The 56,691-nt window shown below is 67.0% G+C and carries 52 protein-coding genes (1 of these 52 cut by a window edge); 19 read left to right on the top strand and 33 right to left on the bottom strand.

What is annotated here, in order from left to right:
* Positions 1–97 precede the first annotated feature (97 nt).
* The gene (locus AC58D2_RS01375; RefSeq protein WP_497386595.1) at positions 98–2,218 is read left to right on the top strand and encodes a M3 family metallopeptidase; all 2,121 of its coding nucleotides are present in this window, start codon (positions 98–100) and stop codon (positions 2,216–2,218) included.
* Between the two features lie 141 nt (positions 2,219–2,359).
* Here AC58D2_RS01375 and AC58D2_RS01370 read toward each other — a convergent pair whose 3' ends face one another.
* The 10 genes from AC58D2_RS01370 to AC58D2_RS01325 form a co-directional block, all read right to left on the bottom strand.
* Positions 2,360–2,614, bottom strand: a complete 255-nt coding sequence (locus AC58D2_RS01370) for a hypothetical protein (RefSeq protein WP_497386593.1) — start codon at positions 2,612–2,614, stop codon at positions 2,360–2,362.
* Between the two features lie 24 nt (positions 2,615–2,638).
* A complete protein-coding gene (locus AC58D2_RS01365) occupies positions 2,639–2,923 on the bottom strand; it encodes a hypothetical protein (protein WP_497386591.1) in 285 nt (94 codons plus the stop codon).
* Between the two features lie 28 nt (positions 2,924–2,951).
* Positions 2,952–3,200 carry a hypothetical protein gene (locus AC58D2_RS01360; protein ID WP_497386589.1) on the bottom strand — a complete coding sequence of 83 codons (249 nt, stop codon included), beginning with the start codon at positions 3,198–3,200 and terminating at the stop codon, positions 2,952–2,954.
* Positions 3,201–3,226: 26 nt separating this feature from the next.
* A complete protein-coding gene (locus AC58D2_RS01355) occupies positions 3,227–3,424 on the bottom strand; it encodes a hypothetical protein (protein ID WP_497387151.1) in 198 nt (65 codons plus the stop codon).
* 86 nt (positions 3,425–3,510) lie between these two features.
* Complete coding sequence (locus AC58D2_RS01350) at positions 3,511–3,831, bottom strand: hypothetical protein (protein ID WP_497386587.1); 321 nt, start codon at positions 3,829–3,831, stop codon at positions 3,511–3,513.
* 16 nt (positions 3,832–3,847) lie between these two features.
* Positions 3,848–4,147, bottom strand: coding sequence for a hypothetical protein (locus AC58D2_RS01345; protein ID WP_497386585.1), 300 nt, complete (start codon positions 4,145–4,147; stop codon positions 3,848–3,850).
* Positions 4,148–4,189: 42 nt separating this feature from the next.
* The gene (pspC, locus tag AC58D2_RS01340; protein WP_089216944.1) at positions 4,190–4,570 is read right to left on the bottom strand and encodes an envelope stress response membrane protein PspC; all 381 of its coding nucleotides are present in this window, start codon (positions 4,568–4,570) and stop codon (positions 4,190–4,192) included.
* A 1-nt stretch (position 4,571) separates the two neighbouring features.
* The gene (gene pspB, locus AC58D2_RS01335; protein WP_497386583.1) at positions 4,572–4,847 is read right to left on the bottom strand and encodes an envelope stress response membrane protein PspB; all 276 of its coding nucleotides are present in this window, start codon (positions 4,845–4,847) and stop codon (positions 4,572–4,574) included.
* Positions 4,848–4,859: 12 nt separating this feature from the next.
* Positions 4,860–5,522, bottom strand: coding sequence for a phage shock protein PspA (pspA, locus tag AC58D2_RS01330; RefSeq protein ID WP_497386581.1), 663 nt, complete (start codon positions 5,520–5,522; stop codon positions 4,860–4,862).
* Between the two features lie 97 nt (positions 5,523–5,619).
* A complete protein-coding gene (locus tag AC58D2_RS01325; protein ID WP_497386579.1) occupies positions 5,620–5,793 on the bottom strand; it encodes a hypothetical protein in 174 nt (57 codons plus the stop codon).
* Between the two features lie 177 nt (positions 5,794–5,970).
* On the opposite strand from AC58D2_RS01325, the gene pspF reads away from it, so the two are divergent.
* Complete coding sequence (gene pspF / locus AC58D2_RS01320) at positions 5,971–6,996, top strand: phage shock protein operon transcriptional activator (protein WP_497386577.1); 1,026 nt, start codon at positions 5,971–5,973, stop codon at positions 6,994–6,996.
* Between the two features lie 124 nt (positions 6,997–7,120).
* Here pspF and AC58D2_RS01315 read toward each other — a convergent pair whose 3' ends face one another.
* Complete coding sequence (locus AC58D2_RS01315) at positions 7,121–7,642, bottom strand: hypothetical protein (RefSeq protein WP_497386575.1); 522 nt, start codon at positions 7,640–7,642, stop codon at positions 7,121–7,123.
* A gap of 225 nt (positions 7,643–7,867) precedes the next feature.
* Here AC58D2_RS01315 and rplU point away from each other — a divergent pair, with 225 nt between their 5' ends.
* The 3 genes from rplU to AC58D2_RS01300 all read left to right on the top strand — a co-directional run bounded on the left by rplU (position 7,868) and on the right by AC58D2_RS01300 (position 9,527).
* Positions 7,868–8,359, top strand: coding sequence for a 50S ribosomal protein L21 (rplU, locus tag AC58D2_RS01310; protein WP_497386573.1), 492 nt, complete (start codon positions 7,868–7,870; stop codon positions 8,357–8,359).
* A 46-nt stretch (positions 8,360–8,405) separates the two neighbouring features.
* A complete protein-coding gene (gene rpmA / locus AC58D2_RS01305; protein ID WP_089216949.1) occupies positions 8,406–8,675 on the top strand; it encodes a 50S ribosomal protein L27 in 270 nt (89 codons plus the stop codon).
* A gap of 240 nt (positions 8,676–8,915) precedes the next feature.
* On the top strand, positions 8,916–9,527 hold the full coding sequence (locus AC58D2_RS01300; RefSeq protein WP_497386571.1) for a GNAT family N-acetyltransferase: 612 nt from the start codon (positions 8,916–8,918) through the stop codon (positions 9,525–9,527).
* On the opposite strand, the gene sseA is transcribed toward AC58D2_RS01300, so the two are convergent.
* Both sseA and AC58D2_RS01290 read right to left on the bottom strand, forming a co-directional pair.
* Positions 9,524–10,366, bottom strand: coding sequence for a 3-mercaptopyruvate sulfurtransferase (sseA, locus tag AC58D2_RS01295; RefSeq protein ID WP_497386569.1), 843 nt, complete (start codon positions 10,364–10,366; stop codon positions 9,524–9,526). The two genes, AC58D2_RS01300 and sseA, sit on opposite strands and share 4 nt — an antisense overlap.
* A gap of 181 nt (positions 10,367–10,547) precedes the next feature.
* Positions 10,548–11,909, bottom strand: coding sequence for a hypothetical protein (locus tag AC58D2_RS01290; protein WP_497386567.1), 1,362 nt, complete (start codon positions 11,907–11,909; stop codon positions 10,548–10,550).
* A gap of 110 nt (positions 11,910–12,019) precedes the next feature.
* On the opposite strand from AC58D2_RS01290, the gene queF reads away from it, so the two are divergent.
* Together queF and AC58D2_RS01280 are read left to right on the top strand one after the other, a co-directional pair.
* Positions 12,020–12,490, top strand: a complete 471-nt coding sequence (gene queF / locus AC58D2_RS01285) for a preQ(1) synthase (RefSeq protein WP_497386565.1) — start codon at positions 12,020–12,022, stop codon at positions 12,488–12,490.
* A gap of 88 nt (positions 12,491–12,578) precedes the next feature.
* Positions 12,579–12,992: an acyl-CoA thioesterase gene (locus AC58D2_RS01280; RefSeq protein ID WP_497386563.1), complete on the top strand. Its 414-nt coding sequence runs from the start codon at positions 12,579–12,581 to the stop codon at positions 12,990–12,992.
* A gap of 47 nt (positions 12,993–13,039) precedes the next feature.
* Here the strand turns inward: AC58D2_RS01280 and AC58D2_RS01275 are convergent, their stop codons facing one another.
* Entirely contained in the window at positions 13,040–13,276 is a 237-nt protein-coding gene (locus AC58D2_RS01275; protein ID WP_497386561.1) for a hypothetical protein, read from the bottom strand.
* Between the two features lie 86 nt (positions 13,277–13,362).
* Positions 13,363–14,649 (bottom strand): cytochrome P450, encoded by a 1,287-nt coding sequence (locus tag AC58D2_RS01270; RefSeq protein WP_497386559.1) that lies wholly within the window; start codon positions 14,647–14,649, stop codon positions 13,363–13,365.
* Positions 14,650–14,785: 136 nt separating this feature from the next.
* On the opposite strand from AC58D2_RS01270, the gene AC58D2_RS01265 reads away from it, so the two are divergent.
* Positions 14,786–17,476 (top strand): M1 family metallopeptidase, encoded by a 2,691-nt coding sequence (locus AC58D2_RS01265; RefSeq protein ID WP_497386557.1) that lies wholly within the window; start codon positions 14,786–14,788, stop codon positions 17,474–17,476.
* A gap of 149 nt (positions 17,477–17,625) precedes the next feature.
* Here AC58D2_RS01265 and AC58D2_RS01260 read toward each other — a convergent pair whose 3' ends face one another.
* The 5 genes from AC58D2_RS01260 to hflK all read right to left on the bottom strand — a co-directional run bounded on the left by AC58D2_RS01260 (position 17,626) and on the right by hflK (position 24,069).
* On the bottom strand, positions 17,626–18,075 hold the full coding sequence (locus AC58D2_RS01260; RefSeq protein WP_497386555.1) for a hypothetical protein: 450 nt from the start codon (positions 18,073–18,075) through the stop codon (positions 17,626–17,628).
* A 10-nt stretch (positions 18,076–18,085) separates the two neighbouring features.
* The gene (locus AC58D2_RS01255) at positions 18,086–19,681 is read right to left on the bottom strand and encodes a helicase HerA-like domain-containing protein (protein WP_497386553.1); all 1,596 of its coding nucleotides are present in this window, start codon (positions 19,679–19,681) and stop codon (positions 18,086–18,088) included.
* 767 nt (positions 19,682–20,448) lie between these two features.
* The gene (locus AC58D2_RS01250) at positions 20,449–21,945 is read right to left on the bottom strand and encodes a trypsin-like peptidase domain-containing protein (protein WP_497386551.1); all 1,497 of its coding nucleotides are present in this window, start codon (positions 21,943–21,945) and stop codon (positions 20,449–20,451) included.
* 127 nt (positions 21,946–22,072) lie between these two features.
* Complete coding sequence (hflC, locus tag AC58D2_RS01245) at positions 22,073–22,924, bottom strand: protease modulator HflC (RefSeq protein ID WP_497386549.1); 852 nt, start codon at positions 22,922–22,924, stop codon at positions 22,073–22,075.
* Positions 22,924–24,069 carry an FtsH protease activity modulator HflK gene (gene hflK / locus AC58D2_RS01240; protein WP_497386547.1) on the bottom strand — a complete coding sequence of 382 codons (1,146 nt, stop codon included), beginning with the start codon at positions 24,067–24,069 and terminating at the stop codon, positions 22,924–22,926. The genes hflC and hflK overlap by 1 nt, the downstream gene beginning before the upstream one ends.
* 90 nt (positions 24,070–24,159) lie before the next feature.
* Here hflK and AC58D2_RS01235 point away from each other — a divergent pair, with 90 nt between their 5' ends.
* The 8 genes from AC58D2_RS01235 to AC58D2_RS01200 all read left to right on the top strand — a co-directional run bounded on the left by AC58D2_RS01235 (position 24,160) and on the right by AC58D2_RS01200 (position 32,315).
* Positions 24,160–25,137 (top strand): Mrp/NBP35 family ATP-binding protein, encoded by a 978-nt coding sequence (locus AC58D2_RS01235; RefSeq protein WP_497386545.1) that lies wholly within the window; start codon positions 24,160–24,162, stop codon positions 25,135–25,137.
* Positions 25,138–25,560, top strand: a complete 423-nt coding sequence (locus AC58D2_RS01230; RefSeq protein ID WP_497386543.1) for a CoA-binding protein — start codon at positions 25,138–25,140, stop codon at positions 25,558–25,560.
* Between the two features lie 148 nt (positions 25,561–25,708).
* On the top strand, positions 25,709–27,997 hold the full coding sequence (locus AC58D2_RS01225; protein ID WP_497386541.1) for a xanthine dehydrogenase family protein molybdopterin-binding subunit: 2,289 nt from the start codon (positions 25,709–25,711) through the stop codon (positions 27,995–27,997).
* A complete protein-coding gene (gene hemH, locus AC58D2_RS01220; protein WP_497386539.1) occupies positions 27,994–28,989 on the top strand; it encodes a ferrochelatase in 996 nt (331 codons plus the stop codon). Before AC58D2_RS01225 ends, hemH begins: the two co-directional genes overlap by 4 nt.
* A 95-nt stretch (positions 28,990–29,084) precedes the next feature.
* Positions 29,085–30,668 carry a DUF1963 domain-containing protein gene (locus AC58D2_RS01215; protein WP_497386537.1) on the top strand — a complete coding sequence of 528 codons (1,584 nt, stop codon included), beginning with the start codon at positions 29,085–29,087 and terminating at the stop codon, positions 30,666–30,668.
* Positions 30,669–30,764: 96 nt separating this feature from the next.
* Entirely contained in the window at positions 30,765–31,487 is a 723-nt protein-coding gene (gene phbB, locus AC58D2_RS01210; RefSeq protein WP_497386535.1) for an acetoacetyl-CoA reductase, read from the top strand.
* Between the two features lie 25 nt (positions 31,488–31,512).
* Complete coding sequence (locus AC58D2_RS01205) at positions 31,513–32,085, top strand: DUF7010 family protein (RefSeq protein WP_497386533.1); 573 nt, start codon at positions 31,513–31,515, stop codon at positions 32,083–32,085.
* On the top strand, positions 32,082–32,315 hold the full coding sequence (locus AC58D2_RS01200) for a ribbon-helix-helix domain-containing protein (protein WP_497387149.1): 234 nt from the start codon (positions 32,082–32,084) through the stop codon (positions 32,313–32,315). The genes AC58D2_RS01205 and AC58D2_RS01200 overlap by 4 nt, the downstream gene beginning before the upstream one ends.
* Here AC58D2_RS01200 and AC58D2_RS01195 read toward each other — a convergent pair.
* The 8 genes from AC58D2_RS01195 to AC58D2_RS01160 form a co-directional block, all read right to left on the bottom strand.
* Positions 32,312–33,163: an ATP-grasp domain-containing protein gene (locus tag AC58D2_RS01195; RefSeq protein WP_497386531.1), complete on the bottom strand. Its 852-nt coding sequence runs from the start codon at positions 33,161–33,163 to the stop codon at positions 32,312–32,314. The genes AC58D2_RS01200 and AC58D2_RS01195 overlap by 4 nt on opposite strands.
* Positions 33,163–37,863, bottom strand: coding sequence for an NAD-glutamate dehydrogenase (locus tag AC58D2_RS01190; protein WP_497386529.1), 4,701 nt, complete (start codon positions 37,861–37,863; stop codon positions 33,163–33,165). The genes AC58D2_RS01195 and AC58D2_RS01190 overlap by 1 nt, the downstream gene beginning before the upstream one ends.
* 168 nt (positions 37,864–38,031) lie before the next feature.
* On the bottom strand, positions 38,032–39,387 hold the full coding sequence (locus AC58D2_RS01185) for a PAS domain-containing protein (RefSeq protein ID WP_497387147.1): 1,356 nt from the start codon (positions 39,385–39,387) through the stop codon (positions 38,032–38,034).
* A gap of 106 nt (positions 39,388–39,493) precedes the next feature.
* Complete coding sequence (locus AC58D2_RS01180) at positions 39,494–41,542, bottom strand: glycoside hydrolase family 97 protein (protein WP_497386527.1); 2,049 nt, start codon at positions 41,540–41,542, stop codon at positions 39,494–39,496.
* Complete coding sequence (locus AC58D2_RS01175) at positions 41,539–43,176, bottom strand: alpha-amylase family glycosyl hydrolase (RefSeq protein WP_497386525.1); 1,638 nt, start codon at positions 43,174–43,176, stop codon at positions 41,539–41,541. Before AC58D2_RS01175 ends, AC58D2_RS01180 begins: the two co-directional genes overlap by 4 nt.
* A 1-nt stretch (position 43,177) precedes the next feature.
* Entirely contained in the window at positions 43,178–44,992 is a 1,815-nt protein-coding gene (locus tag AC58D2_RS01170) for an alpha-amylase family glycosyl hydrolase (protein ID WP_497386523.1), read from the bottom strand.
* Entirely contained in the window at positions 44,989–46,518 is a 1,530-nt protein-coding gene (locus AC58D2_RS01165; RefSeq protein ID WP_497386521.1) for a tryptophan halogenase family protein, read from the bottom strand. The genes AC58D2_RS01170 and AC58D2_RS01165 overlap by 4 nt, the downstream gene beginning before the upstream one ends.
* 51 nt (positions 46,519–46,569) lie before the next feature.
* On the bottom strand, positions 46,570–49,320 hold the full coding sequence (locus AC58D2_RS01160; RefSeq protein ID WP_497386519.1) for a TonB-dependent receptor: 2,751 nt from the start codon (positions 49,318–49,320) through the stop codon (positions 46,570–46,572).
* 309 nt (positions 49,321–49,629) lie between these two features.
* Between AC58D2_RS01160 and AC58D2_RS01155 the strand changes: the two genes are divergently transcribed.
* From AC58D2_RS01155 to AC58D2_RS01145, 3 genes are all read left to right on the top strand, one after another.
* Entirely contained in the window at positions 49,630–50,664 is a 1,035-nt protein-coding gene (locus tag AC58D2_RS01155; protein WP_497386517.1) for a LacI family DNA-binding transcriptional regulator, read from the top strand.
* A gap of 117 nt (positions 50,665–50,781) precedes the next feature.
* Positions 50,782–52,287: an MFS transporter gene (locus AC58D2_RS01150; RefSeq protein WP_497386515.1), complete on the top strand. Its 1,506-nt coding sequence runs from the start codon at positions 50,782–50,784 to the stop codon at positions 52,285–52,287.
* Positions 52,288–52,345: 58 nt separating this feature from the next.
* Positions 52,346–52,534 (top strand): hypothetical protein, encoded by a 189-nt coding sequence (locus AC58D2_RS01145; RefSeq protein WP_497386513.1) that lies wholly within the window; start codon positions 52,346–52,348, stop codon positions 52,532–52,534.
* 48 nt (positions 52,535–52,582) lie between these two features.
* On the opposite strand, the gene AC58D2_RS01140 is transcribed toward AC58D2_RS01145, so the two are convergent.
* The 5 genes from AC58D2_RS01140 to AC58D2_RS01120 all read right to left on the bottom strand — a co-directional run.
* Positions 52,583–53,887 (bottom strand): radical SAM protein, encoded by a 1,305-nt coding sequence (locus tag AC58D2_RS01140; RefSeq protein ID WP_497386511.1) that lies wholly within the window; start codon positions 53,885–53,887, stop codon positions 52,583–52,585.
* A gap of 65 nt (positions 53,888–53,952) precedes the next feature.
* Positions 53,953–54,189, bottom strand: coding sequence for a hypothetical protein (locus tag AC58D2_RS01135; protein ID WP_497386509.1), 237 nt, complete (start codon positions 54,187–54,189; stop codon positions 53,953–53,955).
* On the bottom strand, positions 54,186–54,344 hold the full coding sequence (gene ccoS / locus AC58D2_RS01130; protein ID WP_497386507.1) for a cbb3-type cytochrome oxidase assembly protein CcoS: 159 nt from the start codon (positions 54,342–54,344) through the stop codon (positions 54,186–54,188). Before ccoS ends, AC58D2_RS01135 begins: the two co-directional genes overlap by 4 nt.
* Positions 54,341–56,473 (bottom strand): heavy metal translocating P-type ATPase, encoded by a 2,133-nt coding sequence (locus tag AC58D2_RS01125; RefSeq protein WP_497386505.1) that lies wholly within the window; start codon positions 56,471–56,473, stop codon positions 54,341–54,343. Before AC58D2_RS01125 ends, ccoS begins: the two co-directional genes overlap by 4 nt.
* Positions 56,470–56,691, bottom strand: partial view of a FixH family protein gene (locus AC58D2_RS01120; RefSeq protein ID WP_497386503.1) — the final stretch only. The gene runs 246 nt beyond the window's last position; the window shows 222 of its 468 coding nt (coding positions 247–468); its start codon lies beyond the right edge, outside the window; the stop codon is at positions 56,470–56,472. Before AC58D2_RS01120 ends, AC58D2_RS01125 begins: the two co-directional genes overlap by 4 nt.

Here is a 56,691-nt window from a genome sequence, read left to right as displayed (position 1 = left end):
AGCCCCCGGGAGATAACAGATGTCGCGTTCCGCGTCCCCCCACCGGTCCCTGTCGATGTTGCTTGCATCCACCGCGCTTTTCGCGGGTTATGCGGGCATGGACAGCCAGACCCCCGCCACCGCCACCGAACCCTCCGCCGCGCCGGCCGCGAGCGCGCCCGCCAGCGGCAACCCGCTGCTCGCCCCCTGGACCGGCCCCTATGAGGGCGTGCCGCCGTGGGACAAGCTCGACCCCGAACTCTTCCCCGACGCGTTCGAAAAGGCGATGGCCGAGACGAAGGCCGAAGTGCAGGCGGTGATCGACAATCCCGACGCGCCGACCTTCGACAATACGTTTGTGCCGATGATGCTCGCCGGCGAGACGATGGAACGGCTCTTCGCACTGTGGGGCGTGCAGACGTCGAACAAGTCGACGCCGCGCGTCGAGGAAATCGACGCCGAATGGAGCCCGAAGCTGTCGAGCTTCTTCACCGAACTCAATCTCGATCCCAAACTCTTCGCGCGCTACAAGGCGATATACGACACGCGCCACGACCGCGGGCTCGACGCGCAGCAGATCCGCATCGTCGAACGCAGCTATGACGAGATGGTCCGCGACGGCGCCAATCTGTCTCCCGCCGACAAGGCGAAGCTGGTCGGGATGAATTCGAAGCTCGAAGGGCTGTTCTCTACCTTTTCGTCGAAGCTGCTCGCCGACGAAAAGCTCTATACGTTCGTCACCGACAAGGCCGAATTGGGCGGGCTCGAGCCCGCCTTCGTCGCCTCGCTCGCCGCCGCTGCCGAGGCGCAGGGCAAGCCCGGCCAATGGGCGATCAAGAATACCCGCTCGTCGGCGCAGCCGGTGCTGCAGAATGCGACGAATCGCGCGCTTCGCGAAACGGTGTGGCGCGCGTTCGTCAATCGCGGCGACAATGGCGACGCGAACGATACGAACGCGACGATCGCCGAAATCCTGAAGCTGCGCCAGGCGCGCGCCGAACTGCTCGGCTTCGACACCCACGCCGACTACCGCATGGCGGACACGATGGCGAAGACCCCCGAACATGCGATGGACCTGATGATGAAGGTCTGGCCCGCGGCGGTCGCGCGCGTCCACGAAGAGGTCGCCGATATGCAGGCGATCGCCGACGCCGAGGCAAAGGCCGGCAAGGGGCCGAAGATCAGCATCGAGCCGTGGGACTATCGCTATTACCAGGAAAAGGTGCGCAAGGCGAAATACGACCTCGATGAAAGCGAGGTGAAGCCCTATCTCCAGCTCGACAAGCTGCGCGACGCGATGTTCTGGTCGGCGGGGCGGCTCTATGATCTGGGCTTCCGCGAAAATACGGGAACCATCCCGGTGTTCGATCCCAAGGTAAAGACTTTCGAGGTCTATAACCTGAAGACGAACGAGAATGTCGGGGTGCTCTATCTCGACAATTTCGCGCGCGACGGCAAACGCTCGGGTGCGTGGATGACGACCTATCGCAGCCAGCAGACGCTGGGCGGCGACCGCAATGTCCTGGCCTCCAACAACAATAATTTCACCGAGGGGGCGAAGGGCGAACCGACGCTGGTCAGCCTGGACGATGCCTCGACGCTGTTCCACGAATTCGGCCACGGCATCCATTACCTGCTCCAGCACGTCAAATATCCGTGGCTGGCGGGCGTGCCGCGCGACTTCGTCGAATATCCCAGCCAGGTGAACGAGAATTGGCTGCTGACGCCCGAAGTGCTGTCGAAATACGCGACGCACTACAAGACTGGCGAGCCGATGCCGCAGGCGCTGGTCGACAAGATCCTGGCGAGCCAGAAGTTCAACCAGGGCTTCGATACGGTCGAATATCTGGCGAGCGCGATCGTCGACATGAAGCTGCACGACCGCACCGAACCGGTGACCGACATCGACGCGTTCGAGCGCGACACGCTCGCCGACATCGGGATGCCGAAGGAAATCGTGATGCGGCACCGGCTGCCGCAGTTCGGCCATCTGTTCAGCTCCGACGCCTATTCGGCGGGCTATTACAGCTATCTGTGGTCCGAAACGATGGACGCCGACACCTGGGCGGCCTTCATGGAAGCCGGCGGACCGTGGGACCGCAAGGTCGCCGACCGGTTCCGCACGATCCTGCTGATGACCGGCAACGAAACCGACCGAGCCGAAGCCTATCGCGCCTTCCGCGGCCGCGACCCCGATGTGAAGGCGCTGCTCAAACGGCGGGGCTTTCCTACCGAATAGACCGGGCTATCGGGCAGAGGGGGCTTCGGCCCCCTTTGTTGTCGTTGTCGGAGAGGGCCGCCGGGCCGTGCAGGCGATGCGCGCGGCCCGCGCGTCGCGGCGGTCAGGCGCGTCCGGTCGCAGGCCCGGACGCGGGACGTGTCAGAGGTCGACCCCCGCCGCGATCGCTTCGAGCTTGCGCAGCCGTTCCTTGAGGTCGGCGATCTCGATGCGCGAGCCGGCGTGCGGGACCGTGGGATCCTGCGCCGGGACGTGTCCCGCGGCCAGTTCCTCGCGCTTGAGCTGGATCCAGTCCCGCCAGCCGCGCAGCGCGACGAGGCTGACGATCGCGAGCGCGGAGAGCGCGACCGATGCGGTCAGCAGGTTGGTGGTGAGGTCGGACGTCATGGTGCCCATGGATCGGCTCCTTCTTCGTCGCTGTTACGGATGGGACCGGTCGCGCAGCTTCTCGATTTCCTCGTCGAGGCTGACGGCGCGGTTGTTGTCGGTGGCAATGCGTTCGAGCACCTGGATGCGGTCCTTGAGCGCGCGGATCTCGGCCTGCAACGCCTTGGTCTCGGCATCGTCGCGCGGCGGCACGGCATCGGGGCCGTAAAGGCCGCGGCGCCCACGGGACCCGCCCGGATGCACACCATATTTGGCGCGAACGACGCTGCCGATCGTCACGATGAGGACGATGCCGATGACCATTTCAAACGGGTTCATGGGGGAGGATCCTTTCGTGTCTGTCGTATTAGTTGAGCGGCGCGTCGCGCAGCTTTTCGATTTCGTCGGCCACATCGATGCCGCGGTCGGTCACGATGCGTTCGAGGACGCGCACGCGCGCCTCCAGCTTTTCGGTCTGCGTCGCATATTGCGCCGCCTTTTCCGCCGTCATCTCGGACTGCTTCTCGATCATCTTCTGCTGATGCTTCGACCAGACGATGAAGCCCGTAAGGACGAAGGGAGCGAGCGGGATCAAGATCCAGATTTCGTCACCCATGGCGCATCTCCTCTCAATCTTTCCTGTCAGTTGAGCGGCGCGTCGCGCAGCTTCTCGATCTCGTCCGCGACCTCGATACCGCGGTCGGTGACGATGCGTTCGAGGACGCGCATGCGCTGTTCCAGCCGTTCGGTGTGCGCGGCATATTGCGCGGCCTTTTCGGCGGTCTCGTTGCTGATCGCCTGAAGCTGCTTTTCCTTGAACTTCAGGTGGCGCCTGTACATGTCGCCGCCGACGCCCAGGATCACCGGGATGCCGACCACGATGAAGAAAAAGCCGAGAATGAAATAGCCGTTCATCGTTTCGTTCCTCAGTTCGCCGGGCGCCGCAGCGCCTCGATCTCGGCGCTGATGCGGTGCCCTTCGTCGGTGACGATGCGCTCGACCACCGCGAGGCGATCCTTGACCGAGCCGAGTTCGGCGCGCAGCTGGGCATTTTCCTGGCTGATCAGCTTGACGCGCTCCATCGCCTCGTCGCTGGTTTTGGGATAGACCGCCTGCCCCCACGCGCCGTCGAGCGGATAGCCGTTCTTGACGCGGAGCCAGGTGGTAAAGACCCAGCCGGCGATCGCCGCGAGAGCGATGATCACTGCGACGGGAGCGATCGTTTCCTTCAGCAAAATAAAATCCATTGTCCAATCCTCCCTGTCAGCGCAGCCGGTCGATCTGCTCGGCGAGCTGCGCCGCCTGTCCGCCGGTTTCGGTCGCGATGCGTTCGAGCACCGAAATGCGTTCCTCGAGCCGGACGATCTTGTCGGCGAGCTTGGCATTGTCGTTTTCGAGCAAGGCGATTTTTCGATCAGCGTCGGGGGCGGTTCGATGAACCGTTTCACCCCATTCATTCTCGACCGGATAGCCATGCTTGGCGCGCATGCAGGTCGTCACCATCCATCCAACCATCGACATCCCGATGATTATGAGGACGAAGGACGGGCTGCCCCAACTCATTTCCATTCTCCCTGTTGACCCCGTTGCCCGATCGGTTCCTGCTCAGCGCAGCGCGTCGATCTCGTCGGCAAGGCGGCGGTTGTGACTGGTGTAATATTGTTCGATGTCGGCAAGCCGGCGATCGATGTCGCGGAAGCGCGAGCGGATGTCGCGGGTCGAGGCGCTGGGGTTCGAGCGCACGCCCTGCCAGAACTTCGCCTCTTCCTGCGTGGCATAGAGGGCGAAGGGCTTGGGCGTCGCCATCCAGGCGACGAGCCAATAGGCGATCAGCGTCCAGGGGAAACCGCCCATCAGCGTGAGCAGCACCGCGCCGACCCGGACCCACAGCGCGTCGATGCCGCTGTAGTCCGCGATCCCCGCGCACACGCCGCTCCACTTGGCGTTCTGCTTGTCGAGATAGAATTTCGTGCGGCTGGCAGACATCTCAATTCCTCCGGGTCATGTTTTCAAGTTGCGCCAGGTCTTCATCGCTGCGTACCGCGGGGCGGAAATCGGGATGGTCGGCGCTGATGATGCGTTCGACGGTATGAAGACGATTCTCGAGCCGGCGAGCCGTATCGTAAAGTTCGTCGAGGAGCTGTTCGTCTTCTCCGGTCAGCGTCTTGGCCTGCTTCCACTTGGTGATATAGTGGAGGATCAGCCAGGGCAGACCGAGGAAGAGCGTTCCGATGACGATCGGGACAATGATGACTTCTTCCATCGGTCCGGCTCCTTATTTCTTGCCCTGCGCGGCCTTCAGCGCGGCGAGTTCGTCGGCGACCTTGTCGGCGGCCTGCAACTCGGCGATCTCTTCGTCGAGCGACTTCTTGTAGCCGAGGCCCAGCGCTTCGGCGCGGCCTTCGGCCTCGTCGACGCGGCGTTCGAGCACTTCGAAGCGCGAGAACGCGTCTTCGACCCGGTCGCCGCTCGTCATCTCGCGCAGCTTGTAACGGTTTTCGGCGCTTTCGAGGCGGTTGACGATGCCCGACTGGCGCGCCCGCGCTTCGCTGAGCTTCTTCTGCAGCTTGGCGATGTCGGCCTCATAGCCCTTGAGCGCGTCGTCGAGGACCGCGATCTCGGCCTTCAGCTTTTCGGCCATGTCGCCGGCCTTCTGCTTTTCGACGAGCGCGGCGGTGGCCAGGTCTTCGCGGTCCTTCGACAGCGCGAGTTCGGCCTTTTCCTTCCAGCTGTCCTGCAGGCTTTCGAGCTTGCTGATGTGGCGACGCATTTCCTTTTGATCCGCGATCGTGCGGGCGGCGGAGGCGCGCACCTCGACCAGCGTCTCGTTCATCTCGAAGATGATCTGGCGGATCATCTTTTCGGGATCTTCCGCGCGGTCGAGCAAATCGGTGACGTTGGCGGCGATGATGTCGCGGGTTCGTGAGAAAATACCCATTATGCTAACTCCTGATCGAAACTGTTTTTCGAGACCTTGAATGAATGCTGGTGCCGGGGCGGGGCAAGGGGGGAGAGTGCCCCGGCACCAGAGCCGGTCAGGCCATGTGGCCGACCGCCGGGGAAGCCGCAGCGATCACCGCGAGCGTGCCGACGGGGTGTCCGGTAGCGCTCACGGCGATCTGGGGATGGTCGATCACGCCGACGAGGATGGCAAGCGCTCCCGCCGCGCTGAGCGCGAAAGTGACGGCCTGGGCAAACATCGTCTTCATGGTTCAACCTTCCCTGTTCTGACTGCGCCGGCACGATCTTGCGCCGGTTCGTCCCAATCCGTGCAGGGACCGTGCCAATTGGCCAAAATCGCTGAAAACCGCCCAACTCCCTCCCGGATTCGGGCTGGAAGTCGATTTACCTTGCCAATCAGCGGGAAATATTGCCAATGATTGGGAATGGAGCGCGAAACGCAATTCATCGGCCAGTCGGCGGCCTTTCAGGATGCGGTCGATCGCGCGAGCCAAGCGGCGGCGCTCGATCGCCCCGTGCTGGTCATCGGCGAGCGCGGCACCGGCAAGGAACTGATCGCCGAGCGCCTCCACCGCCTGTCGGCGCGCTGGGACAAGCCCTATGTCATCCTGAATTGCGCCGCGATGCCGGAAACGCTGATCGAGGCCGAACTGTTCGGGCACGAAGCGGGCGCCTTCACCGGCGCGACGCGCAGTCGCGCCGGGCGCTTCGAGGAAGCCGACGGCGGGACGCTGTTCCTCGACGAACTGGCGACGATGTCGATGGCGGCGCAGGAGCGCCTGTTGCGCGCGGTCGAATATGGCGAAGTGACGCGCGTCGGCGCGTCGCGCCCGACGCGCGTCGACGTCCGTATCGTCGCAGCGACGAACGAACATCTGCCCGCGCTGGTGGAGAAGAACGGGTTTCGCGCCGACCTGCTCGACCGGTTGTCGTTCGAGGTCATTACTCTGCCCCCCCTGCGCGCGCGCGAGGGCGATATCGAGGTGCTCGCGACCTATTTCGGACAACGCATGGCGGCGGTGATCGGCTGGGAGGAATGGCCCGGTTTCGGGCCGCGTGCGCTCGCCGCGATGGAGGGGCACGACTGGCCGGGCAATGTCCGCGAACTGCGGAATGTGATCGAGCGCGCCATCTATCGCTGGGGTGATCCCGAACGGCCGGTCGATGCCCTGACGTTCGACCCGTTCGCCAGCCCCTGGCAGCCCGCGGTCCGCACCGCACCGGCGTCCGTCGCAGCCGGCGCCGCGCCTCCGACCGCCGAACCGAACGTCCCCGCCGCTGCGCCCACCGGCCCGGTCAGCGACCTGCGCGCCGCCGTCGACGGCTATGAACGGCAGATCCTGGCCGACACGATGGCGCGCTGTCGCTACAACCAGAAGGTCGCGGCCGAGGCGCTCGGCCTCAGCTATGACCAGATCCGCCATGCGCTGAAGAAGCACGGGTTAAACTAGAAAACGTCGCCCCCGCGCAGGCGGGGGCCGCTAGCAACCTTTTTCCGGCGACGCCGCGTAAACCGACTGCGGCCCCCGCCTGCGCGGGGGCGACGGCTATAGTGAACGCGCTATAGTGAACGCGTTATTTTTCCGGCAATTGCGCCTGCAGGGCGTCGACCACCGCGCGCTGCGTCGCGTCCATCGAGGCGAGGCGGTCGCGCAGCGCATAGATGTCGGGCAGGCCGTCGACCTGCTCTTCGACGCTGCGATCGATATAGAGGCGATCGATATCGGCCAGCGCGACGGTGAGCGGGGCGCGTGTCGATTGCAGGCGCGAAATCGCCTGCTGCGCGACCACCCAGCGTTCGCTGCCGACGTCGGCCCCGGCGCCCGCCGAAACGAGCGCGGCCGTCCCGTCGCGTTCGGCGGCAAACGCCTGCTGCGCCTGTGCCGCGTCCGATTCCCACCGCGCGAGGCGGCCACCGAGATCGGCGGGCAGCGGCCCCGGCGCCTCGACCACCACGGCGGGCGGCGCGACGTCGAACCGCCCCTCGACCGGACGCGGCGCGAGCGACGGCGCCTTGCCCGCCGACGTAGAGGCACAAGCCGCGAGCGGCAGCGCCGGAAGGGCAAGCAGCGGCAACAGGAAACGGATGCGTGTCATCGCCGACCCTGATATGGAGGCTCGCGGCCCGCAGCAAGACCGAATCGGTCGGCACCGGACATCGCCGCGAGCAACCGCAAAACCGCAAAAATCCCGGAATAATGCGGTTGACAGCTTCGGCGTTCACCGCTAGTGGCGCTGACTTTCCCGCATGCCGGAAAAATCGCTTGCTTCGGCGGGCGACTGGTAGCGCGGGTGTTTTAGTTTCTGATTGGATGGAAGACCATGTTCGCAATCGTGCGCACGGGCGGCAAACAATATCGCGTCGCCGCTGGAGACAAGATCGCCGTTGAAAAGATCGACGGCGAAGCTGGCGACACGGTGTCGCTGGGCGATGTGCTGCTGGCCGGCGACGGCGGCGAGGTGAAGGACGCGAAGGGCCTGGCCGTGTCGGCCGAGATCATCGCGCAGACCCGCGGCGAAAAGGTCATCGTGTTCAAGAAGCGCCGCCGGCACAATTATCGTCGTCGCAACGGCCACCGCCAGTCGCTGACGCTGCTGCGCATCACCGCGATCGGCGATGCCAAGAAGGCGGCGCCGAAGAAGGAAGCCGCTCCGAAGGCCGAAGCTGCTCCGGCTGCCGAAGCGAAGGCGGCACCCGCCAAGAAGGAAGCCGCGCCCAAGAAGGCCGCTGCTCCGAAGAAGGAAACGGCCGAGAAGGCCGCGCCCGCGAAGAAGCCCGCCGCCAAGAAAGCGGCCCCCAAGAAGGACGCCTGAGCGCGCTCGTCCGCGGCTCGGCAACAGAGATTAAGGAGTATCGGTCATGGCACATAAGAAAGCAGGCGGTTCCTCGCGCAACGGTCGCGATTCAGCCGGCCGCCGCCTTGGCGTGAAGAAGTTCGGCGGTCAGGACGTGATCGGCGGCAACATTATCGTGCGCCAGCGCGGGACCAAGGTGTATCCGGGCGTCAACGTCGGCATGGGCAAGGATCACACGCTGTTCGCCACCGCGGACGGCCGCGTCCGATTCCACGACGGCAAGCTCGGCCGCAAATATGTGTCGGTCGACGCGATGGCGGACGCCGCCGAATAAGGGACGACTCGGTCGAGGTCGTCCACCAGGGACGACCCGGAGCCGCCCTTTCCGCCACCAGCGGAAACCAGGTTCGAAAAGAGGGAGACGGGTCGCCCCGGTCTCCCTTTTTTCATGCCCGCTTTCCGTCGCCCGGCGGACGGGCGCGAAAACGGGGCCATCCATCTCCCTCGCATATCGCCTGTCGTCAAAGCGTCACCATCTGGCGTCACGGCGACAGGCAAATGGGAGTAAAAAGAAATGTTTGCGCGTACCGAAAGACTGTTGCTGCGGCCCGGCTGGCAGGAGGACGCCCCCGCGCTCGCGGGTGCGATCGGCGACGAGATGATCGTGCGCAACCTGTCGCGCGCGCCTTGGCCCTATGACGAAGCGCATGCGCGCGCCTTTCTGGCGGGCTGGACGGACGGCAGTCCCAGCCGCTTCCTGATGATCCAGCGCACCGCGAGCGCGCCGCGCCTGATCGGCTGCATCGGGATGGATCGCCGCGAAAGCGACGAAGTCGAACTCGGCTATTGGGTCGCGCGCCCCTATTGGGGGCTCGGCTATGCCACCGAAGCGGGCCGTCACATGATCGACCTCGCCCGCACGCTGGGAATCCACCGCCTGGTGGCGTCGCATTTCGTCGATAATCCGGCGTCGGGTGCGGTGCTGCGCAAGCTGGGGTTCAAGCCAACGGGCCGCCGCCCCGAACGCGGCAGCCTGGGCCGCAGCGCGGCGGCGCCGACGATCGAATATGCGCGCGAGATCGCGGCGCCGGGCAACGACGGCGACGGGGAAGACGGTCCCGTCGCCATGCCCGGGCTTCGCTGGCCCGATGCGATGCGCGAAGACTGGCGCCTGGCCGCGGCCTAAGCCGCGCCGGTCGCCTTGGGCGTCGCGGGATCGGCGCCCCACTCGCTCCAGCTGCCGTCATATACGGCGACATCTTCCTTGCCGAGGAGGTGCGCGCCAAAGGCGAGGACCGTCGCGGTCATGCCGCTGCCACAGGTTGCGACGAGCGGCTTGTCGAGGTCGACCCCCGCGGCGTCGAACGCGGCTTTCAGCTCGTCGCCCTGCTTCCAGGTGCCGTCGGCGTTGAACAGCGCGCCGTGCGGCAGGCTGCGCGAGCCCGGGATGTGGCCGGGGGCGACGCCGGGACGCGCGTCGCGCTCTTCGCCGGTAAAGCGCGCCGCCGGGCGCGCGTCGACGACCTGTTCGCCCTCGAGGCCCAGATTTTCGAGCATCTGCTCCTTGGTCCGCACCGCCTTCGCGTCGCGCCACACGGTAAAGTGGCGATGGCGCAGCGTCTGCTTGCCCATTTCGAGCGGGCGCCCCTCCGCCTTCCACTTGGCGAGGCCGCCGTCGAGCAGCGCGACGTCGTGCGCGCCGAACAGCTTGAGCAGCCACCATGCCCGCGCCGCGCTCTTCAGCGGGCTGTCGTCATAGATCACGATCCGGCTGCCGTCGCCGAGCCCCAGCGACTGCATGCGGCTGGCGAATTTTTCGGGCGGCGGGGCCATATTCTCGACCTCGTTCGACGAATCGGTCAGGTCGGCGAGGTCCATGAACACCGCACCGGGAATATGCCCCGCCTCATATTCGGCGCGCGCGTCGCGCCCCGCGTCGGCCATGAATTTCGTCGCATCGACGACCCGCAGGTCCGATGCCCCCAGTTCGCGTTCCAGCCAGTCGGTTGAGACCAAGGCGTCCATGTCATGCTCCTGTTACGACCCGCGGGGGAGCTTTGTCCCATCCCTCCGCCGGCCATCCTGCTGTGGCTCTATTCTTTCCCGGGGATAGTCAGCCTATGCCCCCACCTGCGCTTTTACAAGCGCATGCGAAGCTGTGCCCCAGTCGATGTTGCACCGCAACAGAAAAGGGACGGCGCGCCGGTCAGAGCGTGCGCCGCGCCGCTGTCGCGCGCGCCGCGGGACGATCGATCGCATAGGCCGGCCGGTCGAGCGGCAGCGGCGCAAGCCGGTCGCCCGTTCCCGCCGCCGGCGCGCGGCCGAGTACGAAGGTCGCCGCGGTCTGGCCAAAGGCGTCGGCATCGCCGTCCCAGTGATAGGTGACGTCGAACACCAGCACGGGGACCAACATCGGCTTGCCGCCGATGCTCAGCGGTTCGACCGTCCGCCGCGGCAGCGTCACCTCGGTGCTCAGCACCTCCGTCGCCCCGGGCGCCAGGTCGATTCCGTCCCGCAGCACGCTGCCACCGGCGCCGTCGAAGAAGCGCGCGACCACCGATTCGAGCATGGCCGATCCCTGCGCGAGCGCAATCCGGACCATGAGCCCCGTCGCGGCGAGCGGACCGTCGTTCCTGAGTTGCAGCGAAAAGCCGACCGCAAGATGCTCGGCGGTCATCCGCATCGCGCGGATTTCGAGCGCCATCGCGACCTGCGCGCGGCGTTCGGCCGACGGCCGCGTGACGAGCGGCGAAGCGGCGCGCGGGGCGCCGGGAACAGGCGCCGGCCCCTGCCCCTGCCCCGCCTCCGCAGCGGGCGTCGCGGCCGGCGGCGGGGGCGTCGCGGCACGCTCGGCGGGACCCGCCGGAGGCGGCGGCGTCTCGACCGCATCCTCGGCCACGTCGCCGGCAAGCGCGGGACGGCGGCGCCAGTACCAAAGACCCGCCCCCGCCGCGGCGAGCAGCGCGAGCGCCCAGGCCCAAAGCGGGGGTTCGCCGGGCGCAGGCGACGCCGCCGGCGGCGCGTCGGGCCCGGCGGGCGGCGATGCGGCGTCGACGGAAGCCTGGGGGACTTCTGCCGCGGTCGAATCGGGTTCGGCCGCGATGGGCGTGCTCGCACTGCGGTCGCTTTCGGCACCGTCGGTTGGCGCGGCACGCGGCGCGGGGGCCGGGGGCGACATCGGCGTTTCGCGGCGCGTCGGCGAAGGCGACGGCGAAGGTGCGGGAGCCGGCGCCGGCTGGGTCGGGACGATGCGCGGGGCCGTCGGCTGGGGAGCGGGGGTCGGCGCCGGGGTCGGGATGCCGCGCTGCTCGCCCGGCGCGAGCGGCGGAAGGCCGTTGTCGGAGGGCCCCTGCACCCCGGGCGTGCGGCCGTCGTTCTGCGACGGCAGACGAAAATCGATCGTCGGTCCGGGCGACGGCGCTGGCGACGGGCTCGGCGTGGGGGCCGGGCTTGGCGCGGGCGCCCCGTCCTGTTGCGCGGTCGCCGCGCCCGGCAGCCCCGCGAACGCGAGCGCCAGCAGCGGCAGCGCCGCGACCTTGCCCTTCCGACCGTGATTGCTCTTTGTCATGCCTTGCCCACGCGTCCGACCGTCGATGTCCCGGCGCCGCGTCGACCGCGCGCCGTCGTCGGCCGCCATCGACGGATGACAGCGGCCGCGCGTCGCACTAGACGGTTTCCATGAGTGATTCCAGCCATCCGGGGTTCGCGCCCAAACATCTCGGCCAGTCGAGCGAACTTCCTGCCTCGCCCGAGGCGGCGATGCTCGATTATGTCCCCAATCCGCGGCAGGGCGACCTGTATCTGGTGCGCTTCGCCGCGCCCGAGTTCACCTCGCTCTGCCCCGTCACCGGCCAGCCCGACTTCGCGCATCTCGTCATCGACTATGCGCCCGGCGAAACGATCGTCGAATCGAAGAGCCTGAAGCTGTTTCTCGGCAGTTTCCGCAATCACGCCGGGTTTCACGAGGATTGCACCGTCGGCATCGGCCGTCGCCTTTTCGACGAGATGCGCCCCAAATGGCTGCGCATCGGCGGCTATTGGTATCCGCGCGGCGGGATTCCGATCGACGTGTTCTGGCAATCGGCCGCGCCGCCCGAGGGGCTGTGGCTGCCCGACCAGGGCGTCGCCCCGTATCGCGGTCGCGGCTAGGGGCATCGGCGCCCCACGGCATCTGGGCACCGGAAACCTGGAAAATTTCATCTTTTCGTCATGCAAGACTGACACTAGTGTCAGCGATATGACCGCTGCCGCCCGCCCGCACGACCATGACATCACCGTCGGCCCCGACGCCATCGATTTCATGGGCCACGTCAACAACGCCCATTATCTGAGCTGGGTACAGGACGCCGTGCTGTCGCACTGGCGCCATATCGCCCCGCCCGACGCGGTGGCGCAGCATCTGTGGGTCGCGCTGAAGCACGAGATCACCTATCGCCGCCCCGCCTTCCTGGACGACCGCGTGATCGCGACCGTCATCCTCGAAAAGGTACAAGGCGCGCGGGCCTTTTACGAAACGATCATCAAGCGCGGCGAGGACGTGCTGGCCGAGGTCAAATCGAGCTGGTGCTGCATCGACGCCGAAACCTTGCGCCCCGCGCGGCTCGCGAGCGAAGTCGTCGCGCGCTTCTTTCCCGACGCCGGGCGATCCTGACAGACCGCCCGGGCCGTCCCCGGCCACACGCGAATCCGGTGCGGCGGTTACGGGCTGACCGGCTGATCCTCGTCATCGTCGACGACCAGCCAGATGCCGCCGGCGACGATCGCAAGACCCAGCACCACCGCGATCCAGCTCGCGCCTTCCAGCTTGCTCTGGCCTTCGGCGGTGCTGACCGCGCGAGCGCCATCGACCCTCGGGGTAGCGGCCGAGGCCATCACCGCCGAAAAGGGTATCGACAGGGCCGCCAGCGCGACCGCGGATTTTTTCAGCAATTCCATCATAATCTCCTGTTTCCAATCCTTTGGAAACGCGTCGTCCGGGTCGTTTGTTCCCCGGTCCGGCGGACGATGGAACGGTGCTGACCCTAGGCGGCCTCGAACCGGATCGGCAGGCGCTTCAGCCCGCCGACGAACACCGATTCGACGCGGGCCGGTTCGCCCGCCAGCTCGACCGATTTGAGCCGCGGGAGCAGCTCTTCCATCAGGATCCGCATCTCCATCCGCGCGAGATGCTGCCCCAGACAGACATGGGCGCCAAAGCCAAAGGCGATCTGCTGGTTCTTCGGCCGGTCGGGGTCGAAGCGGGTCGGCGCGGCGAAAATATCCTCGTCGCGGTTCGCCGACACATAGTTGAGCATCAGCCAGTCGCCTTCGCGAATCACCTGCCCGCCGACATCGACATCGGTCTTTGCGCTGCGCATGAAATGCTGCACCGGCGTGGTCCAGCGGATCGCTTCCTCGATCAGGCCCGCCTTGTCGGCCTCGGCGGCGCGGAACCGTTCGAACAACGCGGGATCGCGGGCAAGTTCCATCATCGCCCCGGCGGTCGACGCGCTCGTCGTGTCGTGCCCCGCGGTCGCGACGATCATGTAATAGCCCGCCAGTTCGCGGTCGGGGATCCGGCCCCCGTCGATCGTCGCATTGGCGATCACCGTCGCAATATCCTCGCGTGGGTGGGCGCGGCGATCGGCGGTAAGCTCGCGGAAATAGGTTTCGAAATCGGCGATGACATAGTTGAGCATCGCGATCGCCTGGTCGGCGCTCTTGATCGCCTCCCGGCTGCGGTTCAGTTCGGGGTCGGTCGATCCGAACAATTGCTGCGTCAGCATCAGCATTCGCGGCTCGTCCTCCGCCGGGACGCCCAATATGTCCATGATGACGCGCAGCGGGTAATGCGCCGCGACGTCGCGCGCGAAATCGCATTCCCCGTCAAAGCTCAGCATGTGGTCGACCGCGGCGCGCGCATGATGGCGGATGCGGTCTTCGACGATCTTCAGATTCTTGGGCATGAACCAGCTCTGGGTGAGCAGGCGATATTTCATATGGTCGGGGGCATCCATCTGGACCAGCGAGCGGATCAGGTGCCCGTCGCGGTTCGGCGTCGCCGCGCGCGCCAGGGCCTCGCCGTCTCGATTGGTCAGCACCGTCGGGCGGATTCCGTTCGCGAAGCGTTGCGGATCGCGGCTGATCGTCATCACGTCGGCGTGACGCGTCACCAGCCAGAATGGGTCGTGATCGTCATTCTCGACCACGGCAAGCGGCGCGTTCGCGCGCGCCCAAGCGAGCTTTTGATGAAGACCCGTCCATTCGCCATAGGCGGCGGGATCCACGACGGCGGCGGCTACCTCTCCAGGCAATAAAGGTTTTGTCATGCAACCAAATTGCCGCAAGACGTTCCGTCTGTCGAGCGGGATCATGCGTCCGTCGAATAGAGGCGTTGCCCCGCGCCCACCGTGCGCCTAGCGTTGTAACATTATTACTCGAGTCTGAAATTCCGGGGACAAGATCATGAAATTTTCCACGCGCCACCTTCTGCTCGCCACCCTTTCGTCGTTGAGCCTCGCGGCGACGCCGGCGTTGGCGCGGGAGGCCGCTGCCGCCGCCGCCCCGGCCGCCGCGCCGCTGCCCGACAGCGTGCCGAGCCAGCTTCCGCGCCTTGCGCGTCCGACGCATTATGACATCGCCGTCACACCCGATGCGAAGGCGCTGACCTTCACCGGCCGTGCTGCGATCGACCTCGACCTGTTCGCGGATTCGACCGCCATCACGATGAACGCGCTCGACCTCGCGTTCACGAGCGCAAGCATCGCGAGGGCCGACGGGTCGGGGCGTACCGCGCTGACTGCGACGGTCGATCCCGATGCGCAGACCGTGACCTTCACCGCGCCCAGCTCGCTCGCCCCCGGCCGCTACACGCTGACCGCCGACTATGACGGCAAGATCGGGACCCAGGCGAACGGCCTGTTCGCGCTCGACTATCCCGACAAGGTGACGGGCGCAGAACGCCGGGGCCTGTTCACGCAATTCGAGGCACCCGACGCGCGGCGCTTCGTGCCGAGCTTCGACGAGCCGAGCTACAAGGCGACCTTTCGCCTGACCGCGACGGTCCCCGCCGACCAGCTCGCGGTGAGCAACATGCCGGTAGAGACCGAAACCCCCGCGGCGAACGGTATGAAGACCGTGACTTTCGGTACCTCGCCGAAAATGTCGTCCTACCTGCTCTTCTTCGGGCTCGGCGATTTCGAGCGGCTCGCGAAGAAGAGCGAGAGCGGCGCAGAGGTCGGCATCGTCTCTCCCAGGGGATCGGGCGAACAGGCGCGCTTCGCACTCGACAGCCTCGGTCCGCTGCTCACCTATTACGGCCAATATTTCGGCCAGCCCTATCCGCTCCCCAAGCTCGACAACATCGCCGGCCCCGGCCAGTCGCAATTCTTCGGCGCGATGGAGAATTGGGGTGCGATCTTCACCTTCGAACGCATCCTGCTCGACGACCCCGCGATCACCAGCGAAGCGACCCGGCAGGCAATCTACGAGGTGCAGGCGCACGAAACGGCGCACCAATGGTTCGGCGACCTCGTCACGATGGCGTGGTGGGACGACCTGTGGCTCAACGAAGGTTTCGCAAGCTGGATGGCGACCAAGGTCACCGATCATTTCCATCCCGAATGGCAACCGTTGCTGTCGCGCGTCGGCGGCCGCGAGCGCGCGATGGGGCTCGACGCGTACAAAACGACCCACCCGATCCTCCAGACGATCCGCACTGTGGAGGACGCCAATCAGGCCTTCGACGCGATCACCTATCAAAAGGGTGAGGCGGTGATTTCGATGCTCGAAGCCTATGCCGGCGAGAAGGTCTGGCGCGACGGGCTGCGCCGCTACATGGCCGCGCATAAATATGGCAACAGCCGCACCGACGATCTGTGGAACGCGGTCGAGGCCGCGGGCGCCAAGGGGCTGACGGGAATCGCACATGATTTCACGGGCCAGCCGGGCATCCCCCTCATCCGCATGACCAGCTATACGTGCGAGGGCGGCAACAGGGTGATCGGCGTCAGCCAGGGCGAATTTTCGCGCGACCGGCGCGCCACGATCGATGGCGAAGGCCGCCGCTGGCAGGTGCCGATGCTCGTCAAGGGCGTCGGCGGCAAGGAACAGCGCGTCGTCGTCGCGGACGGCAAGGCGACGATCCGCGTACCCGGCAGCTGCGGCGCGACGATCCTGAACGGCGGCCAGCTCGGCTATTTCCGCACGCTCTATACCCCCGAAGCACTCGACGCGCTGCGCGCCGATTACGGCGACATCGCACCGATCGACCAACTCGGCCTGCTCAGCGACAATTTCTCGCTCTCGGTCGCTGGCTACCAGCCGATGGGCGCGGCGCTCGGCCTGCTCGCAGCGGTCCCGGCCGATGCCAATCCCTATGTCCTGACCGAAGCCGCCGACCGCTATGCCCAGCTTCATGCCGTTTTCGACGGCGACGCGGCGGGTCAGCAAGCTGTGGCGGCGCGCGGCGCGGCGGCGTTACGACCGGCCCTGACGCGGCTCGGGTTCGATGCGAAGGACGGCGAGCCTGCCCTCGACGCGGTGCTCCGCGCCGATCTGATCCGCACCCTCGGCACGATGGGCGACGCGGCGGTCCTCGCCGCGGCGCGGCGCCGCTTTGCGCTGCTCGACGACAATCCCAAGGCGCTCGACGGATCGTCGAAGGGGCTGTGGCTCGACATCGTCGCGACCAATGCGAGCGCGGCCGACTGGGACAAGCTGCACCGCCTCGCCGCGGCGAGCAAGTCGACCGTCGAACGCAGCACGCTCTACACGCTGCTCGGCGCGGCAAAGGACGATGCGCTCGCCCGGCGCGCGCTCGAGCTGTCGTTGACCGACGAACCGGGCGAGACGACCAGTGCGGCGATCATCGGCCGCGTCGCGCGCCATCATGCCGACGCGGCGGTCGATTTCGTCGAGGCGAACCAGGCCCGGGTCGACACGCTGATCGACGCGTCGGCCCGCGTCCGCTTCCTTGCCGGGCTCGCGATGGCCTCGGACGACCCGGCAATGATCGCGCGGCTCGAGACGAAGGCCGCAAGCCTGCCCGCCGACGTACGCAAACCCTATGAGCGCACGATCGCGGTGCTCAAGGAACATGCAGAGAGCATGCCGCGCATCAAGGCCGAGACCAAGGCCTGGCTCGCGGGTCGGTAGAGCAGGAAAGCTTCGTGTGTCCCCGCGGAGGCGGGGACCCATCTCCGATCGGTGCAAGATTGAGCCGTCGGGAGATGGGCTCCCGCCTTCGCGGGAGCACATATGTTTCGCAAACAGCTGACCGCGCTCCAGCCGGGAACGAAAGACGCTCAGGCGCGCGCGGCGCCCTCGGGCATCGCGCTCTGCCATTCGGCGGCGGCGCGGCGCACCAGTGCCTTCAACGCTTCGCCTTGCCGCGCCCAGGCCGCGGCTGCGGCGGCAGTCCAGCTTGCACCCGCCGCACGGCCGAGTTCGTCGATCGCCAGGTCGATAAAGGCGTCATATTCGGCCATCGGCAGCGCGCCATAGTTGCGATGCGTCGCGACGAGTTCGGCAACCAGCGGCCAGACCCATGCCTCACCCTGCGCGAGCCCATAGAGCATCTGCAACGTCTCGTCGGTCATCCGGCGCGACGCGGCATCGAGGTTGAGGAAGGCGGCGCGGCGCGCGGGATAAGCGGCGAGGAAGCGGTCGAACAGCGTGTGGCGGATGTCGACACCGGCCTCGGCGACGGCGGCAAGGCTCGCCTCCATCGGCGCGGCGTCGCCGCTTCCGGTCACTCGAACCGGCTCATTTGAACAGGCCGCCCAATATCCCGCGCATCAGCTGGCCGCCGAACTTGCCCGCGACCTGACGCCCGATGCTCGTTGCCGCCGAGCGCGCGGCCGACTGGAACATCTTCTCGGCCATGCTCGGCTTCGCAGCCTCGCGCGCCGCCGCCTTTTCCTGGCGGATACGCTCGCGCTCTTCGGCGGCCTTGCGCTTCGCCTCTTCCTTCGCGGCGAGAGCAGCCTGCTTGTCGGCCTCTTCCTGCGCCTCGGCCGCGACCGCCGCGGCCTGCGCCTGCTCGGCCTTGGCGGCGAGCAGTTCCTCGGCGCTTTCGCGGTCGACCGCGGTGTCATATTTGCCCGCAACGGGCGAGATCGACTGGATGATCGCGCGTTCCTTGGCGTCGAGCGGCCCGGCGCGCGAGCAGGGCGGCTTGATCAGGGTGCGCTCGACCGGCGACGGCGCGCCGTCGGCCATCAGCAGCGACACCAGCGCCTCGCCGACCTTGAGCTCGGTGATCTCGCGCGCGACATCGACCTTCGGGTTGGGACGGAAGGTGTCGGCAGCGGCCTTCACCGCCTTCTGGTCGCGCGGGGTGAAGGCGCGCAGCGCGTGCTGGACGCGGTTGCCGAGCTGGCCCGCAACCTCCTCGGGCACGTCGATCGGGTTTTGCGTCACGAAATAGACCCCGACGCCCTTCGAGCGGATCAGCCGCACCACCTGTTCGATCTTGTCGGTCAGTGCCTTGGGCGCATCGTCGAACAGCAGGTGCGCCTCGTCGAAGAAGAAGACGAGCTTGGGCTTGTCGGGGTCGCCGACCTCGGGAAGCGTCTCGAACATCTCGCTGAGCAGCCAGAGGAGGAAGGTGGCGTAAAGCTTGGGACTCGCCATCAGCTTGTCGGCGGCAAGGATGTTCACATAGCCGCGGCCCTGGTCGTCGAGCTGGATCATGTCGGCGATGTCGAGCGCGGGCTCGCCAAAGAAATGATCGCCGCCCTGGCTTTCGAGCGTCAACAGCTGGCGCTGGATCGCACCGACGCTCGCCTTGGTCACATTGCCATATTTCGCCGACAGCTCGTCGGCATTCTCGGCGCACCACGCCAGCATCGCCTGCAAATCGCCAAGGTCGAGGAGCAGCATTTTCTGTTCGTCGGCGACCCGGAAAGCGATCGCGAGCACCCCTTCCTGCGTCTCGTTCAATCCCATCAGCCGCGCGAGCAGTAGCGGCCCCATTTCGGAAATGGTCGTGCGAACCGGGTGACCCTGTTCGCCGAACAGGTCCCAGAAGATCACCGGATTGTCGCGATAGGCCCAATCGCTATCGCCGATCTCGATCGCGCGTTTCGAAAAGGGCTCGTGCGTTTTCGCGGTCGGGCTGCCCGCCATCGCCAGGCCCGACAAATCGCCCTTCACATCGGCAACGAACACCGGGACGCCGACCGCCGAAAAACTTTCGGCGAGCCCCTGCAAGGTCACGGTCTTGCCGGTACCCGTCGCGCCCGCGATCAGCCCGTGGCGGTTCGCACGCTTGAGCACGAGCGACTGGCGCGGCCCATCGGGCGCCCCGCCCCCGCCAAGCCCGAGATAGATTTCGGTCGCTGCGCTGCCGTCGCTCACCCTGTGTCCTCCGCCGTTATCACCGCCTACCGGTCTAGAACGGAGGGTCAGGAAATCAAGCGATCGAGGACGTGGCGGCTTGCGACCGGAGGTGGACCTTTACCTCATCGTCATCCCGGCGAAGGCCGGGATCTCGCCGGTGCCGAAATCCGCTAGCTTGAGATCCCGGCCTGCGCCGGGATGACGGATAAGGGACGTCCGCTCCCCACCCCAAATCGGACATCCGACAAAAAAAACGCTGTCCTACACTGTCCGGCTGCGTCAGCCTTCGTCCCGGCTCTTTCATTCGGTGGATAAAGGCGGTCACACCCCGGTTTAAGGATGCGGGCGGGCGCCGGCGCGGCATGGTCGCCGCACGCGACCCATCGGTGGCCGCACAAGGCTGACCTTTACTGAACTTTGAAACGACGCCGTGGACCCGGCCCGCGAGGACTGAAGACAGGTTGCCGTCATTGGCGCGCCCCAGCCATCGGAATGGCAGAGATCGACGGATTGCGGACGAACCGCCTCATCAGGCTCTAACATTGTCATCCCCGCGAAAGCGGGGATCCAGAGCCTGCATAGCCTGCCCCCTCCCTGGGTTCCCGCTTTCGCGGGAATGACAAAGGCTGGGAAATGCCCGCTTCCCTCCCCAAAGCCGCCACCGGCCCTCGCGCCTTCACCCCATCACAAAGGCGTTCAACTAATCGCCCTCCGGATCGCGCGGGCAAAGAAAAGGGCGCCGGGCCAATGGCCGCGGCGCCCTTTGGCAAGGCCCTGAAAGCCCGTTATTTCCCGTCGACGCGGATCGGGATGAACGCCGGCGGCTGACCGCGGCGCAGGATTTCGAGCAGCACGGCGGTGCGTCCCGACTTCTTGGCGTCGGCAACGCCCTTGGCGAGAGCCTCGGCGCTGGTCACCGGGGTCCGGTTGATGCTCAGGATCACGTCGCCGCGGCGCAGCCCCTTCGATCCGGCGTCGCTGCTGCTGCCCACCGCGGCGATGACGAGGCCCTTGGTGGTGCGCTCGACGCCGATGCTGGCGGCGATATCGGGGGTCAGCGTCTGCACCGCCATGCCGAGCTGTTCCTGGATCGCCTGGTCGGCGCTGCCCTTCGGATCGTCGGGCATCGTCTGCTCTTCTTCGGGGTCGAAGCTCGATCCGGCGAGCTCTTCCTCGGGCGGGCGCGTTCCGACGACGGCGTTCAGCGTCATCGGCTTGCCGTCGCGGATGATCTCGATCGGGATGCGCGTGCCCGGCTTCACATTGGCGACCAGATACGACAGCGTCTGCTGGGGCGTGACGTCCTTGCCGTTGACCTTGGTCACGACGTCGCCGCGCTTCAGCCCGGCCTTCGCCGCGGCCTCGCCGTCCTCGACGCGCTGGACGATTTCGCCGCGATCCTTGGGCAGGCCCAGCGCCGCGGCATAATCCTCGGTCATCGGCGCGATACCGATCCCCAGATAGCCGCGCTGCGGACGTTCGCCCGCCTTCAGCGCATTGATCACCGGGATCGCCGCATCGGCGGGGATTGCGAAGTTGACGCCGATGTTCGCTCCGACGGGCGAGATCAGCATGTTGGTGATGCCGACGACATTGCCTTCGAGGTCGAACAGCGGACCGCCCGAATTGCCGCGGTTGATCGCGGTATCGGTCTGGATATAGCGGTCATAGGGGCCGCTGCCGATGTTGCGCTGAACCGCCGAGATAATCCCCGCGGTCACCGTCGATCCGAGCCCGAGTGGGTTGCCGATTGCCACCACCCAGTCGCCGACGCGCGCCTTGTTGCTGTCGCCGAACTTCACGAACGGCAGGCCGGTCGCGTCGATCTTGAGCAGCGCGAGGTCGGACGTGGCATCGCGGCCGACGATCTTCGCGCGATATTCCTTCTGATTGGTCAGCGTCACCGTGACCTCGTTCACCTGTTCGCCGCGCGGGCCGCCGGTGATGACGTGGTTGTTTGTGACGATATAGCCGTCGTCGGAGATCAGGAAGCCCGACCCGCCGCCCTGCTGTTCCTGCGTGATCGGTTCCCGCGTTCCTGCAAAGGGGTTGAGCCGGACGCCCAGCGTCACTTCCTGCTTGGTCGAGATGTTGACCACCGCGGGCTGGAGCTGGTCGACGAGGTCGGCGAAGCTTTCGGGGGCTCCCGATCGCGGGACGACCTTGGCGATCTCGCTGCGCTCGTTCTGCGCCACCTGTGCGCCGACGGGCGACTGGGTGACCAGCGCCAGCGCGGTGCCGCCCACCAGCAGGGCCGAAGTGATGCCATATACATAACGCACGATTGCAATTCCTCTTCGTCTATTTGGTCCCGGCGTCCCCGGCGGGGGCTGTCTGCCCCCCGGCGGCTTAACGGCGTTTGAACATGAACGGACCGGCCAGCCCCTGTTCATTCGCCGCGCTTCGCCGTCAATCGCCGCTGAACCGTTTCAGATATTCATTGTCCGGCGACAATATGACCGATGTGTCGCCGCGGTTCCCTTCACCCAGGAATGTCTGGCGATAACTCTGCATGGCACGATAGAAATCATAGAAATTCGGATCCTTGCCATAGCTTGCCGCATAGATGCGTGCGGCCTCGCCGTCGGCGTTGCCGCGGATGATCTGTGCATCCTTGTCGCCTTCGGCGCGGATCGCGGTCGCTTCCTGCTCGCGCGCGGAACGCATGCGGTTATAGGCCGCGAGCAGGGTCGCACCCTCGGGCAGGTCGGCGCGCTTGATCCGCACGTCGATGACCTCGGCGCCATATTTCTGCGCCTCGCGGTTGAGCGACACCTGGATATTGTCCATCACCGCGCCGCGCTCGGGCGAGAGCAGCGTCGCGAAGGTCCGCTTGCCAAGCTCGTTGCGCAGCGACGAACCCAGGATCGTTGCGAGCTGCTGTTCGAGACGGGTCTCGGTCCGGATCGCGGTGTACATCCGCACCGGATTGGTGATGCGGAAACGCGCAAAGGCGTCCACCTGCAACCGTTGCTGGTCGGTCGAGAGCACCTGCTGGCGCTCCATGTTCACGCCCAGGACGCGCTTGTCGATGAACTGGACGCCGTCGACGAACGGCACGCGCACGAGCAGCCCGGCGCCCGAGCGGCCGAATTGCTCGCCCTTGCGATAGACATTCTTGGTGCGCTCGATCTCGCCGAAGCGCAGGACGAGCGCCTGCTTGTCCTCGGGGACGATCGCCAGCGTCTGCGACAGGATGACGAGCAGCGCGATGACCGCGACGAGCAGGCGCATCGGGTGGCGGGTCAGTGCTTCGAACATCACTGGCCTCCCTTCGCGACATCGTCCGGGGCCGCGACGGCGCGCTTGCGCACCTCCGGCAACGGCAGATAGGGGGTCACCCCGCGCGCTTCGACGATCGTCTTGTCGACGTTCGACAACACACTCTCCATCGTTTCGTAATAGAGCCGCCGCCGCGTGACTTCGGGCGCAAGCTTATATTGTTCATAGATCTGGTCGAACTGCGCGGTGTCGCCGCGCGCCCGTTCGAGAAGCTGGCGCTCATAGGCGCGCGCGCGGTTGATCGCCGCGTCGGCGTCCTGCCGCGCGGCGGTCACTTCCTTGAACGCCTCGTCGACCTGCTTCGGCGGGTCGGCCTGGCGGATCGCGATCCCCTGGATCGTCACGCCCGATCGATACTGGTCGAGCAGAACCTGCATGCGACGCTGGACGTCGGCCTCGATATCGACGCGGCCGGGACCGATCGCCTGGACCAGGTCGAAATTGGCGACCGTCGCGCGCATCGCGCTTTCGGCGACCTCGCGGATCGTCCCTTCGGGGTCGGCCAGCTGAAAGATGAACAGTTCGGGGTCGCGCACCGACCAGCGCACTTCATACGCCAGGTCGACGATGCTCTGGTCGCGCGTCAGCACGAAATTCTCGTCGGTCGCGGTCGGCGACCCGACCTGCATCGTGCGGATCGCGCGGACGTCTTCGGTCCGCATCTGTTCGATCGGCGCGGGCCATGTCCATTTGACGCCGGGGCCGACGGTGCGGACATAGCTGCCGAGCCGGGTAACGACGCCTTCCTTTTCGGGCGGGATGACGTGGACCATCGAAAACAGCGCCCAGATCAGGACGAGGAGGATCACCCCCCATTTCCACAGCTTGGCCGATTCGGGCAGGTTCATGCCGCCTCCGCCGCCGCCCGAACCACCGCCGCCGAAGCTGCCGCGCCCCTTGCGCAGCAATTCGTCGAGCGCCGAGGGGCCGCGCGGACGGCCGCGCCCGCCGTCGGCGGGATCGGGCGTGACCCACGGATTGCGCGGGCCACGCTTGCCATCGTCGCCGCCGTCCTTGGGACCATTCCCCCAGGGGCTGTTCGCCATCACGGCGATCGAACCGAAAAATTGCCGCAGCCCGTTCGGAATGCGGCGCCCCACCGTGCCATTATCATTGCTCTTCATGGGTGCATTTATAGGGGCGGCGGGCGCGATTAACAGGGGGGTCGCGCGAAAATCGCTGGCAATCGTCCGCGGCGCGCCTATCTGCCCCGCATGACCGATACCGCTCCCCTCGCCGCTATCGCCGCCGATCTGAGCGGCGGCCGCACCTCAGGCCTGCGTTTTCTGGACGATGCCGGCACGCTCGCGATCGTGCTCGACGTCACCGGCCTCGCCGAGGCCAACCGCGCGCCGCTGGAAACCCGGCTGCGCGAGGCGTTGCTTGGCCAGGACGGCGTGACCTCGGTCCGCGTCGCGATGACCGCCGAGAAAAAGGCGCTGACGATCATCGCGGTGGGCAGCGGCAAGGGCGGCGTCGGCAAATCGACGCTCGCCGCGAACCTCGCGGTCGCGCTCCGGCGGCGCGGGGTGAAGGTCGGGCTGGTCGATGCCGACATCTATGGCCCCTCGCTCCCCAAGCTGATGGACAGCGAAGGCGTCAAGCCGGAGGCGCAGGGATCCAAGCTGGTCCCCGTGCCCAACGCCTATGGCGTGCCGATGCTCTCGACCGGCCAGATCGCCGCGCCCGGCCAGGCGATCGCGTGGCGCGGCCCGATGGCAGGCAAGGCGCTCGAACAGCTCGTCGATGCGCGCTGGGGCGATGTCGATACGCTCGTCGTCGACCTGCCCCCCGGCACCGGCGACGTCCAGCTGACGATGATCCAGCGCCACAAGCCCGCGGGCGCGGTCATCGTGTCGACGCCGCAGGACCTGGCGTTGATCGACGCCGCACGCGCGATCAGCCTGTTCGAACAGGCCGAGGTGCCGGTGATCGGCCTTGTCGAGAATATGGCGGGCTATGCCTGTCCGCATTGCGGCGAGATCAGCGACCCGTTCGGGCGCGGCGGCGCCGAAGCGGCGGCGGGCGAAATGGGGATAGACTTCCTGGGCCGGGTGCCGCTCGCGATGGGGATTCGCCTCGCGAGCGACGGCGGGGTCCCGCCGGCCGCCGGAACCGATCCCGCGGGCGAGCCGTTCCACGCCGTGGCGGCGAAGGTCGCCGACTGGATCGAGGCACGGAAGGCAGAATGAATGGCGATCAACGACGAGGATGAAATCCGCAGGCTGCTCGGCGAGCCGCGCCGCATCGCGGTGGTCGGCGCGTCGCCGAACCCGGCGCGCCCGTCGAACGGCGTCCTCGCCTTTCTGGTGTCGCAGGGCCATGACGTGATCGCGGTGAACCCCGGCCACGCCGGCAAGACCATCCACGGCGCCCCGGTCGTCGCGACGCTCGCCGATGTCGAACCCGCGGCGGAGATCGTCGACATTTTCCGCAACAGCGACGATGCGGGGGCCGCCGTCGACGACGCGATCGTCCACGGTGCCAAGGCGGTGTGGATGCAGATCGGCGTCGTCAACGAGGCCGCCGCGCAGCGCGCCGGCGATGCCGGACTGGCCGTCGTCATGGACCGCTGCCCCAAGGTCGAGATTCCGCGGCTGGGCCTGCTGCGCTGACGGAGGGGCCGAGCGCGCAGCGCTCGTTTCGTCCTCGCCCCTCCACCACCGCTTCGCGGCGGTCCCCCTCCCCATCGCTTTGCGACAGGGAGGAACTCACACCAAAAGCCTTTGCCTCGCCCCCGCGCCCCGACTATCAGCGAGCGCGATGGCGGGCATTCGCGACACGGTGGGGACAAGGGCGCGGCGGGCGCCGCGCGTCACGCGCCGATCGCTGCTGGTCGGCGCGACCGCGGCCGGCGGCCTGGCGATCGCATGGAGCGTCTGGCCGCGCGACTATCGCCCCAATCTGACCGCGTCCGAAAACGAACATATCTTCAACGCCTTCCTGAAAATCGGCGAGGACGGGCATGTCAGCACGATCGTCCCGCAGTGCGAAATGGGCCAGGGGGTCACGACGCTCCTGCCCCAGATCATCGCCGACGAACTCGGCGCAGATTGGCGCACGATCGCGGTCGAAACCGCGCCGATCAGCCCGCTCTATGCGAATACGCTGGTCGTCGACGAGGATAGCGGCGCCTTCATGCCGCGCAGCGGCGTCCCCGATTTCGTCGCCGACGTGCGCGGCTGGGCGCGCCGCGAATGGGCGGTGCGCCATGCGGTAATGCTGACCGCGAACAGCTCGTCGGTGCGCATGTTCGAAGGGCCGTGCCGCGATGCCGCGGCCCAGGCGCGCGCGCTGTTGATGATGGAGGCGGCGCGGCGCTGGGACGCCGACTGGCAGGATTGCGATACGCAGGACGGCTTCGTCATCCATCAGGACAGGAAATTGCGCTTCGGCGAACTCGCGGCGGGCGCCGCGACGCTCGAACCGCCGGCCCAGCCGGTCTATCGCGCGACGAGCACCGACCCGCTCTACGGCAAGGAACTGACCCGCCTCGACCTGCCCGCCAAGGTCGACGGGTCGGCGAACTTCGCGGGCGACATCCGCCTGCCCGACATGGTCTATGCCGCGATTCGCCAGGGGCCGGTCGGCGCGACCCGGCTCAAGAGCATCGACCGGAAGGCCGGGCTCGCTTCGCCCGACATGCTCTATGTGGTCGAGCACGATCGCTGGGTCGCCGCGGTCGCGCGCAACTGGTGGGCGGCGAACCGTGCGCTCGACCGCTTCGCGCCGGTGTTCGAAACCACGGGAACGCCGGTTTCGAGCGACCGGATCGACGCCGCGCTGGTCCGGGCGCTGGTCGCCGATGGATGGCGGATCGCCAAAAAGGGCGATGTCGACGAAGCGATGGCGGACCGTCGCCGGATCGACGCCGAATATCTCGTCGCGCCGGCCCTGCACGCGTCGATCGAGACCCGCACCGCGACCGCGGCCGTCGACGGCGAGCGGCTGCGCGTCTGGGTCGCGACACAGGCGCCCGCGCAATGCCGGGCCGCGATCGCCCGCGCGACGGGACTGGCCGAAAATGCGGTGACGCTGTTTCCGATGATGGCGGGCGGCTCGTTCGACGCATGCCTCGATCATAGGGTTGCGGTGCAGGCGGCGATCATCGCGCGCCAGATCAAGCGCCCCGTCCATCTGGCCTGGTCGCGCGCCGAAGAAATCATGCGTGTGGCGCCGCGCGCGCCGGCGCGGGCCAGGATGGTCGCGACGCTGAACAGCGCCGGGGGGATCGACGCGCTCGTCAGCCGCATCGCGGTTCCCGCGACCAATCACGAAGTTCGGGCGCGGCTGTTCGACGATACGCCGGCCGACGTCGCGCAGCGCGATGCGGTGGGTCGCCCCGATGCCGCGGCGGTCGAAGGCGCGGCGGCGCCCTACGCCATCCCGCATTATGCCGTCGACCATTGCCCCGCCGACATCGGACTGCCGACCGCGCGCTGGCGCGGCAATGCGGACAGCTATACCGCCTTTTTCACCGAATGTTTCGTCGACGAGCTTGCGGCGAGCGCGGGATCGGACCCCCTGTCCTATCGCATGGCGATGCTGGGCGACGCACCGCTGCTCGCGCGCTGCCTGCTCACCGCGACGACGCTCGGCGGGTGGGAGGGCGGCCTCGCCGGCAGCGCGCAGGGCCTGGCCTGCCACTCGATGCGCGGCAGCCATATCGCGCTGATGGCGACCGCCCGCCAAGGCGACGGGGGGCTACAGGTCGAACAGCTCGTCGCGGTCGTCGACGCCGGACGGCTGGTCAATCCGGCGATCGCGCGGCAACAGGTCGAAGGCGGCCTGATCTTCGGACTCGCCGCCGCGGTCGGGGCGACCACAAACTATGAAGGCGGCGTCGCGACCGCGCGCAAACTCCACCAGCTCGGCCTGCCCAAACTCTCGCAAAGCCCCGCGATCGTCGTCGAATTCGTCGAAAGCGATCGCGATCCCGGCGGGCTCGGCGAAATCGGCGTCCCCGTCGTCGCCCCCGCGATCGCCAATGCGATGTTCGCCGCAACCGGACGCCGCATCCGGCGTCTGCCGCTGTCGGCGCATCCGCTATGATTCCTCCCCCCGACCATCCCCCGGTTCCCGCGTCGCGCGTCGGCGTCCTGCTCGTCAACCTCGGCACCCCCGACGCGCCCGAACCCGGACCGGTTCGTCGCTACCTCGCCGAATTCCTGTCCGATCGCCGCGTCGTCGAGATCCCGCCGCTGCTCTGGCAACCGATCCTGCGCGGTGTCATCCTGACCACGCGCCCGAAAAAGTCCGCGCACGCCTATGAACAGGTGTGGACCGATCGGGGCTCGCCGCTCGCCGCGGTTACGCGCGCGCAGGCCGACGCGCTGCAAGCCGGGCTCGGCGACGAGGTGCGCGTCGCCTTCGCGATGCGCTACGGCAATCCCGCGATCGGGCCCGCGATCGACGCGCTCGTCGCCGACGGGTGCCGCCGCATCCTGGTCGCCCCGCTCTATCCGCAATATTGCGCCGCGACGACCGCGACCGTCGTCGACGCGGTCGGCGCCCACCTCAGGACGTTGCGCTGGCAGCCCAGTCTGCGCGTGCTGCCGCCCTATGCCGACGATCCCGCCTATGTCGCGGCGCTGCGAACGTCGGTCGAACAGGGGCTCGCGGCGCTCGATTTCGCGCCCGACGTCCTGCTTGCGAGCTTTCACGGCATGCCCGAGCGTACGCTGCACCTCGGCGATCCCTATCATTGCCAGTGCCGCAAGAGCGCGCGGCTCTTGTCCGATGCGCTGGGCCGCCCGGTCGAGGTCGCCTTCCAGTCGCGCTTCGGCCGCGCCAAATGGCTCGAACCCGCGACCGACGTGGTGCTCGAAGGGCTGGGCGCCGAAGGCAAGAGCGTCGCGATCTTCGCCCCCGGATTTTCGGCCGATTGCCTGGAAACGCTCGAAGAGCTGGCCATTCGCGGCAGGGACCAGTTCACGGGCGCGGGCGGCCGCGACTTCGCCTATCTCCCGTGCCTCAACGACAGCGCGCCGGGGATGGCGATGCTGACCACGCTCGTCCGGCGCGAGCTCGCCGGCTGGATCTGACCCTCCTTCGCTTACCGGCTTCTTAACTTCTCGCTTCCACAATGGCGCCGGGATGGCACCGAATTCGACTCGGTGCCCGGTCTGGAGGTCGCCCGATGAACCAGTTGCAGTCGGCCGCGCTCACGCTGGCAGGCGTCACGGCGCTGTTCCTGCTCGCCGTGTTCGTCGTCTGGCGGATGCGGCGTGCCCCGGTCGAAACCGTGCCGCCGGTGCCCCGACCGCCGAAGCTGCCCCGCGAGCGCCGCCTGCCGGCGCTGCCCCGCAGAACGCACGCGGTCGAGCCCGAGGTCGAGATTGCCCCGGCGCGCCTTGCCCGCATTCGCGGCGAAACCTCGCCCGTCGCGGACTCCGAACCCGCGGAAACGCCCGAACCCGCCGAATCCGATGAATCCGCCGCCGCCGACGGGCCGCTGCCCGCGGGGCCCGTCGCCCCGCAATCGACGCTCGAAGCCGCGCTCGACGCCGAGGCCCGCGCGGTCGAAGATCGTTCGGGGCTCGACGACGGCGCCCATCGGGCCGACGGCGTGCAGGTCCGGCTCGTCCCGCAAATCCCGCCGCGCGACGCGATCCTGACGCGCAGCCGCCTCGGCGGCCGACCGCGTCTGCCCGCCGATATGGACTGGCCGCGTATCGACGGCACCCAGGGCGATTTTCTTGCCCAGATCGCCTGCGCCGACCTGCCGCCGCTCTTGTGGGAGGGGCTCGGGCCCCGCACCGGCTCGCTCGCCGTTTTCGCGCATCCCGAAACCGGCGCGGGACGGGTGCTGCACCTCGCCGAAGAGGGGCCGCCGCGCCCGATACCGCACGACGCGGGGAATGCGCTGTTCGGGCCGCACGGCGGCCTGCGCTTTGGCGATCTGGCGACGCTGGCGGTGCGGGCCTTTCCCGAATGGCCGGTCGATATCGTCGCGGCCGAGCCCGGCGACGACCCGCCCGTCGCCTCTGGCGATCCGACCGGCGACGATACCGAATACGACATCGCCGACCCTGCGTTTCACCCGTTCGACTGGGACAGTATGCGGATGCTCGCCGCGGTTCTCGAACGCCGGCTGATGCGGCTCCAGGCCGCCGCAACGGCCCCGGGCGATGCCAATGACGAACATGTCGCGGCGCTGGCCGATGCCGCAGAGGCGAATCGCGATGCTGCCGCGGGCGCGGCCGAGATCATCGCAATCATCCGCGAAAGCGCGGCCGAGGGGCACGACTTCACCGCCAGCGATGCGACCGCGGTGATGGCGGCACTCCACGCGCTGGGCTGGGCCCATGTCGCGTGCGTCGCCGATCCCGAAACCGGCGAGGACCGGATCGAGACACTGACCCTCCCGATGACACGCCACGACCCGCGCGCGCCGCTGTGGGTGCACGAATATCGCGCCTTGCTGTTCGACCATGCCAAGCATGCCTTCGCCGCCCGTCCCGACCGGCTGTCGGGTCCGGCGCGCGCATGGCTGGAGCCGCTGTGGCAGGATATGGCCGCACGCGAGGTCGCGACGATCGGCGGCGCGCCGTCGCTCTCCCTCTCCGGCTTCGATCCCGAGCTGGAGGCGGTGCTGATCGAATTGCCCACCAGCGGCCTGATGAGCCGCCTGGTCGGCGAAGGCGACTTCATGGTCCTGACGATCCGCAAGGCGGACCTCGCGGTCGGCGACTTTTCCAGCGTGGCGACCCGCCGGACCTAGCCCCCTGAATAGCTTTGCGATTGACGTAACGGTCAACTTGCGACGCACCGCCCATGACCCTAGGTGTGGGGCAACCAGCCTTGTGGGAGAGTTTTCATGGCACGCATCGCAATCGTCACCGGCGGCAGCCGCGGCATCGGGGAGGCGATCAGCCTCGCGCTCCGGGATCAGGGTGTGACCGTCGTCGCCAACTATGCCGGCAACGACGAAAAGGCACGCGCCTTTACCGAACGCACCGGAATCCAGGCCTATAAATGGGACGTCGGCGATCATCAGGCGTGCCTCGACGGCTGCGCGCGCGTCGCCGAAGAGGTCGGGCCGATCGATATCGTCGTCAACAACGCCGGCATCACCCGCGACGGCACCCTCGCCCGGATGAGCTTCGAGGACTGGAACGACGTCATGCGGATCAACCTGGGCGGCTGCTTCAACATGGCCAAGGCGACCTTCGGCGGGATGGTCGAGCGCGGCTGGGGCCGGATCGTCAACATCGGGTCGATCAACGGCCAGGCGGGCCAATATGGCCAGGTCAACTACGCCGCCGCCAAGTCGGGCATCCACGGCTTTACCAAGGCGCTGGCGCAGGAAGGCGCCAAAAAGGGCGTGACGGTGAATGCGATCGCGCCGGGTTATATCGACACCGACATGGTGGCCGCCGTACCGGCCCCGGTGCTCGAAAAGATCGTCGCGAAAATCCCCGTCGGCCGTCTGGGCCAGGCAAGCGAAATCGCGCGCGGCGTCGCCTTCCTGTGCAGCGACGAGGCCGGCTTCGTGACCGGATCGACGATGTCGATCAACGGCGGGCAGCATATGTATTGATACGTGCGAGCGGACGGCCTTGCCGATGGCAGCGGCCGCACGCTACACGGGCGCGATGACCGCAACGCCGCTCGCCGCCGCCCAACGCGATCTTTCGCGCGCCTATGCCGGGGGAGCGCCCGGCGTTCTGGTGTCGGGCCTCGTCTGGCTCGCCGCCGGCATCATATGGCAGGTCCAGGATTTGATCGCCGCGATCGTGGTGCTGTTCGTCGGCGGCATGGCGATCCATCCGCTCGGCAGCCTGATCGAGCGCCTCGCCTTCGGCGCGCCCAAGGCGACCGTCGGCAAGCCCCTCGAACGGCTGGCGATCGAAGCGACGGTGCCGCTGTTCGTCGGGGTGATGATCGCCTGGGTCCTGCTGTTTCGCGCGCCCGACCTTGCCATCCCGGCCTTCGCGGCGATCGTCGGAGGGCGCTATTTCATCTTTCGCACCCTTTATGACGACGTCGCTTTCTGGATACTCGGCGCCGCGATCCTGCTCGTCGCCGGACCGGCGCTGTTCGGCCTGCCGCTGCCCGCCAACCCCGGCATTCTGGTCGGCATCGTCGAGCTTGTCGGCGCGGCGCTGATCCTGCGCCGCTGGCGGGCCCGGGCCTGAGCGGCCCCTTGCACCCGCCGGTCAAACGCTCGGTCACGATCGCCGGCCATCCCACGTCGGTCAGCCTCGAGCCGCTGTTCTGGGACGCGCTCGAGGCCGAGGCGGCACGGCGCGGCCTGCCGGTGAATGCGCTGGTCGCGCGGATCGACGTCGAACGGATGAGCGCCGACGATCCGCCCAACCTGACCTCGGCGATCCGGCAATGGCTGTGGCGAGCGCGGGACGGTTAGGACGGATAGACCGCCCGCGCGAAGGCAGCGCCGCCGTCGGGCGCCATATGCAGGAAGAGTTGCGGTTCGATCAGCTCGAGTTCCATGATCGCCAGACCGTGCGTGCCCGCGACCATGTCGACGCGGGCATAGGCGGGCGGCGCCGGCGCCGCGGCGAGCGCCGCGGCGGCAAGCTCGCGCGCGGCGGCGCTGGCGTCCCACGGCTCTTCGCGCCCGCCGAACTGCGGCTGGACGCGAAAGTCGCCCGCGGCCGGGCGCTTGACGATCGCGTGGCTGTAGCGGCCGCCAAAGAAGAACAGCGAATATTCGCCCGCGGCGACGATTCCCGGCATGAAGGGCTGGACCAGCCGCCGCTGGTCCAGCGCGTCGGCCGGGACCCCGGCGCCGGGGGCAAGACGGTGCGTGCCGTCCGACCCCGCCGAGATCGCGGGTTTGATCACGACCTCGTCCGTCCCGAATGCCGCGCGCGCGGCGGCGAGCGCCGCATCGTCGAGCGCCGCGACCTCGATCGTCGGCACCACCGCGACGCCCTTTGCCGCGAGTTCGGACAGATAGGCCTTGTCGCTGTTCCAGCGGAGCACGGCGACCGGGTTGACCACGTTCAGCGCGTCTGCCTCGAGCCGGTCGAGCAGCGCGTACCAGCGCGCCGCCGCCCGCGGATAGCCCCACGCGAGCAGCGGCAGCACGAGGTCGAAGCCCGCAAGGTCGCCGGGATCGGTCCACGCCCGCGTCTCGACCGCAAGCCCCGCCGCGGTCAATGCGCCGGTCTTGCGGGCGAGCGCCGGATGCCAGTGCTCGCCATAGTCGGCGCCGGGGGTCAGGAGCGCGACGCGCGGCTGGAACGGCATCAGCGCGCCAGGAGCCCGCGCGCCTGTCCCGCAATGTGCGACAGCATCGCGCCATTCGGATTGGGAATCGTCCGCGCGCGGTCGACCGTCGTGCGGAACTGCGCGACGCGCGGCGCCTGGTCGTCGAGCCACGCGGTCACCGCCGTATCGAGATCGGTGCCCGAAAGCCCCGCCAGGAAACCGAGCCGCATCTGCTGGAAATCGCGCGCCAGGCTGTTGACGAGCAGCCGTTCCCACGGGTCGCTCGGGCTCATGTGCGCGGCCAGCGTCTGCGCCCAGTCGAGTCCCAGCGCTTCGCCGAGATGGGTGAAGGCGTGCGTCACCGCGACCTCGTCGTCGCCGCGCCGTTCGGCAAGGTCGACGATGCCGATCGCGCCGTCGAGCTTGAACAGGCGCACGACCGACGCCGCGAGCGCATCGGGCGCGCCGGCATCGAGCAATTGCTGGCTCAGCGCCTCCCACTGCCGCCGCACCGATTCGCCCAGCAGGCTGTCGACGCGGCCGCTGAGCCGTTCGACCCCGGGCTCGAGCCGCGCCACGATCGGGCCGGGCTGCGCGCCGGTCGGCGCGACGCGCAGGACGTCCGCCATCTGCGAGGCCATCGCCGAAGCCGCCTGCCCGAACAGCGACAGGCGGATGCCTTCGTCGACCTTCGCCTCGTCGAGCGAGGCCCAGATCGCGTCCATGCCGAGCAGCCGCTCGGCGGCGACGAACGCCGCCGCGACATCGCCGAGCGCACAGCCTTCCTCCTCGACCAGCTCGAACGGATGGACGATGCCCAGCCGGTTGACGATGCGGTTCGCCAGCTTGGTCGCGATAATCTCGCGGCGCAGCTGGTGTCCCGCGATCGCCTTCGCGAAGTCGCGCTGCATCTCTTCCGGAAACGCCGCCGCGAGATCGCTCGCCAGCGCCGGATCGTCGGGCAGGTCGCTCGCCTCGATCGCGTCCTGCAGCGCCAGCTTCGCGGTCGAAAGCAGCACCGCCAGCTCGGGCCGAGTCAGTCCGCGCCCTTCCTGCGAACGGCGCAGCAGGTCGTCGTTGACCGCAAGCCCCTCGACCTTGCGATCGAGCCGGCCGGCCGCCTCGAACGTCTCCATGATCCGCACGAGCGACGGCACCGCCCCCGCTCCGCCCTTTTCGGCGATCGACAGGGCGAGCGCCTGGAGCCGGTTGTCCTCGAGCACCAGCGCCGCGACATCGTCGGTCATCCGCACCAGCAGCGCGTCGCGGTCGTCCTGCGACAGGCGGCCTTCGGCCATTTCGCGGTTCAGCGCGATCTTGATATTGACCTCGTTGTCCGAACAATCGACCCCGGCGCTATTGTCGATGAAGTCGGTGTTGATCCGCCCGCCATTGGCGGCAAAGGCGATGCGCGCCGCCTGGGTCACGCCCAGGTTCGCCCCCTCGCCGACCGCCCGCACCCGCAACTCTTCGGCGTCGACGCGCAGCGCGTCGTTGGCCGGATCGCCGACCTCGGCATTATTCTGGCTCGCCGCCTTTACATAGGTGCCGATGCCGCCGAACCAGAGCAGGTCGGCGGGTGCCTTCAGGATCGCCGAAATCAGGCCCTGCGGATCGATCTCGTCGACCGACAGGTCGAGCAGCGCCTTGACCTCGGGCGACAGCGGGATGCTCTTCTGGCTGCGCGGGAACACCCCGCCGCCTTTCGAGATCAGCGCCTTGTCATAATCGTCCCAGCTCGACCGCGGCAGGTCGAACATGCGCTGGCGCTCCTTCCAGCTTTTCGCCGGATCGGGATCGGGATCGAGGAAGATGTGGCGATGATCGAACGCCGCGACCAGCCGGATCGCCCTGGACAGCAACATGCCGTTGCCGAACACGTCGCCCGACATGTCGCCGCAGCCGACGACCCGGATGCTGTCGGTCTGCACGTCGACGCCCATTTCGGCGAAGTGACGCTGGACCGAGACCCAGGCGCCCTTGGCGGTGATGCCCATCGCCTTGTGGTCATAGCCCTTGGAGCCGCCGCTCGCGAACGCATCGCCCAGCCAGAAGTCGCGCTCCATCGCCAGGCCGTTGGCGACGTCGGAAAAGGTCGCCGTGCCCTTGTCGGCGGCAACGACGAAATAGGGGTCTTCGCCGTCGCGGATCGTGACCCCCTTCGGATGCACGACCTTGCCCGCGACGAGATTGTCGGTGATCGACAACAGCGAGCGGATGAAGATGCGATAGCATTCGGTCCCCTCCGCGAACCACGCGTCGCGGTCGATCGAGGGGTCGGGCAGGGCCTTGGGATAAAAGCCGCCTTTCGCGCCGGTCGGCACGATCACGGCATTCTTGACGCGCTGCGCCTTCATCAGCCCCAGGATTTCGGTGCGGAAGTCGTCGCGCCGGTCGGACCAGCGCAGCCCACCGCGCGCGACGGGCCCGGCGCGCAGGTGGATGCCCTCGACGCGCGGGCTGTAAACGAACACCTCGCGCCACGGCAGCGGCTTGGGAAGCCCGGGGATCTGGCTCGAATCGATCTTGAAGGCGAGTGCTTCCGCGGCGGCGGGCGCAAAGGCATTGGTGCGCAGGGTCGCGCCGACCACGGCGTTGAACAAGCGCAGGATCCGGTCGTCGTCGATCGACTTGATCCCGGCGAAATCAGCCTGGATGTCCGCCGCAAGCGCCTCGGCGCGGTCCGCATCCTTCGCCTTCGGATCGTGCAGCGCGCGGAAGCGTTCGACCATCGCGCCGGTCAGGTCCGATGCGTGACGCAGCGCGGCGACGACCGTATCCATCCCATAGGCCGAGCCGCCCTGGCGCAGATAGCGGAACCAGGCACGCAGCCAGACGATCGCTTGCGGATCGGTCTGGGTCACCAGGACCAGCTCGTTGAACGCATCGTTCTCGGCGCGTCCCTCGAGCACCGCGGCGATCGCATCTTCGATCACGGGGACGTGCGGCAGCAACGCGGTTTCGTCGACCGCGGCGGGAAGTTTCAGGGTGAAGTCATGGATGAACGCCGGCGGCTCGTCGTCGCCGCTCGCGATCCGGCCATAGGTCAGCGCGGTCGGGATTTCCTCCAGCACCTCGAACCCGAAATGTTCGAGCGCGGGCACGACGTCCGAAAGCGCAAGCGCGCCCGACACGCTGTAGACCTTGAGCCGCAGGCGATCGTCGCCGTCGAGGCTTTTCAGCGCCAGGCGCACGCCGCGGCGATGATCGGCGTCGAGGTCGCGCAGCCGCAAAATGTCGCGCGCCGCCTCTTCGGGATCATAGAGGTTGCGATAATTGGGCGGAAAGAGCGGCGCGAACCGCGATGCAAGCGCCGCCGCGCGGCCGGCATCGCCGCGCCGGGCGAGCGCAGCCTCGACCTCCGGCTGCCATCCGCGCACCATCTGTTCGAGCATGGTGTTGAGCGCCGCTTCCTCGGGGATGACCCCGCCGCTGCGCAGGTCGAGCGTATAGCGCAACAGCGCCGCGCCGCCATCCTCCAGCACCATCGTCCAGCCGATCACCCCGGCGCGGGCTTCGCGCGCCAGCATCGCCTCGATCGCGAGGCGGCGACCGGTCGACACCTCGTCGCGCGGCAGCCACACGAATACGAACAGGTGACGCCCGAGCGCGCTCCTGACCGTTACCAGCTTCGGCCGCGGGCGGTCGGTGATCGACATCGAGGTCAGCGCGAGCCGTTCGAGCGAGTCGGCGTCGAACGCGATCAGCAGGTCGTGCGGCAAGGCGGTAAGCGCATGCGCGAGCGCCTTGCCGGCATGCCCCGCGGGGTCGAAGCCGAACTTGTCCATCAGCGCGGTCAGTTGCGCGCGCAGCACCGGCACCTTCGCAGGCGGGGTCGACAGCGACTGGCTGGTCCACAGGCCGGCGTGGATCGACAGCCGCTCGACCGCCTTGCCCTTGAATTCGGGGACGATCACGAGGTCGAGCAGCACCCGCCGGTGGACCGCCGACAACCGGTTCGACTTGATCAGCAAGGGGCCGTGGCCGCCGTTGTCGAACCAGGCGAAGGCGGATTCGAGCGCTTCGGCGGACAGCAGCTGGCTCTGGCTCGCCGCGCAAATGCCGAGCGCGTCCTGCGCTTCGCCGGTCCGCGCCCGCCATTCGTGGCCAAGCTGGGTCATCGCGCCGCCTTCGAACCAGCGCAGCAATTCGGCGCCCTCGTCGTCGCAGCGCATCGCGGCGTCCGCGAGCATGGCCGCACGCATCGCCTTCCAGTCGGCGACCGCCGCGCGTACATCGGCAAGCGCCGCTTCGATCGCGTCGAGGAGCCGGCGCCGCGCCCGTGCATCGCCGCGCTCGACCTCCATATAGATCACCGACTCGCGGCCCGATTCGCCCTTTTCGGGCGCTCCCGCCTCGGTCAGATGCCCCTTGGCGTCGCGCTTCGCCGACACCACGGGGTGCAGGATGCGGTGGACCACCAATCCCTGCGCCGCCGCGACCTGCGAGGTCGAGTCGACCAGGAAGGGCATGTCGTCGTTGACGATCGCCAGCCGCATCCGCCGGTCGGTGCCGTCGGCGGCGATCGGCTCGAGCGCCAGCGCCGGCGTGCCTTCGGGGCGGTCGAGCGCGGTGCGTGCGACAAAGGCGCTCGCGTCGGCCAGCGCCGCATCGTCCATGTCGTCGCCCTCGCCGGGAAGCGCGCTGCCGCGCAGCGCGGACAGGAAGGCGGACTGGATTTTCTTGGGAAGGGCGGGAGCGGAGACGGTGGGGGCGTCCGATTCCGAAGTTTCAGGCATAAAGTGCAGCATCCGAACCAAAAGGCGGGCCTGTCGCCAACGGGCGGGCGGCCCTGTCGCTCGCGCCCCTATGCGCCTGCCGCGCCCGCGGCTCAAGACCCCGCGCGCGCGCCGCGTAAAAATATTTCAAGGATAGGTTCGTCTGTTGCGCTGCAACAAATACCGGTGTCAGCCGCCGGGGGTGATCGCCACCGCCTTTTTCGCCAGCCGCGCCACGAGCGCCGGGTCGTCGGCCGCCTTGGCAACGATCCCGATATGGCCGCCGGGCAACGTTCGCGCGATCAGCACCACGAACTCGGCGTCGCCGGCGTCATGGTCCAGGATCACCGCGGGATGGGCCGCGCGCAGGGCATCGAGCTTTGCATCGACCGCCGCGGTCGCCGCCGCGGGCTTGCGGCGCGCGCGCGCATCCTTGACCACGCCCTTGAGCCCGCCGGGATAGCGGTCGAGATAGGTTGCGAGTTCGCCGCGAGCGACGCCTTCGTCCTTCGCATGGCCGAGTACGCACGCATATTCGGCAAGGCGCGTCTTGTCGTACTTCGCGCCAAAGACCAGCTTGACCACCGGGGTCATCGGCGCGCGCTCCTGCGCCCGCAGGCCGGCATCGTCGAGCAGTTCGGCAAAGGCGCCCGGCTGGGCCTCGGCCGCGAGCGCGAAATCCCAGGCCTTGCCGACCGCCTGATAGAGCGCGGTGCGGCTGCGGCTGTCGGCGGCGAGGGCGCGTTCGGCGGTTTCGCGCGCGGTGGCGAGCCAATCGGCGAGTTCGGCGTCGGGACCGGGGCCCTCCGCTGCCGCCGCGTCGGCGTCGACCTGCGCTGCGCCGCCGCGCCGCACCAGCGGGCCGCTCGGCATGTCGGGCGCGTCGTCGAGCGCGGCAAAACCCGGCGCGGCGTCGTCGTCCATATGCCCCGAGTCGGGGCCGTCGGCCCACACCGGAACCGGGGCGACCAGCGGCGCGGCGCCGCGCAAAGCCTGGTCGACCGAAAGCTGCAATTCCTCCTGCTCGTCGGCAGGCGCGGCTTCTTTCCAGTTAATGACGCCGAGGATGAAGTCGATCGTGTCGTCGTCGGACGAGAAGGGCAACAGGATGCCGCGATACATGATCGTCACCCCGCGGTCGTTCTCGAACTCGGCCTCAAAGCCGATCGGCGCGCGGTTGGCGATGATCTGAAGATAATGGTCGGTCAGCCGCGACAGCAGCGAACGTCCCGGTATCTGGCTGATATAGTGGACATCTTCGTCGACCTGCGATTCGTCGCCGATCCGCTCGCCAAGGAAGGCGAGCGCCGGGTCCTCGATCCCGGCGGTGAAGTCGAGCAGCACCGAATAGGGGCCGAAATCGACGGCATTGTCGAGGTCGAGATCCTCGACCGAGGGATAGGCGCGCTCGCCGAGCAGGGACGCCCAGTAATTATAGGCCCGGACCTGCATCCGCCTTTCGTCGACGCCCACCGCGACCGGCGCGTCGATCCCGCCATCTTCCTGGCCGTGGCTGCCCGAAAGCAGTCCGCGCATGCTGTCCATCATTCATCCCCAGTGGCGAATATCGGTAACAGCCATGCACCGGGACTGGTAAAAGCCGCGTAAACGATGGTGCGGGCCGCGTGGCGCACGACCCGCCCCTTCGGCCCTATTCGGCGGGATGCAGCCGGATCGCGGCGCCGCCGCCGGGGGCGAGCCACAGCTTGTAGCGATCGCCCTTCTTCACCTTGATGGTGTCATAGGCGATGCGGTGCCGCGCCTCGGTCAGATAGGTCGCTCCCTCGCCGTCTTTCCACACCGTCGCGGTATAGGTCTTGCCGGGGTCGAGGAAATCGAAGGCCAGGGTCAGCGTGCGGTCGGTCGCGTCATTGACGCCCCCGACGTACCAATCCTCGCTGTTCCGGTCCTTGCGCGCGAAGATCGCATAGTCGCCGACCTCGCCCGCGATCAGGTGGCTTTCGGACCAATCGGCCGGCACCTGTTCGATGAAGGCGAGTTCGCGCGGATATTTTTCGAGCGTTTCGACGAAGTCGGCCGCCATCTGGATCGGCGAGTAAATGGCGAGATACAGGCCGAGCTGCTTTGCCAGCGTCGAGGCGAGCGGCGCGTGGTTCGCGCCTTCGAGGCTGAGCACGCCCGGGGTGAAGTCCATCGGGCCCGACAGCATGCGCGTATAGACGAGCGTCGGTTCGTGGTCGGGGCCGTTGGCGAAGGCGCCCCAGGCATTATATTCCATGCCGCGAGCGCCTTCGCGGGCGACCCAGTTGGGATAGGTGCGGCGCAGGCCCGTGTCCTTTACCGGTTCGTGGGCATTTACCGCGACATGATATTTGGCCGCGGTTTCGACGACCTTCAGATGATGTTCGACCTGCCGCTGGCCGTCGTGCCATTCCATCGCCGTGGTGCCGGGGGTCGCCCCCGGCGCGATGATCCCGCCAGCGTCGGCGACATAGCCCGTTTTCACCAGCCCGACGCCCAGCGTGCCGTACAGCTTCATCGCATCGTCCAGCTGCGCCTCGTAATTGGCGATATTGCCGCCGGTCTCGTGGTGGCCGATCAGCGTCACGCCCTTCTTGCGCGCATAGTCGGTGATCGCCTTCAGGTCGAAGTCGGGGGTTGCCTGGGTAAAGCTGAACGCGTCGCCGTGGCCGAACCAATTGCCGTTCCAGCCCTTGTTCCACCCTTCGACGAGAACCCCGCCAAAGCCGTGCTTTGCGGCGAAATCGATGTATTTCTTGGTCCGTTCGGTCGTCGCGCCGTGCTGCGGCCCTTCGGCCCAGCTCCAGTCGCCGCGGATCATCCCCCACCAGATACCGATATATTTCATGGGCTTGAACCAGCTGACGTCGCCCAGCTTGTTCGGTTCATTGAGGTTGAGCTCGAGATTGTTCTCGACAATCCCCGCCGCATCATCCGCCACCCGCATCGTGCGCCACGGCGTCGCGAACGGCAGGTCGCGCACGACGCGCGGCCCACGCGACGAAGGCGCGAGCGTCGCGCGGAACTTTTGCCCCTCGACGCGCTTGAACCACATGCCGGCATAATCGACGAGCGCCGCTTCGTGGAACGCCAGATGCGTGCCGTCGTCGAGCCGCATCGTGATCGGCGTGTGCGCGGTCGACACGGCCTCGATCGGCGTCTTTTGATAGATTTGCTCATAGCGATTCCATTCGCCGCCGGTGATCCACCAGGCGGTGCCCTTGGGCACGATGTCGAATTCGGTAATCTCGTCGGCGATTTTCGCCGTCTTCAGCCCCGACTGCTCGGGAAGCTCGTAACGAAAGCCGATGCCGTTATCGAACAGGCGGAACCGCAGGTTCATCGCGTGGCCGCCCCAGCTTTCGTTCTGGCGGAAGCGGATCAGGATTTCGTTGTATTTGTTGTGAACATAGCGGTTTTCGCCCCACGGCTGTTCCCACGTATCGTCGCCGCTCGCCCGTTCGGCGCCATCGATCGCGAAGCCGCGCTGGAGCGCGATACCGTCGGTGAGCAGAAAGCCGAGCTTCGACGGCGCGATGAGCAGCTTGCCCTTGCGCGACAACGACCAGGTCGGGCGCGCGTCATTGTCGGTCGCGATGGTCAGCGTGATGCTGCCGTCGGGCGAGGTCGCGGTCAGCGGCGCCGGGGCTTCCTGTGCGGCGGCGGGAGTAGCGAGCGCGCCGAGCAACGCGAGGGGAGCGAAACGGAGCATATTCATCCTTTCATCTGGAGCCAGAGCGCGCCGCACGGCGGCAGCATGGCATTATCGGCATTGCCGAGGGCGACCAGCGGCGCGCCGCCGGAGGTCAGCGCGGCCACCGCGATCGGGGCACCGCCGAAATTGAACAGGCATCGCACCACCTCGCCGCCGCCGACGCGGTCGAAGGCGAGCAGGTCGCCCTCGGCGACCCAATGGGCGTTGCCGCCGTGCCGCAAGGCCGGATGCGCGGCGCGCAGCGCGACGAGGCGGCGGGTAAGCGATAACATCGAATCGGGATCGTCCTGCTGGCGGTCGACCGCGAGCGCGGCGTGGCCGGCGCCCAGCGGGAGCCACGGATCGGCGTTGGAAAAGCCCGCATGCGTTCCACCGGCAACCCAAGGCAGGGGGGTGCGCGCACCGTCGCGCGACAGGGTCAGCGGCCAGTTCTTGAGGGCCTCTGGATCCTTCACCAGCTCGAGCGGGATATCGACCTGATCGAGCCCCAACTCCTCGCCGTTATAGAGAATGATGTTGCCGCGCAGCGCGCAGAGCAATGCCATCTTCATCCGCGCAAAGGCAGCTGCGTCGACGTCTGCCGGGGTCCAGCGCGATACCGCGCGCGGCGCATCGTGATTTTCGAATGCCCAACTCGGCCATCCGACACCGGGGGCGTCAGGCCAGCCCTCGGCGGCCTCGCGGACCAACTGCGGGGTCAGCCGGTCGGCATAAAGGAAGTCGAAGCCATAGGCGCTGTTGAGTCGCCGCTCGCCGGCGGTGAACAGCTTCATTTCGCGCATGGCATCGTCGCCGCCGACCTCGGCGACGGTGAAGCGGTCGTCATATTGATCGGTGAGCGCGCGAATCCGTTCGAGGAAGAGCGCAATATCGGGGTGCGACTGATTGTAGATCTTCTGCTGGAAATCGAACGGCCGGGTCCGAACCTTGTTCGATGGCGGCGCGGGCGGATTGTCGCGCAGGTCGGGATCGTGCATCGAAAAGTTGATCGCATCGATCCGGAAACCGTCGACGCCGCGGTCGAGCCAGAAGCGGACGACGTCGAGCAACGCGTCCTGCACGTCGCGGTTATGCACATTGAGCTGCGGCTGGCTCGACAGGAAATTATGCATGAAATACTGGCCGCGCCGCGCGTCCCACGTCCACGCGGGCCCGCCGAAAACCGATTGCCAATTGGTCGGGGGCGACCCGTCGGGCTTCGCGTCGGCCCAGACGTACCAGTCGGCCTTGTCATTGTCCCGGCTCGCACGGCTTTCGGCAAACCAGGCATGGCGGTCGGAGGTATGGGCAAAAACAAGGTCGGTCGTGACCTTGAGCCCCAGCGCATGCGCGCGCGCAACGAGCGCGTCGAAGTCGGCAAGCGTCCCGAATATCGGATCGACCCCCCTATAATCGGCGATATCATATCCGAAATCGTCCATCGGCGAGGGATAGAAGGGCGACAGCCAGATCGCGTCGGCGCCCAGCTTTGCCACATGGTCGAGCCGGGCGGTGATGCCGGCGAGGTCGCCGATGCCGTCGCCGTTCGAATCGGCGAAGCTGCGCGGATAGATTTGATAGACGACCGCGCCCTTCCACCACGGTTGGGCCGGTACGGCGTGGGGAAGGGCTTCGGCGAGAATCGGCTTCGTCGTCACGCTATCGTTCCATTTTATCGCTGGCCCGGCAGATCAGGGTGCCGAAGGCGGGGAGGTTGACGGTGAGGCTGCCCGGCGCGTCGGGCGTCACGGGGCAGTCGCCATAAAGAGACGTAAAGGCGGCGCTGCGCATGTCGATGGCGATCCGCGCCGACAGCGGCCTTGCAGACGTATTATAGGCCAGCACGACCTCTCGCCCGGTTTCGGGGTCGAAGCGGGACACGGCGAGCAGGCCGGGCTTGTCCGAAAACGCCCTCAGCAGGGTCGTGCCGTGGAGCAGCGCCGGGGTCCGGTGCCGGATCGCCGCCAGCGCCGCAATCTCGCGATACAACGGTTGGGCGGGATCGAAATTGGCGACTGCGGTCGTCGCGTCCGAACCGGTCAGGTCATTGTCGTTATAGGCCGCGACGCGCGAGGCGAACATATCCTCGCGCGCGAGTTGATCGCCGTCGTCGGAGACGAATCCCTGCTCGTCGCCATAGTAGATCGTCGGTACGCCGCGCAGCGTCAGCAGCATTGCGTGGCCGAGCATCACGCGCTTGAGCAGTTCCGCCTCGTTCGCGCCGGGATTCGCCTTGCGCACGAACATTGCAAAGCGTCCCATATCGTGATTGCCGCCGAAGGTCGGCAGTTGCAGCGCCGCCCCCGCCCCGCCGCGATAGAGGACGTCGCCATCGAACAACCGGGCGAAGACGTCGGTGCCCTTTGTCCCGCCCACCGCGTCGATCAACGCATGGGCGAAGCTGAAATCGAGCACCGCGGGAAGCCCGTCGCGCTGCGTATAGGCGGCCAGCGCGCCCGGATCGACGCCGCCGAGAGCGACTTCGCCGAAGATGTGGAAATTGGGAATGCCCCGCGCCTTCGCCCGGGCGCGCATCGCGGGGACGAACGCCTGCCAGAATTCGGGATTCACATGCCGCGCGGTGTCGATGCGAAAGCCGTCGATGCCGAAATCGTCGATCCACTTGCCATAGATGTCGATAAAGCCCCGGACCACGCGCGGATTTTCGGTCGCGAGATCGTCGAGCCCGGAAAAATCGCCGTAGAGCGAGGATTCGCCGACCCAGTCGCTGTTGCCGCGGTTGTGATAATAGATCGGATCGTTGAGCCACGCAGGCACCTTCACCCGCTCTTCGCCCTTCGGCACGACGGGGGTGTAGGCAAAGCGCGGGTCGACCATCTTCGCCCAATTGTCCGCCGACGCGATATGATCGCCCACGAAGCCGGGATTGATCGGCGCGCCGTCGACCCCGCCGCGGCGCGAGAAGGGGTAGTCGGCGAGGCCGCGATAGCGAAATCCGTCCGCGGCGCCCTCTCCATAGGTGATGACGTCGGCGGTGTGATTGGCGATGATGTCCATATAGACTTTCATCCCGCGCGCATGGGCGGCATCGACGAACGCCTTGAACTCTTCGTTGGTGCCGAAGTGCGGATCGACGCGCGTGAAGTCGGTCACCCAATAGCCGTGATAGCCCGCGCTCTCCTGCCCTTTCGGTCCCTGCACCGCCTTGTTCTTGAAGATCGGCGCCAGCCATATCGCGGTTGCGCCGAGCCCCTGGATGTAATCGAGCCGGCGGGTCAGGCCGGCCAGGTCGCCGCCGTGGAAGAAGCCTTTGGCGGCAGGGTCGAACCCGGTCCGCAGCCGATCGCCCTGCATCCCACCGCGATCGTTCGCCGAATCGCCGTTTTCGAAGCGATCGGGCAGTACGAAATAGATGATCTCGTCGCTCGCGGGACGCTCGCGATAGTCGATCGGGGCAGTCGACGGCGACGCGGCGGCGACGGCCAGCGCCGCGATCGATGCCAGGAAATTCATGCGTGCGCTCCTGCCGCGCAATGTCGCGCGATAAAGTCGGCGTGCGTGGGCAGACGCGACGCGGTGCCGGCAACGATCGCCGCGATGTCGGAGAAAAAACCTTCCAGTTCCTCGCGGGTCAGCGCGTCGGCCATCGGATGATAGCTCTGCGGCACGACATTCTGGCCGGTCAGCACCTGAAACCATGCGATCTCGATGAACAGCTCGTCTTCCTCGCGAAAGATGCGGCCGTGCGTTTTGAACAGGTCGATCTTTCGCGCCAGCGTTTCCGGTATCGCCATTTCGCGGCATCGCACCCAAAAGGGTGAATCGGTTCGCTGGCTGGCGTGATAGTGAAGGATGATGAAATCCCGGATCCGTTCGTAATCAAAGGCGATGCGCCGATTATAGGCGTCGATGTTCGTCGGCGCGAAATCCCGGTCGGGGAAGTGCGACAATAGTTTCGCAATGCCGTTCTGGATCAGGTGGATACTGGTCGATTCGAGCGGTTCGAGGAAACCCGAGGACAGGCCCAGCGCAACCACATTGCCGTTCCAGGCGCGCCGTCGCATCCCGGCCCGAAAGCGCAGCGTCCGTGGCTCGGCCAGCGGGCGACCCTCGACATTGGCGAGCAGGATCGACGTGGCTTCATCCTCCCCGATGAAATCGCTGCAGAAGACATGGCCGTTGCCCGTGCGATGCTGGAGCGGGATACGCCATTGCCAGCCGCAGCGATGTGCGATCGCCTGGGTATAGGGTCGCGCCGGACCGACATTTTCGCTGGGCACCGCGATCGCACGATCGCAGGGCAGCCAGTGCGACCAGTCTTCGAACCCCGTTTCCAGCGCTTCCTCGATCAGCAGGCCGCGAAAGCCCGAGCAATCGATGAAGAGCTCGCCGCCGATTTCCTCGCCATTTTCCAGGACCAGCGTTGCGATATGCCCATCTTCGGCGTTGCGCAGGACACGGCGAACCTTGCCCTCGGTCCGCACCACGCCGGCTCGCTCGGCGACCTTGCGTAGATGCGCGGCATAGAGGGCGGCATCGAATTGAAAGGCATAGGTGATGCCGTCGAGGCTCGTGTGGGGAATCTGGGGCAATCGCGCGAACCGATTCCGGCGCGCGGCGGTTTCGGTCAGCGAATAGTCGCCCAGCGCGCCGGCCACGCCTTCGCTCCGGCCGCGCAGCCAATATTGCGGGAATTGAAGGATACCGAGGCTGCGCCCGATCTGACCGAACGCGTGCATATAGGCGTCGCCGATCCGGCCCCAGTCGCGAAACTCGATACCGAGTTTGAACGTCCCCTGCGTTTCGCGGATGAAGTCATCTTCGTCGAGGCCGATCAGCGCGTTGAACAGCCGGATGGCGGGAATGGTGGCCTCGCCGACGCCAACCGTTCCGATCTCTTCGCTTTCGACCAGCCGGATCGACAGATGGCCCATCATGCGGGACAGGGCGGCGGCGGCCATCCAGCCCGCCGTGCCGCCCCCGACGATCACCACCTTCGTGACGCGATTGTCGCCCACCTTGGAGACCCTACCTCTCATGCCCGCCTGAAGGGTGGCGGCGCCGCGAATTTCGACGCCGCCCCGACACCGTCAGAATTTATAGGTGATGCCGGCCATGAAGTTGCGGCCATAATTCTGATAGTCGCGAATCTGGCGCGGATCATTGTTGTAATAGGTGACGAACGGCTCGTTCGTGAGGTTCGAAGCCTGGAGCAGGATGCCCAACCCTTCGAGCGTACCGCTCTGGAACGTATAGCCGATCTGCGCATCGACCACGAACTCGCTCTTGGCCATGAACATGTCCCGCGCAAGGCTGAGCCCCGACACCTCGGCGAGGAACTTCGAGCGATAGCGTCCCGACACGCGGGCCTGGAAACCCGCCTTTTCGAAATAGGCTGTCCCGTTGACGACCCAGCGCGACAGGCCGGGCATCGAGATCGGGGCGGCACCGCCTTCGCGGACCCTGCTCTTGGTATAGGAGCCACTCGCAAGCATGCCGAACCCGTCGAGGGCGCTTGAGAAGGTCGCGAACGGAAGCGAGAGCGAGGCTTCCGCGCCATAGACATGGCCGCCATTCCCGTTGCGCCATTGCTTGGCGATGCCCCGATAGGTGGCAACCGACCCGCCGTCGGGGATCTCGAATCCGGTAAAGTCGAACTCGTCGTTCTGCCGGTAGATGTAATTTTCGAGATATTTGTAGAAGCCGCCCACGGACACATAGGCGCCCTGGCCGAAATATTTCTCGAGCGCGATGTCGACGGTATCGGCCATCAGCGGGCGCAGCTTCGCATTGCCGAGATCGAGGGACCAGGGCGAGGCGTTGATGTCGGTGTTATTCCGCTTCGACGAATCGAAATTGACGCCGCCGCCCGGCTTCAACTGGTCCATGCGCGCACGCGCCAGCATGCGGGCCGCACCGAAGCGCAGGAATGTGTTGTCGGCAAACTCGACCGTCAGGTTCAGGCTGGGCAGGATGTCGGTATAGGTCGCGCCGTCGGTGACCGGCGCCGACTGGGTCTGCCCATCAACGACCTGTGCATAGAAGCTCGACCCCGTCTGGTCGGAATGCACGATCTGGACGCCGACGTTGCCACGCACGGGCGTATCGCCCGCGCTATCGAAATTGGCCTGGATGAAGCCCGTCAGTACTTTTTCGTGGATCGTATAATCGTTGAAGATGCGCCCCGGGGTCCAGCCGGCTTCGTCGGTCAGCGTATAATTGCCGTCGTTGTAATAGCGCCAGCTGTCGAACGCGACCATTCCGGGGATGCCGATGAAATCGAGCGAGACCGGATCATAGAGATAGTCCGAAGGCACCGCCGTATCGGCCGGATAATCCTTGCTGGTCAGCACGAAGCCGCGATCGTCGAGGCTCTTCTTGCGGTCCGAATAATTGGCGCCGACCCGAATGCTGCTGATCGCGCCGTCCAGTTCCTGCGTCGCCTGCAGACGCAGCGACTTCAGCTCGTCCTTGATCTTCGGCGTGTTGACGAAGCCGTCCTGGCAATTCGGCACCGCGCCGCCGCAGCTGTTCCAGCCCTGCGGATCGGTAATCAGGAACAGGTTGGGATCGGCATAATCGAGCGAGGGGTCGAGGATGATGCCGCCATCGGGGCGCATCTCGAAACCCAGCGCGGTTTCGCGTGCGCCGACGCCGCCGCCGCGTCCGGTACCCAGATAGATCTCGAGATTTTCCTCGGTCTTCTTGAGGTGCGAATAACCGAGGTCGAGTTCCAGCGTCAGCTTTTCATTGGGTTTGAACTGCGCGTTCCAGCCGCCGGCGATAATCGTCGAATCGCGATGGACGACGTCGTTGCGCATGACCGCCTCGGTCCCCGACCAGGTGCCCTTGGTTACCAGGCCGTCCTCGATGGTGAAACCGGGCAGCAGCGTCGAATTGCCCCACGCCAGCGGGAACTCGATGCCGCGCAGGCGCTGGACATCCTTGAACTTCGACCAATAGCCGTCGAGGGTCGTGTGGAACTTGTCGTTGGGCTCCCATTCGAGCACGCCCATCACGCCATCGCGCTTCAGCTCGTTCGACTTAACATAGGGCTTGGCACCGCCGATGATGAAAGCCGTGTTGGTACCGTCGGTCGCTTCGGGGTAGCCCCAGGCGTTGAATCGCTCTTCGGCGGTCGGCGACTGCATGCGCGCATAGCCGATCGCCCAGCCGAGCGTGCCGTCGGCATTCTGGTCGATGTACGAGATATTGGCGCGATATCCCTTGTCCGAAATGTCAGGGTTGAGCTTGCCGAGATCGTTGAATTCGATGCGCGCGCCGGCCGCGATCGCCCGCTTGCCATAGGCGAGGGGGCGAACCGTCCGCATGTCGATCGTCCCGCCGAGCGCCTGCCCGATGAGCGACGCGTCGGGCGTCTTGTAGACAACCGCTCCGTTCAGCAGTTCCGACGGATATTGATCGAGCTCTACCCCGCGGTTGTTGCTCGCCGACACCTGTTCGCGGCCATTGAGCAGCGTCGTCGTGAAGTCCGGGGCCAGGCCGCGGATCGACACGACGTTCGCGCGCCCGTCGAGCCGCTGCGTCGCGAGGCCGGGAAGGCGCGAAAGCGATTCGGCGATCGAAAGGTCCGGAAGCTTGCCGATGTCTTCGGCCGAGACGACCTCGACGATCGAGGTGTTCTTCTTCTTTGCCTGGACCGAATTGTTGATGGCGCCGCGAATGCCGGTGACGACGATCGCGCCGTCAGTTCCTGCGTCGTCGGCGGGGGCGGCATCACCGCTGTCCTGCGCATAGACGGTCGCGGGCAGCATGGCGGTCAGCGCGAGCCCCAGAGCGATCGCGCTCGTCCCGCGGCGGAAAATGGTCGGCATGGTCATGTTTTGATTCCCCTGGCTCAGACGGGCGGTTTGGCCGCGCATCGGTCCCGGGGACGATCGTCTCCGCCAGGCTCCTCTCCGACACGTGGGTTTTCCCATCTTGAGCCGCGCAATTGAAACCAATCGGCGCGCGCCGCCATAGGGTATACGTATACGCATAATATGCACGGCGCCCCGCTGTCGCGAAAATATCACAGGATGACGCGGCATTTTCCGACCCGGCGCGCGCTCCATGCAAATCCTTGCACGCGACCGCGCAGCCGCTACACCGGGGAGGGGGCGCGACAGCCGCCGCGGCAGGAGAGGATCATGGGACGGCCGCCGTCGTCCAAGCCGACGTCGTTCGACATCGCCTATCTTGCCGGCGTGTCGCAACCGACCGTTTCGCGCGCGCTGCGCGGCAGCAAGTCGGTGAGCGCCACGACCCGCGCCAACATCGAACGCATCGCGCGCGAGCTCAACTACACCGTCGACAAAAACGCCTCTAGCCTGCGTTCGCAGCGCACCCATACCCTGGCCCTGCTCTTCTTCGAAGACCCCACCCCCGACGAATCGATGATCAATCCCTTCTTCCTGTCGATGCTGGGGTCGATCACGCGCCAGTGCGCGCTCAAGGGCTATGACCTGCTCATCAGCTTCCAGGAAATGCAGAACGACTGGCACGTCACCTATCAGGACAGCCATCGATCCGACGGCATCATCCTGCTCGGCTATGGCGACTATCAGCTCTATCGCGCGAAGCTGGAACATCTGGTCGACATGGATACCAAGTTCGTGCGCTGGGGATCGGTGTCCGAAGACAGCATCGGCCTGACCGTGGGATCGGACAATATCGGCGCGGGCGAACAGGCCGGCGCGCATCTGGTCGAGATCGGGCGGCGCCGCGTTGCCTTTCTGGGCGATGCGTCGGACCATGCGCCCGAATTCCAGGACCGCTATACGGGGCTGTGCCGGGCGATGCGCTATGCCGGCATCGAGCCCGACCCCGCGTTGCAGGCCGATGCGATATCGTCCGAGGAGTCGGGCTATGCTGCGGCGACGAAGCTGCTGGCCGGGAGGCGGCATTTCGACGCGGTTTTCGCGGGCAGCGACCTGATCGCAATCGGTGCAATGCGCGCCTTTGCCGAAGCCGGCCTGTCTATGCCGCGCGATGTCGCGATCATCGGCTTCGACGATATCCCCGCCGCCAGCCTGACGTCGCCCACGTTGACGACGGTGATGCAGGATATGAAGGGCGCGGGCGAAATGCTGGTCGACGCGCTGCTGCGCCGCATCGACGGACGGGATGTGGAGCGCACGGTGCTGCCAGCACGGCTGATCAAGCGCAAGAGCACCGCAGTATAGGGCGCACCCCATGTATTCGTATACCAAAGGCGCGGGCTCGCTTGCCCCCTCCCCCGCCGCGCGGCAAGGTTCCGGCGAAACCAGAGCCGCGCCGTGCGGCCGGAGGGGGAGGTAGCGATGGAAAAGCCGCGGCAGGGCTTTGCCGGCCTGTGGAACATCAGTTTCGGCTTTTTCGGCATCCAGATCGGCTTCGCGCTGCAAAATGCGAATATGAGCCGCATCTTCCAGTCGCTCGGGGAAGATCTCGAAAAGCTGCCCGGCCTGTGGATCGCGGCGCCGCTGACCGGCCTGCTCGTCCAACCGGTCATCGGACATATGAGCGACCGCACCTGGCTCGGTCGGCTGGGCCGGCGACGCCCCTATTTCCTGGCTGGTGCGGTCCTCGCCGCGATCGCGCTGTTCGCGATGCCCGAAAGCCCGGCCGTCTGGTTCGCCGCGGTCATGCTCTGGCTGCTCGACGCGTCGCTCAACATTTCGATGGAGCCTTTCCGCGCCTTCGTTGGCGACATGCTGCGCAAGGACCAGCATAGCGCAGGCTATGCCGTGCAAACCGCGTTCATCGGCGCCGGCGCGGTCGTCGGGTCGCTGTTCCCCGCCGCGATGGAGGCGCTGGGCGTCGCCAATGTCGCACCACCGGGCCAGATCCCCGACACCGTGCGCTATGCCTTCTGGTTCGGCGGAGCGGCGCTGTTCCTGTCGGTTCTGTGGACCGTGGCGACGACCGAGGAATATGACCCCGCCCGCATGGCGGCGTTCGACAGCGACCGCGACGCGGCCGCCACTCCGTCGATGCGCGCGCTCGCCTCGCACAGCTATGTCACCGGGTTCGGGTGGCTCGCGGCGGGGGCAGCGGTTGCGTTCGTCCAGATGCGGCTCGGCCTGCTGCGCGAGGTGTTGCTGCTCGGCGCCCTCTTCGCGGGCTACGGCCTGGCCTCGATCGCCGCGATCGCGCTCGCGCGCCGCGACAACACGGACAATATGCTTTCGAGCATCGTCGGCGATTTCTCCGGCATGCCGCCGCTGATGAAGCGGCTCGCCGTCGTCCAGTTCTTCAGCTGGTCGGCGCTGTTCATCATGTGGATCAACACCACCCCGATCGTCGCCCAATATCACTATAGCGCGACCGATGCCGCGAGCGCCGCCTATCAGGCTGCGGGCAATTGGGTCGGCGAGCTGTTCGCGATCTACAATGGCGTGGCGGCCCTTGCCGCGCTGACGCTGTTGCCCTGGCTTGCACGGCGTATCGGGGCCGCGCGGACGCATATCGTCGGCCTGATCTGCGGCGCGATCGGCTACGCCGGCTTCTTCGTGCTCCGCGACGCAGCGCATCTGGTCGCATGCGAAGTCTTCATCGGCATCTTCTGGGCCTCGGTGCTCGCCATGCCCTATGCCATTCTGGCATCCAGCCTGCCCCAGGCGAAGCTCGGCATTTACATGGGACTGTTCAACGTGTTCGTCGTGGTGCCTCAGCTGCTGGTCGCGACGGTGATGGGGTCGATCATGCAGGCCTTCTTTCCCGGCGACCCCATCTGGACGATGGTCTTTGCGGCGGCGACGCTCCTGTTCGCCGCCGCGGCTATGCTGCGTGTCGTCCCGCTGGTAACGGATACGCCGAAGCACTGATTTTCCGTATCCGGTGTGGTTAGGGCTTCGCTTACCTTAAGCGGCTATAGCCCGCCGGATGGAGCCAATTCGCGACGCGATCTATTATGAGCAAATGGCGCGCGTCGCTCGGCGCAAGGCCGAGCTTACCGACGATCCCTTCCTTGCGCGCCGCCTGCGCGAGGCGGCGATCCGTCACGAGCGGACCGCTCGCCGCATGCGCCGCGAGGCCAGCGAAGGCCCCGCCCCGCCTCCGCCCGCCGCTTGAGGCGATCTCGCGTCAGGACCTGGGCTCATGCACCCTAGGACCGTGACCCTAGAAAGCGTCGATCGGGCCGCGAACGCTGTCGAACTGCGCCGCGATATGCCGGGCATAGGGAAGCCCGCATTCGCGGATCACGACTTGGGGCCCCTCCCATGCGATGACGCCGCGGCGCTCGAAATCGGACATGGCGCGGCGCACGGCGCCAACGCGCGAGCCTTCGATATCGGTGCGCCCCCGACACAACAGGTCGCGTATGCGGCGTCCGCGCTCGCGCTGTCCCGCGTCGACCGGAACCCCCCGATCGGCGGCAAGGCGGCCTTCGCCGATCCGGTCGCGATAGGCGCCGGGCCGCTTCTCGTTCTGGACGATCAGGTCGGGAAACTGGCTGATCGCGCTCGCCCCGAAGCCAAGCAGCACCGGCGCGTCGTCCTCCGTAAAGCCCTGGAAGTTGCGGCCGACCCGCCCGGCCCGCGCCGCGGCGGCGAGCGGATCGTCCGGCAAGGCGAAATGGTCGAAGCCGATCGGCACATATCCTGCCGCGGTCAGCCGTTCATAGCCCAGCTCGGCCTGTTCGAACCGCAGTTCGTAATCGGGCAGGCGGCTCGCGTCGATGCGGCGCTGGCGCGGGATCATTGCCGGCAAATGGGCATAGCCGAACAACGCGACGCGGCTCGGCGCCAGGCGGATCGCCTCATCCAGCGTATCGTCGAGGTCGCGCAGCGACTGCCCGGGAAGTCCGTACATCAGATCGAAGTTGATTGCCTCGATTCCCCGCAACCGCAGCGCGGCAACCGCGGATTCGATATCGGCGAGCGGCTGGACGCGGCCGATCGCCTGCTGGATATGCGGCGCAAAGGTCTGAACCCCCATGCTGACCCGAGTGACATGCGATGCGGCGAGAACGAGGGCCCATTCGGATGTGAAGCCGCGCGGATCGATCTCGATCGAGATATCGGGCGCGCAACTATCGAAGACGGTCAGGATGCGATCGAGCAACCGCACGAAATCGACGGACGCGATCGCATTGGGGCTGCCGCCGCCGAACGCGATACGCTGAACCCGGGCGCGTCCGCCCAGCCGCTTCGCGACCATCGCGATTTCGCCGCGCAGCGCGCCGAGATAGTCGGCCAGCCGCTGCTTGCGGTTCGCCGCGCCGGTGTTGCAACCGCAATACCAGCAAATCTGGTCGCAATAGGGGATGTGGACATAGAGAGAGACCGGGGTTCCGGCGTCGATCCGATCGAGCGCGGCGGCATAGTCGGCAGCGCCGACCCCGCCGGTGAATTCGACGGCGGTCGGATAGCTCGTATAGCGCGGCACCGGCTTTGCGAGCAGGTCGGGGTAATAGCTCCACATGGGCTTCGATTATCCTGAGCGCCGTGCCGCAGCATTGACCGCGATCAACATCGGGCGCGCACGGGTCAACAGCATCCGCCGCGTTTGCCGGACTTTGCCTTGCCGCGGCGGTCGGTCATCGCATGGCATGCCTTGTCGCATCGCTCGCCCTTGTCGTCGGGCGCGGCCGGATCGCCAGGCACGACGATCAGGTGGGCTCCGCCGCCACAGGCCGGCAACACCAGCATTTGCGCGTCGCTGGCGAGCGGCGTCATCGCAAGACCCGCCGACGCCAGAATGGTCGCCAGGGAACGGAGCATCACGGACCGTTCTCCCGCTCGTCTTCGTCGATGAAGATACGCAGCGCGGCCCCGTCCAGATCGTCGAACTGACCGTGGTTCAACGACCAGAGGAAGGATCCGAGACCAATCAGGCCGAGCGCCAGAGCAATCGGAATCAGGAAGAGAAGCCCGTTCATCGCGCGCCTCCCTTCATCCGTTTGAGCCGCATCGCATTGCCGACGACGATAAGCGACGACCCCGACATGGCGACGGCAGCGATCAGCGGTGTGACGATGCCGAACAGCGCAAGCGGAACCGCGACGATGTTGTAACCTATCGCGAGCGCAAAATTCTGGCGAACGACCCGCTGCGTTTGCCGCGCGACGCGCACCGCCTGAACCACGGGCATCAACCGGTCGCCAAGCACGATGAAATCGGCGGCGTTCTTGCCCGCGTCGCTCGCCGATCCGGGCGCGATCGAGGCGTATCCCGCAGCCAGCGCCGGACCGTCGTTCAGCCCGTCGCCGACCATGAGGACCCGATGCCCCGCACCCGATTGGCGCCCGATCGCCGCGAGCTTGTCTTCAGGCCGCATGCCCGTCTGCGCGGTCAGTCCCAGCGCGCGTGCTACCGGTGCGACCGCCTCAGCCCGGTCGCCCGAAAGGATCGTCGCCGCGATGCCTTCATCGCGGAGCGCGTCGACGGCCTCGCACGCATCGGATCGCACCGCATCGGCGAAATGAACCCGCGCAGCGGGGGTACCGTCGATTGCCAGTTCGGTCACGAGCGCGTCGCCGGCAACCGGCCCCTGCGGACGACCGAGCGTGACGATATGGTCGTGCCACCGCGCCGCGACGCCAAAGCCGGGCGATTCGCGTACCGAATCCACCGCTTCGGCTTGCACCCCCGACGCGACGAGCGCGCGGGTCAGTGCTTCGCTGAGCGGATGGCGGCTGACCTGTGCGAGGGCCAGCAGCAGCGGGCGATGCACCGGATCGAGAGCATCGATATCGGTTGCGATCGGTCGGCCGAGAGTCAACGTCCCGGTCTTGTCGAACATCGCCTGGTCGACCTCCGCCAGCCGCTCCAGTGCCGAACCGTCCTTGACCAGAATGCCCAGGCGCATCAAGGCGCCCGCCGCGACGATTTGCGCCGCGGGTACCGCAAGGCCGAGCGCGCACGGGCAGGTGATGATCAGCACCGCAACCGCGATCAGAAGACTCTGATGCCATCCCGCGCCTGCGAGCATCCATCCTGCGAAGGCGGCGAGCGCGAGGCCGTGGACCGCCGGCGCGTAGAGGCGCGCGGCGCGGTCGGCGATCCGGACATAGCGCGACTTGCCCTGCGCCGCCTCGCCCATCAGCCGCGCGATGTCGGCGATCGCGGTGTCGGCGCCCGCCGCGGTGATCCGGACGCGGATCGGCGCAGCGAGGTTGAGCGTCCCGGCGTGCACGGGATCGCCGACATGCACAGCCTGCGGCGCGCTTTCGCCGGTAAGCAGGGAGAGATCGATCTGGCTGTCGCCGGTTGTGACGATCCCGTCGGCGGCAAGGCGTTCGCCAGCGGCGACAAGCATGACCATCCCCGCCTCCAGCGCGGTCGCGTCGACCCATCGCGTCGCCGCAACCCCTTTCAGGACCATGGCGCCGGTGCCCATGTTGCGCAGCAGCGCCGTGACGCCGCCGCGCGCCCGATCGCGCATGACGCTGTCGAGCCAGCGCCCGCACAACAGGAAAAAAAGCAGCATGACCGCGCTGTCGAAATAGGCGTGGATGCCATGCGTCGCGGTCTCATAGAGGCTGAGGCCGGTCGCCAGCAGCACCCCGATGCTGATCGGGACGTCCATGTTGGTGTGCCGGTGTCGCAGCGCGCGCCACGCGGACCGGAAGAAGGGCCGTCCGGAATAGGCTATCGTCGGAAGCGCGATGGCGGCCGAGAGCCAGTGGAACAGGTCGCGCGTCGCACCGGCTGCGCCCGACCAGACCGATACCGACAGCAGCATGATGTTCATCATCGCAAAGCCCGCCACCGCCACCGCGCGCAGCAACTCGCGGCTCGACGCCGCTTCGGGGGCGACCTCGCCCACCGCGTCGCCGATCGGATGCGCCTCGAACCCCAACAGCGAAAAGGCGCCGATCAAGTCGGGCATCGCGGCATCGGGCGTGTGGGTCAGGTGGACGCGCTTTTCGGTGAAGTTCACGCGCGCCGCCGCGATCCGCTTGTCGCGCACAAGGCCCTGTTCGAGCTTCGATATGCAGCCCGCACAGCGGATGTCCGGTACGGCGAAATCGCGCTCGACCAATGGCATGGCGGCCGCGGCGCTCATTGCAGGTCGACCCGGTACCGCGCTTCGTCGGCGCCGCGGCGCACCGCGAGATCGAGCCGCCACCGCCCCGCCGGCACGCGCTCTTCCGACACCAGGCGGCCGCCGGCGTCCGGCACGAAGTGCATCGCGGCCGGTGGCGTGCGGCCGAGCGGGTGGCTCAGCGTCGCGGTCACGGCAAGACCGGCGAGCGGCCGCCCGCCGCGGTCTATCGTCAGGCG

The organism is Sphingopyxis sp. CR5 (genome assembly GCF_059693785.1).
This window is presented reverse-complemented; position numbering and strand designations above follow the sequence as displayed.

Bases quoted from the DNA above. Each gene is read 5' to 3' on its own strand.
- AC58D2_RS01375 (WP_497386595.1), top strand. From the start codon at position 98: ATGGACAGCCAGACCCCCGCCACCGCCACCGAACCCTCCGCCGCGCCG.
- AC58D2_RS01370 (WP_497386593.1), bottom strand. From the start codon at position 2,614: ATGGGCACCATGACGTCCGACCTCACCACCAACCTGCTGACCGCATCG.
- AC58D2_RS01365 (WP_497386591.1), bottom strand. From the start codon at position 2,923: ATGAACCCGTTTGAAATGGTCATCGGCATCGTCCTCATCGTGACGATC.
- AC58D2_RS01360 (WP_497386589.1), bottom strand. From the start codon at position 3,200: ATGGGTGACGAAATCTGGATCTTGATCCCGCTCGCTCCCTTCGTCCTT.
- AC58D2_RS01355 (WP_497387151.1), bottom strand. From the start codon at position 3,424: ATGTACAGGCGCCACCTGAAGTTCAAGGAAAAGCAGCTTCAGGCGATC.
- AC58D2_RS01350 (WP_497386587.1), bottom strand. From the start codon at position 3,831: ATGGATTTTATTTTGCTGAAGGAAACGATCGCTCCCGTCGCAGTGATC.
- AC58D2_RS01345 (WP_497386585.1), bottom strand. From the start codon at position 4,147: ATGAGTTGGGGCAGCCCGTCCTTCGTCCTCATAATCATCGGGATGTCG.
- pspC (WP_089216944.1), bottom strand. From the start codon at position 4,570: ATGTCTGCCAGCCGCACGAAATTCTATCTCGACAAGCAGAACGCCAAG.
- pspB (WP_497386583.1), bottom strand. From the start codon at position 4,847: ATGGAAGAAGTCATCATTGTCCCGATCGTCATCGGAACGCTCTTCCTC.
- pspA (WP_497386581.1), bottom strand. From the start codon at position 5,522: ATGGGTATTTTCTCACGAACCCGCGACATCATCGCCGCCAACGTCACC.
- AC58D2_RS01325 (WP_497386579.1), bottom strand. From the start codon at position 5,793: ATGAAGACGATGTTTGCCCAGGCCGTCACTTTCGCGCTCAGCGCGGCG.
- pspF (WP_497386577.1), top strand. From the start codon at position 5,971: ATGGAGCGCGAAACGCAATTCATCGGCCAGTCGGCGGCCTTTCAGGAT.
- AC58D2_RS01315 (WP_497386575.1), bottom strand. From the start codon at position 7,642: ATGACACGCATCCGTTTCCTGTTGCCGCTGCTTGCCCTTCCGGCGCTG.
- rplU (WP_497386573.1), top strand. From the start codon at position 7,868: ATGTTCGCAATCGTGCGCACGGGCGGCAAACAATATCGCGTCGCCGCT.
- rpmA (WP_089216949.1), top strand. From the start codon at position 8,406: ATGGCACATAAGAAAGCAGGCGGTTCCTCGCGCAACGGTCGCGATTCA.
- AC58D2_RS01300 (WP_497386571.1), top strand. From the start codon at position 8,916: ATGTTTGCGCGTACCGAAAGACTGTTGCTGCGGCCCGGCTGGCAGGAG.
- sseA (WP_497386569.1), bottom strand. From the start codon at position 10,366: ATGGACGCCTTGGTCTCAACCGACTGGCTGGAACGCGAACTGGGGGCA.
- AC58D2_RS01290 (WP_497386567.1), bottom strand. From the start codon at position 11,909: ATGACAAAGAGCAATCACGGTCGGAAGGGCAAGGTCGCGGCGCTGCCG.
- queF (WP_497386565.1), top strand. From the start codon at position 12,020: ATGAGTGATTCCAGCCATCCGGGGTTCGCGCCCAAACATCTCGGCCAG.
- AC58D2_RS01280 (WP_497386563.1), top strand. From the start codon at position 12,579: ATGACCGCTGCCGCCCGCCCGCACGACCATGACATCACCGTCGGCCCC.
- AC58D2_RS01275 (WP_497386561.1), bottom strand. From the start codon at position 13,276: ATGGAATTGCTGAAAAAATCCGCGGTCGCGCTGGCGGCCCTGTCGATA.
- AC58D2_RS01270 (WP_497386559.1), bottom strand. From the start codon at position 14,649: ATGACAAAACCTTTATTGCCTGGAGAGGTAGCCGCCGCCGTCGTGGAT.
- AC58D2_RS01265 (WP_497386557.1), top strand. From the start codon at position 14,786: ATGAAATTTTCCACGCGCCACCTTCTGCTCGCCACCCTTTCGTCGTTG.
- hflC (WP_497386549.1), bottom strand. From the start codon at position 22,924: ATGTTCGAAGCACTGACCCGCCACCCGATGCGCCTGCTCGTCGCGGTC.
- hflK (WP_497386547.1), bottom strand. From the start codon at position 24,069: ATGAAGAGCAATGATAATGGCACGGTGGGGCGCCGCATTCCGAACGGG.
- AC58D2_RS01235 (WP_497386545.1), top strand. From the start codon at position 24,160: ATGACCGATACCGCTCCCCTCGCCGCTATCGCCGCCGATCTGAGCGGC.
- AC58D2_RS01230 (WP_497386543.1), top strand. From the start codon at position 25,138: ATGGCGATCAACGACGAGGATGAAATCCGCAGGCTGCTCGGCGAGCCG.
- AC58D2_RS01225 (WP_497386541.1), top strand. From the start codon at position 25,709: ATGGCGGGCATTCGCGACACGGTGGGGACAAGGGCGCGGCGGGCGCCG.
- hemH (WP_497386539.1), top strand. From the start codon at position 27,994: ATGATTCCTCCCCCCGACCATCCCCCGGTTCCCGCGTCGCGCGTCGGC.
- AC58D2_RS01215 (WP_497386537.1), top strand. From the start codon at position 29,085: ATGAACCAGTTGCAGTCGGCCGCGCTCACGCTGGCAGGCGTCACGGCG.
- phbB (WP_497386535.1), top strand. From the start codon at position 30,765: ATGGCACGCATCGCAATCGTCACCGGCGGCAGCCGCGGCATCGGGGAG.
- AC58D2_RS01205 (WP_497386533.1), top strand. From the start codon at position 31,513: ATGGCAGCGGCCGCACGCTACACGGGCGCGATGACCGCAACGCCGCTC.
- AC58D2_RS01195 (WP_497386531.1), bottom strand. From the start codon at position 33,163: ATGCCGTTCCAGCCGCGCGTCGCGCTCCTGACCCCCGGCGCCGACTAT.
- AC58D2_RS01190 (WP_497386529.1), bottom strand. From the start codon at position 37,863: ATGCCTGAAACTTCGGAATCGGACGCCCCCACCGTCTCCGCTCCCGCC.
- AC58D2_RS01185 (WP_497387147.1), bottom strand. From the start codon at position 39,387: ATGGACAGCATGCGCGGACTGCTTTCGGGCAGCCACGGCCAGGAAGAT.
- AC58D2_RS01180 (WP_497386527.1), bottom strand. From the start codon at position 41,542: ATGAATATGCTCCGTTTCGCTCCCCTCGCGTTGCTCGGCGCGCTCGCT.
- AC58D2_RS01170 (WP_497386523.1), bottom strand. From the start codon at position 44,992: ATGAATTTCCTGGCATCGATCGCGGCGCTGGCCGTCGCCGCCGCGTCG.
- AC58D2_RS01165 (WP_497386521.1), bottom strand. From the start codon at position 46,518: ATGAGAGGTAGGGTCTCCAAGGTGGGCGACAATCGCGTCACGAAGGTG.
- AC58D2_RS01160 (WP_497386519.1), bottom strand. From the start codon at position 49,320: ATGACCATGCCGACCATTTTCCGCCGCGGGACGAGCGCGATCGCTCTG.
- AC58D2_RS01155 (WP_497386517.1), top strand. From the start codon at position 49,630: ATGGGACGGCCGCCGTCGTCCAAGCCGACGTCGTTCGACATCGCCTAT.
- AC58D2_RS01150 (WP_497386515.1), top strand. From the start codon at position 50,782: ATGGAAAAGCCGCGGCAGGGCTTTGCCGGCCTGTGGAACATCAGTTTC.
- AC58D2_RS01145 (WP_497386513.1), top strand. From the start codon at position 52,346: ATGGAGCCAATTCGCGACGCGATCTATTATGAGCAAATGGCGCGCGTC.
- AC58D2_RS01140 (WP_497386511.1), bottom strand. From the start codon at position 53,887: ATGTGGAGCTATTACCCCGACCTGCTCGCAAAGCCGGTGCCGCGCTAT.
- ccoS (WP_497386507.1), bottom strand. From the start codon at position 54,344: ATGAACGGGCTTCTCTTCCTGATTCCGATTGCTCTGGCGCTCGGCCTG.
- AC58D2_RS01125 (WP_497386505.1), bottom strand. From the start codon at position 56,473: ATGAGCGCCGCGGCCGCCATGCCATTGGTCGAGCGCGATTTCGCCGTA.